Below are 55,198 nucleotides of genomic sequence, written 5' to 3'. Positions count from 1 at the left end.
GCCTGAGCTGGATGTTCCTCGTTGCCGCCGAGCTGATCGCCGCCACCCAGGGCCTCGGCTACCTGCTCAGCGACGGCCGCGAGACTTCGCGTCCGGACCTGGTGATCGCCGCCATCCTCCTGCTCGCCGTGCTTGGCAAGCTCAGCGACGGCCTGCTCAAACAGCTGGAAACCCGCGCGCTGCACTGGCGCGACAGCTTCGTTGGCGGGGAGGGCTGAGATGAGCGCACTGTTGGAACTGCGCGGCATCCGCAAGGCCTTCGCCGGTCAGCGGGTGCTGGAAGACGTCGACCTCAGCCTGGCGCCGGGTGAGATCGTCAGCCTGCTCGGCCCCAGCGGCTGCGGCAAGAGCACCCTGCTGCGCATCGCTGCCGGTCTCGACCAGGATTTCACTGGCGGCCTGGCGCATAACCCGCTGCTGGACTTCGGCGGCGGCAGCGGTATCGGCGTGGTGTTTCAGGAGCCACGGCTGATGCCCTGGCTGAACGTGGCGCAGAACGTCGGTTTCGCCGACGGTCGTGGCGCCGATTCGGAGTGGATCGAGCAATTGCTGGAGGATGTCGGACTGGCCGGCCAGGGCGGCAAGCTGCCCAAGCAGCTCTCCGGCGGCATGGCCCAGCGCGTGGCCATTGCCCGCGGCTTGTATCAGCGCCCGCAGGTGCTGCTGCTGGACGAGCCGTTCAGCGCGGTGGACGCCTTCACCCGCATGAAGCTGCAGGACCTGGTGGTGCGTCTGGCTGATCGCTACGGCATCGCCCTGCTGCTGGTTACCCATGACCTCGACGAGGCCTTCTATCTCAGCGACCGCGTGCTGATCCTCGGCGGCAGCCCCAGTCGCATTCAGCGCGAGCTGGCGGTGCCGCTGGCGCATCCGCGTGACCGTCGTTCGGCCGAACTGGCCTACCTGCGTGGCGAGGCGCTGACCGAGCTGACGCTGTAAACCAACCTCAAGGTGGAAGCTGTTTCCGGGCCTTATGGCCCGGTTTTTTTATCAGCTGCGTTGTAGCGAAGAGGCGGCTAGACCGAGCCCCAGCGCAACCAGCACGCCGCCGATGGCACGCTCGATCAGGTGCCGGCTGCGGGCGACGAAGCCGCGCGCCGCTTCCGAGGACAAGCCATAGGCCACCAGGACGAACCAGAACAGGTGCGCGACGGACATGAACAGGCCGTAGCCGAGCTGGGTCAGGCTGGCGGTGTCCGGGCTGATCACCTGAGTGAACAGGGCGACCACGAACAGCGTGGTCTTGGGGTTCAGCGCGTTGGTCAGGAAGCCCACGCGCAGTGCCTGCCAGTCGCTCAGCTGCGGCGCGGCAACCACCTGCTGCGGGTCGAGCTTGCGGCTGCGCAGCATGCCGATACCGAGCCAGATCAGGTAGGCGGCGCCGGCGAATTTGACCAGGTTGAACAGCAGGATCGACTGCGAGATCAGCAGGCCGATGCCGAGCATCGAGTAGGTGACGTGGACCAGCACGCCGAGGCTGATGCCCAGCGCCGTGAGCAGGCCGGCGCGGCGCGAGAGGAACATGCTGTTGCGGCTGACCATGGCGAAGTCGGCGCCGGGGCTGATCACGGCGAGCAGAGTGATGGTGACGACCGAGACGAGTTCGAGCATGGCGCAGTCCGCTTTCCGGGTGGGCTGCTCAAGATGGGGGCAGGCGCCGCGTCCTGCAAGTGCAGCTCTAGCTCTGCGCCAGCTGGCGCAGGTACTCGGCGCTCTCGGCATCGGCCGGGAAGAAGGTCTCCAGGGCCAGCTCGGCCAGGGTCACGTCGTTGGGCGTGCCGAACACCGTGGTGGTGCTGATCATGCTCAGCACGCCGTGCTCGGTGCGGAACTGCAGCGGCATCAGCACGCTATCCGGCTGCGGCTCGGCCTTCTCGGTCGGCGCCGGGTAGCTCAGCAGCTCCTCCTGCAGGGCCATCAGCTGCGGGTCGCCGCTGATGTCGATGTCGTGCTGCAGGCGCATCAGCAGGTAGGCGCGCCACTGCGCCAGGTTGACGATGCGCGGCGCCAGGCCATCGGGATGCAGCGACACGCGCAGCACGTTGAGCGGCGGGCCGAGCAGCTCGGCCGGCAACCCGGCGAGGAAGGGCGCGACCGAGGCATTGGCCGCCAGCAGGTTCCACTGGCGGTCGATGGTCAGCGCCGGGTAGGGCTCGTGGGCCTTGAGCAGCTGCTCGATGGCGGCGCGGGCGGCGGCCAGGGCCGGGTCGTCCAGACCATGCTGGCTATACAGCGGAGCATAGCCGGCGGCGCTGAGCAGGCGATTGCGTTCGCGCAGCGGAATCTCCAGCTGCTCGGCCAGGTGCAGGAGCATCTCGCGGCTGGGCAGGGCGCGGCCGGTCTCGACGAAGCTCAGGTGGCGGGTGGAAATGTCCGCCTCGCAGGCCAGGTCGAGCTGGCTCAGACGGCGGCGCTGGCGCCACTGGCGCAACAGGGCGCCGACGGGGTGATTGGCTGTGTTCATGGGATCGGACGATAGCCCAGGCGCGTCAAGGCGACCATTACCTGGCAGGTAATCGACGCGCCGCCCGCGGCGGGAGAACTCTATGGCCAGGCGCCAGTCCGGCGCTCTCATTGGAGGATTCGCCATGCATACCCTGAACGCTTCTCCGTTGTTGCGCCGCGCCCTGCTCGCCGATGGCGTGGCTGGCCTGGCCACCGGCTCGCTGCTGGTGCTGGCCGCCGGTTGGCTCGCCGAACTGCTGGCCCTGCCGCGCGAACTGTTGCTCGGCGCCGGCTGGCTGCTGCTGCCGCTGGGCGTGTTTCTGGTCTGGCTGGGCAGCTGCGAGCAGATCAATCGCCTGGCGGTATGGGCGGTGCTGGCGATCAACGCGCTGTGGGTGATCGATACCCTGGTGCTGCTGCTCGCCGGCTGGGTCACGCCGAACCTGCTCGGCCACGTCTTCGTCATCGGCCAGGCGCTGACGGTGCTGCTGTTCCTCGAACTGGAACTGGTCGGCCTGAAACGCTCCGAGCCGTTGGCGGCATGAGCCCTAGAAGCAAAAAGCCCGGCGGGTGCCGGGCTTTCTGGGGTCACTGGGCGGTGTAGATCTGGTCGAACACGCCGCCGTCGTTGAAGTGGGTCTTCTGGATGCTCGGCCAGTCGCCGAAGGTCTTGTTCACGTTGAGGAAGGTGACCTTGGGGAAGCGGTCGGAGAACTCGGCGAGGATCTTCTCGTTGCGCGGGCGCAGGTAGTTGTTGGCGGCGATGCGCTGGCCCTCGTCGGACCACAGGTACTTCAGGTAGGCCTCGGCCTCGGCGCGGGTGCCTTTCTTGTCGACCACCTTGTCGACCACTGCCACTGGCGGCTCGGCCTGGGCGGAGACGGTCGGATAGACCACTTCGAAGCCGCCGCGGCCGAATTCGCGGGCGATCATTTCGGCCTCGTTCTCGAAGGTCACCAGCACGTCGCCGATCTGGTTCTGCATGAAGGTGGTGGTGGCGGCGCGGCCACCGGTGTCGAGTACCGGTGCCTGCTTGAACAGCTTGCCGACGAAGTCCTTGGCCTTAGTCTCGTCGCCGCCGTTCTGCAGCACGTAGCCCCAGGCGGAGAGGTAGGTGTAGCGGCCGTTCCCCGAGGTCTTCGGGTTTGGCACTACCACCTGCACGCCGTCCTTGAGCAGATCCGGCCAGTCTTTCAGGGCCTTGGGGTTGCCCTTGCGCACGATGAACACGGTGGCGGAGGTGAAGGGCGCGCTGTTGTCCGGCAGGCGCGCGGCCCAGTCCTGCGGTACCAGGCCGCCGTGCTCGGCGAGGGCGTTGATGTCGGTGGCCATGTTCATGGTGATGACGTCGGCTGGCAGGCCGTCGATCACCGCACGGGCCTGCTTGCTCGAGCCGCCGTGGGACATCTGGATGGTCAGCGGTTTGCCGCCCTCGGCCTGCCAGTGCTTCTGGAACGCGGCGTTGTAGTCCTTGTAGAAGTCACGCATCACGTCGTAGGAGACGTTGAGCAGGGTCGCTGCCTGGGCGGAAGTGGCCAGGGCGAAGCCGGCGGCCAGGGAGAGGGACAGTAAGCGTTTCATCGGATGTCCTTATGGGGATGGGAGCGCAGGCGACTATAAGAGAGCCATGCATATTCTTTGAAAGAATAATTGTTTAGGTGCTTATATCGTAACGCTCGTGATGAATATTTCTATATGGAATAAATAAATCGTTATTTATTCTTTTTATTTCGTTTCGATCCTGATCATAGTGAGCCCCACGCAACGAACTGCCAAGGAGCATCACCATGAGCATCCGCCTGGGCGACATCGCCCCCGACTTCGAGCAGGACTCCAGCGAGGGTCGCATCCGTTTCCACGACTGGCTGGGCAATGGCTGGGGCGTGTTGTTCTCCCACCCCGCCGACTTCACTCCGGTGTGCACCACCGAGCTGGGCTTCACCGCCAAGCTGAAGGATGACTTTGCCCAGCGTGGCGTCAAGGTCATCGCCCTCTCGGTGGACCCGGTGGACTCGCACCTGCGCTGGATCGACGACATCAACGAGACCCAGTCGACCCGGGTCAACTTCCCGATCATCGCCGACGCCGATCGCAAGGTCTCCGGCCTGTACGACCTGATCCACCCGAACGCCAACGACACCCTGACCGTGCGCTCGCTGTTTATCATCGACCCGAACAAGAAGGTGCGCCTGATCATCACCTACCCGGCCAGTACCGGGCGCAACTTCAACGAAATCCTGCGCGTCATCGACTCGCTGCAGCTGACCGACAACCACAAGGTCGCCACCCCGGCCAACTGGCAGGACGGCGACGAGGTGGTGATCGTGCCATCGCTGAAGGACGAGGCGGAGATCGCCCAGCGCTTCCCGAAAGGCTATCGCGCGGTGAAACCCTACCTGCGTCTGACGCCGCAGCCGAACCGCTAAGGGGCGCTCATGCACGTTGTTCTGTTGTCCGGCAGCCCATCGGCGCGCTCACGCACCGAACTGCTGCTGGAATACGTCAGCCAGCGCCTGCAGGCCAGCGGCCTGGAGGTCAGCCTGCTACGGGTCCGTGACTTCCCGGCCGAGGCCCTGCTGCATGCCGACTTCGCCAGCCCCGCCGTGCAGCAGCTGCAGGCGGCGGTGGCCAGCGCCGATGGCCTGGTGGTCGCCACCCCGGTGTACAAGGCGTCCTTCACCGGCGCCCTGAAAGTATTGCTCGACCTGCTGCCGGAACGCGCCCTGGCGCACAAGGCGGTACTGCCCATCGCCAGTGGCGGCAGCCCCGCCCATTTGCTGGCCGTGGACTATGCGCTGAAGCCGGTACTGGCGGCGCTGAAAGCCCAGGAGATGCTCCCCGGCGTGTTCGCCGTGGACAAGCAGATCGCCTATCCGGAAGGGGACCACCCCGCCCGCATCGACGATGAACTGCGCGAGCGTCTCGACGAGTCGGTGGAACAGCTGGTTGCCGCCCTGGCGCGCCGGCCGAAGCCGATCGACCCGAACCTGTTGAACGACCGGCTGGTGAATGCCCGCTGGAGCATCTGAGACGGGCTTTGCCCGCCTGTAAGTCCCGTAATACCCCACCTTACTCGCCCGCCAACGGGCAAGCAGGTCGCCAACCAAGACAACGCACAGCAAAGGAGACGCGCCATGCGCACCATCACTTTGCGTCGGAGCCTGGTCGCCCTGTTTGCCGCGGCCATTTCCTTCGGCGCCATCACTCAAGCTCAAGCCGAGACTCTGCGGATCGGTTATCAGAAGTACGGCACCCTGGTGCTGCTCAAGGCCAAGGGCACGCTGGAGAAGCGCCTGGCCGAGCAGGGCGTAGAGGTGAAATGGACCGAGTTCCCCGGCGGCCCGCAGCTGCTCGAAGGGCTCAACGTCGGCTCGGTGGACTTCGGTGTCACCGGCGAGACCCCGCCGGTATTCGCCCAGGCCGCCGGTGCTGACCTGCTCTACGTGGCCCACGAGCCGCCAGCGCCGACTGGCGAAGCGATCCTGGTGCCGAAGGATTCGGCGATCAAGTCGGTGAGCGAGCTGAAGGGCAAGAAGGTCGCCCTGAACAAGGGTTCCAACGTGCACTACCTGCTGGTGCGCGCCCTGGAAGACGCCGGCCTGAAGTACAGCGACATCCAGCCCGTTTACCTGCCGCCGGCCGATGCCCGCGCCGCTTTCGAGCGTGGCAGCGTCGACGCCTGGGTGATCTGGGACCCCTTCCAATCCGCCGCCGAGCATCAGCTGCAAGCGCGCAGCCTGCGTGACGGCAGCGGCCTGGTCGACAACCACCAGTTCTACCTGGCCACCCGTCCCTACGCCGAGAAGAACCCGCAGGTGATCGGCGTGCTGGTCGAGGAAATCCGCGGCGTCGGCGAGTGGGTCAAGGGCAACCTCGATGAAGCCACCAGCCAGGTCGCCCCGCTGATCGGCCTGTCGCCGGAAATCACCCGCCAGGCCGTCGAGCGCCAGGGCTACGGCGCGCAGTTCATCTCCCCGGAGGTGATCACCGCCCAGCAGAAGATCGCCGACACCTTCACCGACCTCAAGCTGATCCCCAAGAAGCTCAGCATCAAGGACGTGATCTGGAATCCGCCGGCCAAGGTCGCGCAGCAGTAAGCCCTACGCCGCGGCCAGTAGGCCGCGGCGACACCGATTTCATCTAAGGAGACCACTCCATGAGCCTCAACATCTTCTGGTTCCTGCCCACCCACGGCGACGGCAAGTACCTCGGCACCAGCGAAGGCGCGCGCGCCGTCGACCACGGCTACCTGACCCAGGTGGCCCAGGCCGCCGACCGCCTCGGCTTCGGCGGCGTGCTGATCCCCACCGGGCGTTCCTGCGAGGACTCCTGGCTGGTGGCCGCCTCGCTGATCCCGGCGACGCAGAACCTGAAGTTCCTGGTCGCGCTGCGCCCGGGGATCATCTCGCCCACCGTGGCCGCGCGCCAGGCGGCGACCCTGGACCGCCTGTCCAACGGCCGCGCCCTGTTCAACCTGGTCACCGGTGGTGATCCGGACGAGCTGGCCGGCGACGGCCTGCACCTGTCGCACGAGGAGCGTTACGAGGCCTCCGTCGAATTCACCCGCATCTGGCGCCGTGTACTGGAGGGCGAGACCGTCGACTACGACGGCAAGCACCTGCAGGTGAAAGGCGCCAAACTGCTCTACCCGCCGATCCAGCAGCCGCGTCCGCCGCTGTACTTCGGTGGTTCCTCCGAAGCCGCCCAGGACCTGGCCGCCGAGCAGGTCGAGCTGTACCTGACCTGGGGCGAGCCGCCAGCCGCGGTGGCCGAGAAGATCGCCGCCGTGCGCGAGAAGGCCGCTGCCCAGGGCCGCGAAGTGCGCTTCGGTATCCGCCTGCATGTGATCGTGCGCGAGACCAACGAGGAAGCCTGGGCCGCCGCCGATCGCCTGATCAGCCACCTGGACCAGGACACCATCGACCGTGCCCAGGCCTCCCTGGCGCGCTTCGATTCGGTTGGTCAGCAGCGCATGGCCGCCCTGCACGGCGGCAAGAAGGACAACCTGGAAGTGTCGCCGAACCTCTGGGCCGGCGTCGGCCTGGTGCGTGGCGGTGCCGGCACCGCGTTGGTCGGCGACGGCCCGACCGTGGCCGCACGGGTGAAGGAATACGCCGACCTCGGCATCGACACCTTCATCTTCTCCGGCTACCCGCACCTGGAAGAGTCGTACCGCGTCGCCGAGCTGCTGTTCCCGCACCTCGACGTCGCCCAGCCGGAGCGCCCGGCGAGCCGCGGCTACGTCAGCCCGTTCGGCGAGATGATCTCCAGCGACATTCTGCCCAAGGCCGCCTCGGCGAGCTGAGATGACAACGGGGCGGCCCACCGCCCCGGTTCCCGCACTACCAGAGAAGGAGCGTTGCCATGTCGACGCACAAGCTACACAACATCGGCCACCGTCTGGCGCCCTGGGCGCTGCCGGTTGCACTGCTGGCCCTGTGGCAGGGCGCGGTGGTCTTCGGCCTGCTGTCCACGCGCATCCTGCCGGCGCCCAGCGCGGTAATCGAGGCGGGTTGGGCACTGCTTTCCAGCGGCGAGATCTGGACCCACCTGGCCATCAGCGGCCAGCGTGCAGCCATCGGTTTCGCCATCGGCGGCGGCATCGGCCTGCTGCTCGGCTTCATCACCGGCCTGTCCAACTGGGGCGAGCGCTTCCTCGATAGCTCGGTGCAGATGATTCGTAACGTGCCGCACCTGGCGCTGATTCCGCTGGTGATCCTGTGGTTCGGCATCGATGAGGCAGCGAAGATCTTCCTGGTCGCCCTCGGCACCCTGTTCCCCATCTACCTCAACACCTACCACGGCATCCGCAACGTCGACCCGGCGCTGGTGGAAATGGCGCGCAGCTACGGCCTGAAGGGCTTCGCCCTGTTCTGGCAGGTAATCCTGCCCGGCGCTCTGCCATCGATCCTGGTCGGTGTGCGCTTCGCCCTTGGCTTCATGTGGCTGACCCTGATCGTCGCTGAGACCATCTCCGCCAGCAGCGGCATCGGTTATCTGGCGATGAACGCCCGCGAGTTCCTGCAGACTGACGTGGTAGTGCTGGCCATCCTGCTCTACGCAGTACTCGGCAAGCTGGCCGATGTCGCCGCTCGCCTGCTCGAACGCGCCTGGCTGCGCTGGCACCCGGCCTACCAGGCCAAGGCAGGTGCGCAATGACCGCCCTGCACAGTATTCGCCAAGGCATCCCGCTGGCCATCGAGGGCATCCGCAAGGCCTTCGGTGAACGCGAGGTGCTCAAGGGCATCGACCTGCATATTCCGGCCGGGCAGTTCGTCGCCGTGGTCGGTCGCAGTGGCTGCGGCAAGAGCACCCTGCTGCGCCTGCTGGCCGGGCTCGATGCGCCCACCGGCGGCCAGCTGCTGGCCGGCAACGGCCCGCTGGCGGCGGCCCGCGAAGATACCCGGCTGATGTTCCAGGACTCGCGCCTGCTGCCGTGGAAGCGGGTGATCGACAACGTCGGTCTCGGCCTGTCCGGTGACTGGAAACCGCGGGCCCGCGAGGCGCTGGCCGCAGTCGGCCTGGCCGACCGCGCCAATGAGTGGCCGGCCGCCCTGTCCGGCGGACAGAAGCAGCGCGTGGCCTTGGCTCGTGCACTGATCCACCAGCCGCGCCTGCTGCTGCTCGACGAGCCGCTGGGCGCGCTGGATGCGCTGACCCGCATCGAGATGCAGCAGCTGATCGAAGGCCTGTGGCAGCAACACGGCTTCACCGTGCTGCTGGTGACTCACGACGTCAGCGAGGCCGTGGCCATCGCCGACCGGGTGATCCTGATCGAGGACGGCGAGATCGGCCTCGACCTGGCCGTCGACCTGCAGCGTCCGCGTCATCGTGGCTCGGCGCGCCTGGCCGCACTGGAGGCCGAAGTGCTCGACCGCGTGCTGGCGCTGCCAGCCACGCCGCCACAACCCGAACCCGTTTCCCCATTGCCCACGCAACTGCGCTGGGCGCTCTAAGCAAGCCCTCAGGCCCGGACCGTTCCGGGCTACCCAAACCGTAAAGGAGCTAGACCATGACCATTAAAGCCATCAACGTCCGCAACCAGTTCAAAGGCAACATCAAGGAAATCGTCATCGGCGACGTGCTGTCGGAAATCGATGTGCAGACCGCCGCCGGTATCGTCACTTCGGTGATCACCACCCGTTCCGTGCGCGAGCTGGACCTGCAGGTCGGCAGCGAAGTGATCGCCTTCGTCAAATCCACCGAAGTGTCGATCGCCAAGCTTTGAGATGGGCTTACTGCTCGTCGTGAACCGCGTCGCAACGAGATAACGGCCACCGCCTCGGTCGTTACTCTCGTTGCTCGCTACACCCCGTTTGCTCTACTCGGGGTAGTCGGATTCAGGCATTGGCCTGCGCCGCCAGCAACTGCTCGGCGGGCTGCGGGCGGCCGAACCAGTAACCCTGGCCCAGCAAGCAGCCGATCTCGCGCAGATAGGCGGCCTGTGCCTCGGTCTCGATACCTTCTGCCAGCACGCGCAGGCCCAGGCTCTGGCCGAGGGTGATCACGGCGCGGGCGATGGCCGCATCCTCGCGGTCATGCGGCAGGCCGCGAACGAAGCTCTGGTCGAGCTTGAGCTTGTGCACCGGCAGGCTCTTCAGTCGCGCCAGCGAGGAATAGCCGGTACCGAAGTCATCGATGGCCAGACGCACGCCCAGCTTGTGCAGCTGCGTGAGCAGCTCGCTGGCGCGCTCGGGGTTGTCCATCACCGCGCTCTCGGTCACTTCCAGCTCCAGCCGCGCCGGCTCCAGGCCGCTCTCGCGCAGCACGCGCTCGACCCGCAGGTCCAGCTCGCCGCGGCTGAACAGGCGGCTGGAGACGTTCACCGCGATGAACTCCAGGCTCAGGCCCTCTCGCTGCCAGCGGCCCATCTGCGCGCAGGCCTGTTCCAGCACCCAGGCGTCGATGGCGCCGATCAGGCCGCTGTCCTCGGCCACCGGGATGAACTCGCCCGGCGGCACCAGGCCGCGTTCGGGATGCTGCCAGCGCACCAGGGCCTCGGCGCCGATCATGCGCCGGTCATCCAGGCGGTGGATCGGCTGGTAGTGCACGCGCAGCTGACCTTCTTCCAGGGCCAGGCGCAGCTGGCTCTCCAGGCGCACGCGGGTCAGCGCGTGCTCGGTCATGTCCTGGCTGTAGAAGCTGAAGGTCTGGCGCCCGCTGTTCTTGGCGCGGAACAGCGCCGAGTCGGCGTTGCGCATCAGCTGCTCGACGCTGTCGCCATCGTCGGGGAACAGGCTGATGCCGATGCTGGCGCCGACGAACAGCGGCTGGCCGTCGAGCAGGAACGGCTGGCTGAGGCTGTCCAGGGTCTGCAAGGCCAGCTGCGAGGCCTGCTCGGCCTCGGCACAGTCGTCGCAGAGCACGCCGTACTCGTCGCCGCCCAGGCGCGCCAGGGTCATGTCGGGGCCGAAGGCCGCGCCCAGGCGTTCACCGATCATCTTCAGCAGCAGGTCGCCGGTGTTGTGGCCGAGGCTCTCGTTGACGATCTTGAAGTGGTCGAGGTCGAGTAGCAGCAGGGCGCCACGCCGGCCGTCGCGCTTGGCCCGTTGCAGCGCCTGCTCGATGCGCTCGCCGAACAGCAGGCGGTTGGGCAGTCCGGTCAGCGGGTCATGGTGGGCGAGGAAGTCCAGTTCGTGCTGCGAGTGCTTGATCGCGCTGACATCGGAGAACACCGCCACGTAGTGGCTGAGGTTGCCGTTCTCGTCGTGGATGCCGCGGATGCACTGCCACATGGGAAACACTTCGCCGTTCTTGCGCCGGTTCCAGATCTCGCCGCTCCAGGTGCCGCGCGTGGTCAGGGCGTGCCACAGGCTCTGGTAGAAGGCCGGGTCGTGGCGCCCGGACTTGAACATGCTCGGCGACTTGCCCAGCACGTCCTTGCTCTCGTAGCCGGTGATGCGGGTGAAGGCCGGATTGACGTGGCTGATGCGCAGGTCGCGGTCGGTGACCAGTACGCCTTCCAGGGTGCTGTCGAACACGGCGGCGGCCTGGCGCAGGCTGTCCTCGTCGGCGCGGCGCTGGGTGATGTCGCTGGAGGTGCCGATGAAACGGTGCGGCTGGCCCTGGTCGTCCAGCAGCAGGCGGCCGCGCGAATATAGCCAGCGGTAGTTACCGTCGCGGTGGCGGATGCGGAAGATGCTCTCGTAGTAAGGCGTGCGGTCTTCGATCAGGGCGCGCAGGCGCTCCTCGGCGAGGTGGCGATCCTCGGGGTGCAGGCGACTGAGCCAGGCGTCGCGGTCGCCGCCGAACTCCTCGGCGCTGTAGCCGAGCAGCTCGCAGTAGCGCTGCGAATAGAAGACGCGTGTGCTCTTCATGTCCCAGTCCCACATGCCCTCCTCGGCAGAGTCCAGGGCCAGGCTCAGGCGTTCTTCGCTGCTGCGCAGTGCCTCGCGAGCCTGCTCCTGCTGGCGGCGGTGCTGCTCCAGGGCGGCATACAGCACCAGGCCGGTGATCAGGACGAAGGCGAAACCCTTGAAGGTCTGGTAATGCGCCAGGGTTTCGCGGTCGAGGCCCAGCCACAGCAGCAGGGCATCGCTGCAGAGAATCCACAGGGCGGCGACGAACAGATAGAGGAGCGAGAACTGCAGCGGGCTGCGCTGGAATTTCATCAAAAGGGCCGGCCTTGGCTGGTGTGAGCTGCCGCACATTATAGATAAGTCGACATCCAGCGCATTCTCGTCTAACGCTGCACTGGCATTCTCCCCCCGCTTGGGGATAATGCCGGGGAGACTGGGTTTACAGTCGTTCTCTCCCCGCGAGGCTACACCCTTCATGTGGTACAACGGTTTTCTCGATCTGTCGCCGTGGCAGCTGGTGGCAGTCACCCTGGTGCTGACCCATATCACCATCGTCAGCGTCACCGTCTATCTGCACCGCTATTCCGCGCACCGCTCGCTGGAACTGCACCCGGCGCTCAAGCATTTCTTCCGTTTCTGGCTGTGGATGACCACCGGCCAGAACACCCGGGAATGGACCGCGATCCACCGCAAGCACCACGCCAAGTGCGAGACCGCCGATGATCCGCACAGCCCGGTGATCAAGGGCCTGGGCACCGTGCTGCGCAAGGGCGCCGAGCTGTACCAGGAAGAGGCGAAGAACGAAGAGACCCTGCGCATCTACGGCAAGAACTGTCCGGAAGACTGGGTCGAGCGCAACGTCTACAGCCGCTTCCCCATGGGCGGCATCATCCTCATGGCGATCATCGACCTGGCCCTGTTCGGCGTGCTTGGCATGACCGTGTGGGCGGTGCAGATGATGTGGATTCCGGTGTGGGCTGCAGGCGTGATCAACGGTCTCGGCCATGCTGTCGGCTACCGCAACTTCGAGTGCCGCGACGCCGCCACCAATCTGGTGCCCTGGGGCATCCTGATCGGCGGCGAGGAGCTGCACAACAACCACCACACCTACCCGAACAGCGCCAAGCTGTCGGTGAAGAAGTGGGAATTCGACATGGGCTGGGCCTGGATCAAGCTGTTCAGCTGGTTGGGCATGGCCAAGGTGCAGCGCGTGGCGCCGATCGCCCACCGCGTTGAGGGCAAGCACAGCCTGGACATGGACACCGCCATGGCCATCCTCAACAACCGTTTCCAGATCATGGCCCAGTACCGCAAGCTGGTGATCAAACCGCTGGTGCAGCAGGAACTGGCCAAGGCCGACGAGTCGGTACGCCACCTGTTCCGCCGCGCCAAGCGCCTGCTGTCGCGCGAGACCAGCCTGCTCGACGAGCAGCATCATGCGCGCATCAGCGAGCTGCTGGCGCAGAGCCAGGCGCTCAAGGTGATCTACGAGAAGCGCATCGCCCTGCAGCAGATCTGGGTCAAGACCAGCAGCAACGGTCACGACATGCTCGAAGCGATCAAGCAGTGGGTGCACGAGGCCGAGGCCAGTGGCATCCAGTCGCTGCGTGACTTTGCCGAGCAGCTGAAGACCTACTCGCTACGCCCGACCGCCGCCTGAGTCGAGCCTGCTTGGAAAAAGCCCGCCACTGGCGGGCTTTTTTGTGGTCGGAATATTTATTGGCGCGGGCTATGCGCTCGGCACAGCCGGTCTACGCTGTTGAATGTATCAAGATGTTGCATTGACTACCGATGGCCAAGGAACGGCGTTGCTTGGCTGATCACCCGCCGCACTCTCTCAAATGGATGACGAGGTCGAACATGTTCGGTTCTTCAGTGCGTAACGAGTTGTCGCTGTGTCAGTCGCAGTTGTTCGCCTCCGAGCAGATGCTCGCCGCGATCCGCAAGGGCATGGCGCTGATCGAGTTCAGCCCGCAGGGCGAGATACTCGATGCCAATGCCGCCTTTCTCGACACCGTGGGCTATCGGCTGGAGGAGGTGCGCGGTCAGCACCACCGCATGTTCTGCTCGCCGCAGCTGCTGAGCAGCCCGGAGTACGCGCGCTTCTGGCAGCGCCTGGCCCAGGGCGAGAGCTTCAGCGACCGCTTCATGCGCGTGGCCAAGGGTGGCCGGGAGATCTGGCTGGAGGCCAGCTACCTGCCGGTGCGCGACCCCCAGGGCAATGTCGGACGGGTGATCAAGGTGGCTACCGACATCACCGCGCAGGTCGAGGCCGAGCATCAGCACAGCAGCCTGCTCAATGCGATCAGCCGCTCCATGGCGGTCATCGAGTTCAACCCGGACGGCACCGTGCGTGAGGCCAATGACAACTTCCTGCACACCATGGGCTATCGCCTGGACGAGATCCGCGGCCAGCATCACCGCCTGTTCTGCGAGGCCCATGAGGTCGCCAGCGAAGACTATCGGCGCTTCTGGCAGCGCCTGAACCAGGGCGAGTTCGTCTCCGGGCGCTTCAAGCGCATCGCCAAGGACGGACGGGCGGTGTGGCTGCGCGCCACCTATAACCCGCTATACGACGCCAACGGCCGGCTCAGTGGGGTGGTCAAGTTCGCCAGTGATATCACCAACCAGGTCGAGCACCGCGAGGCCGAGTCGGCGGCGGCGCAGCTGGCCTTCGACATCGCCCGCGAGACCGACGAGAGTGCGGTCAAGGGTGCCGCCACGGTGGATAACACGGTACAGGTGGTGCGCGGCATCGCCGCCGAGCTGAGCCAGGTGGCGCAGCAGATTGGCGCGCTGAGCAATCAGTCCGAACGTATCAGCAGCATCGTTCAGGTGATCCGCGGGATCGCCGAGCAGACCAACCTGCTGGCGCTCAACGCGGCCATCGAGGCGGCGCGTGCCGGTGAGGCTGGTCGTGGCTTCGCCGTGGTCGCCGACGAGGTGCGCGGCCTGGCCCAGCGCACGCAGAAGTCCACCGAGGAGATCGCCGAACTGGTCGCCGGCCTGCAGAGCCGCACCCAGCAGGTGGCCGAGGTGATGAACAACAGCCGCGCCATCACCGACAACAGCGTGGTCCTGACCCGCCAGGCCGGTGAAGCGCTGGCGGGCATCACCAGCCGCGTCTCCAGCATCCAGTCGATGAACCTGCAGATCGCCGCCGCTGCCGAGGAGCAGAGCGCGGTGGCCGAGGAGATCAGCCGCAGCGTGATCAACGTGCGTGACGTCTCCGAGCAGAGCGCCGCGGCCAGCGACGAGACCGCCGCCTCCAGCGTTGAGCTGGCGCGTCTCGGCGGTGAGCTGCAGCAGCTGGTCAGCCGCTTCCGCATCTGACGCCGGGCGGTCTGGGGAGTATCCTGCCGGCTTCGGTTGGCAGGAGCGTCCCATGCAGATTCGCAGCGATTTCGACAGCGGCAATATCGAGGTTCTCAACGCCGGCGACCCGACCTGGGTGCGCCTGGCGATCCGCAAGGACTTCGCCAGCGATCACTTGCAGTGGTTCCACTTCCTCGCCGAAGGCCTGAGTGTCGGCGAGCGCCACGGCTTCACCCTGGAGAACGCCGGCCAGTCGAGCTACAAGAGCGCTTGGCCCGGCTACCAGACGGTGGCCAGCTACGACGGCGTGGACTGGTTCCGCGTGCCCACGACCTATGACGAGCACGGCCTGCACTTCGAGCTGCTGGCCGAGCAGGCGTCCGCCCGCTTCGCCTACTTCGAGCCCTACCCGCGCGCGCGACACGCCCAGTTGCTGGTGCAGGCGCTGGCGCTACCGAATGTCGAGCTGCTGGCCTGCGGCAGCAGCCTGCAGGGCCGCGAACTGCCGCTGTTGCATGTGCGCGGCGCCGCCAGCGCGCCGCGCAAGCTGTGGCTGATCGCCCAGCAGCACCCCGGCGAGCACATGGCTGAGTGGTTCATGGAGGGCCTGATCGAGCGCCTGGCGCAGCCCGATGCCGAGCTGCAGCAACTGCTCAGCCAGGCCGATCTGTACCTGGTGCCGCACATGAACCCAGACGGCTCCTTCCTCGGCAACCTGCGCACTAACGCTGCCGGCCAGGACCTCAACCGCGCCTGGCTGGCGCCCTCGGCCGAGCGCAGCCCCGAGGTGCTATTCGTCCAGCAGCAGATGGCCGGCCAGGGGGTGGATGGCTTCCTCGATATCCACGGTGACGAGGAGATTCCCCACGTGTTCACCGCCGGCTGCGAGGGCAACCCCGGTTTCACTCCGCGGTTGGACGAGCTGGAGCAGGAATTCCGCCAGCGCCTGATGGCCGCCGGCGAATTCCAGGTGGCCCACGGCTACCCCCGCGACCAGCCGGGCCAGGCCAACCTGGCGCTGGCCTGCAACTGGGTCGGACAGACCTACGACTGCCTGTCCTTCACCCTGGAGATGCCGTTCAAGGACCACGACGACAGCCCGCAGCCGCGCACCGGCTGGAACGGCGCGCGCTCCAAGCGCCTGGCAGGCGCAGTGTTGAGCGTACTGGCGGCGATGGCGCACAAGCTGCGCTGAGGCGTTTGGCAGAAACGCATTGCATTCAGTCACCTCCGACGCCTGCAATGCGCCGCGGCTGATGCTGCAATCGGGGCGACTTCAATGATGAGCGTCGCGCCATGTCCGAGACCCGCACCCGTATCGCCGATATCCTCAGCCGCGAGGAGATCAAGGCCCTGACCCAGCGCTCCGACTGGCGCGGCGCCTGGGCCGTGTTTTCCACCTGGGGCGTGCTGGCGCTGACCTTCGCCGGCCTGGCCTGGGCCCAGGAAAATCTGCCGCTGTGGGGCTTCGCGCTCGCCCTGCTCGCTGGCCTGGCGATCATCGGCGGGCGCCAGCTGTGCCTGGCTATCCTGCAGCACGATGCGGCCCACGGCACCCTGTTCAAGAGCAAGTGGGGCAACGACGTGCTGGCCGACTGGCTGTGCGCGCGGCCGGTGTGGAACGAGCTGCACAAGTACCGCCCCTACCATCTGGTGCACCACGCCAAGACTTCCAGCGAGCAGGACCCGGACCTGTCGCTGGTGGCCGGCTTCCCTACCTCGCGCACCTCGCTGCTGCGCAAGCTGGCCCGCGACCTGTTTGGCGTCACCGGGCTGAAGTTCATGCTCGGCCGGGTGCTGATGGACGCCGGCGTGCTCAAGTGGACGGTGGCCAACGATGTGCAGGTGCTGTCGCAGGACGGCCGGCGCTGGTGGGACTATCCGCTGACCTTCCTCGGTAACGCCGCCGGCATGCTGATCACCAACGGCCTGCTGCTGGCTGTGCTGTGGGCCTGCGGCGAGGCCTGGTTGTATGGCGTCTGGGCGCTGGCCTACGTCACGCCCTTCCCGCTGTTCATCCGCATCCGTTCGATGGCCGAACATGCCTGCCTGGAGCCTTCCCGCGACACCCTGCGCAACACCCGCACCACGCGCGCTGGCTGGCTGGCCCGTGCCTTCGTCGCGCCGATCCGGGTCAACTACCACATCGAGCACCACCTGATGGCCTCGGTGCCCTACTTCCGCCTGCCGCAGCTGCATGCCCTGTTGCGCGAGCGCGGGCTGACGCCTGAGCCGCCGGGTTACTGGCAGGTGCTGCGCATCGTCAGCAGCCGCTGAAACGAAAAAGCCGCCCGAAGGCGGCTTTTTTCATGGCGGGACGAACTCAGCGCCGAGCGCCGCGTACACCCTCGGCCAGCTGGGCGCACAGGCTTAGTACGCCGTCGATGGCCTGTTGCGGGCTGGCGGCCTTGGCGATCTGATCGACCAGCGCCGAACCCACCACCACGCCCTCGGCGCGGCGCGCCACGTCGGCGGCGTGCTCTGGGGTGCGGATACCGAAGCCGATGCATACCGGCAGGTCGGTGTGGCGACGCAGGCGCGCGTGCGCCTCTTCCACCTGGTCCATGGACGCCGAACCGGCGCCGGTGACGCCGGCCACGGAGACGTAGTAGACGAAGCCGGAGCTGCCGTTGAGTACGGTCGGCAGGCGCTTGTCGTCGGTGGTCGGGGTGGTCAGGCGAATGAAGTCGATGCCCGCGGCCTGGGCCGGGAAGCACAGGTCGGCGTTATGTTCCGGCGGCAGGTCGACCACGATCAGGCCATCGACGCCGGCTTCCTTGGCATCGGCGATGAACTTGTCCACGCCGTAGTAGTGAATGGGGTTGAAGTAGCCCATCAGCACCAGCGGGGTGTTCTGCTCGCCTGCGCGGAATTCGCGAACCATCTGCAGGGTCTTGGCCAGGGTCTGCTTGGCACCCAGGGCGCGGATGTTGGCCAGCTGGATCGACGGGCCGTCGGCCATCGGATCGGTGAAGGGCATGCCCAGCTCGATCACATCGGCGCCGGCGGCCGGCAGGCCCTTGAGGATGGCCAGCGAGGTGTCGTAGTCCGGGTCGCCGCCGGTGACGAAGGTGACCAGGGCGGCGCGGTTCTGCTCTTTAAGCTCGGCAAATCGGCTCTGCAGACGGCTCATCAGTTGTTCTCCGATTTGGACAGGTCGAGGTGGTGCATGACGGTCTGCATGTCCTTGTCGCCGCGGCCGGACAGGTTGACCACCATCAGGTGATCCTTGGGCAGGTTCGGCGCGCGCTTGAATACTTCGGCCAGGGCGTGCGAGCTCTCCAGGGCCGGGATGATGCCCTCCAGGCGGCAGCACTGGTGGAAGGCGGCTAGGGCTTCGTCATCGGTGATCGAGGTGTACTCGACGCGGCCGATGTCGTGCAGCCAGGCGTGCTCGGGGCCGATGCCGGGGTAGTCGAGGCCGGCGGAAATCGAGTGGGCGTCGATGATCTGGCCGTCGTCGTCCTGCAGCAGGAAGGTGCGGTTGCCGTGCAGCACGCCCGGTACGCCGCCGTTCAGGCTGGCCGCGTGCTTGCCGGTCTCGATGCCGTGGCCGGCCGCTTCGACGCCGATGATTTTGACGCTGGCGTCATCGAGGAACGGATGGAACAGGCCCATGGCATTGGAGCCGCCGCCGATGCAGGCGATCAGCGAGTCCGGCAGGCGACCTTCGTGTTCCTGCATCTGCTCGCGGGTTTCCTTGCCGATCACGGCCTGGAAGTCGCGTACCAGCTCCGGGTACGGGTGCGGGCCGGCCACGGTGCCGATCAGGTAGAAGGTGTTGTGCACGTTGGTCACCCAGTCGCGCAGCGCTTCGTTCATCGCATCTTTCAGGGTGCCGGTGCCGGCGGTGACCGGGATCACGGTGGCGCCCAGCAGCTTCATGCGGAACACGTTGGCCTGCTGGCGATCGATGTCGGTGGTGCCCATGAAGATCACGCATTCCATGCCGAAGCGCGCGGCCACGGTGGCGGTGGCCACGCCGTGCATGCCGGCGCCGGTCTCGGCGATGATGCGTTTCTTGCCCATGCGCTTGGCCAGCAGGATCTGGCCGATGCAGTTGTTGATCTTGTGCGCGCCGGTGTGATTGAGCTCTTCGCGCTTCAGATAAATCTTGGCGCCGCCGCAGTGCTCGGTCAGGCGCTCGGCGAAGTACAGCGGGCTCGGGCGGCCGACATAGTCGCGCTGGAAGTAGGCCAGTTCCTTGGCGAATTCCGGGTCGGCCTTGGCCTTCTGGTATTCCGCGGCGAGGTCGTGGATCAGCGGCATCAGGGTCTCGGCGACGTACTGCCCGCCGAAGGAGCCGAACAGGCCGGTGGCGTCAGGGCCGGTGCGCAAGGAAGTCATGGTGTTCTCCTGTTCTTGCTGCCCTGATTCGCGAAAGACGGATCGAGGGAGCGTGAGCGATGGCGCCATTCTACCCCTGGCCGGCTCGTGAAAAAGCGATTAGATTGCTGTAACACGTCAGAAAAACTCACGAATATATGAGCCGCGAACTGCCCCCGCTGAATGCCCTGCGCGCCTTCGAGGCCGCTGCCCGCCTGCAGAGCGTCAGCCAGGCGGCTGCCGAATTACATGTGACCCACGGTGCGGTGAGCCGGCAGATCCGGGTGCTGGAGGAACAGCTCGGCGTGGTGTTGTTCGACAAGGACGGCCGCGGCGTGAAACTCACCGATGCCGGCCGCCGCCTGCGCGAGGTCAGCAGCGAAGCCTTCGAGCGCCTGCGCGAGGTGTGCAGCGAGTTGCGCCAGCAGGACAGCGAGCGCCCCTTCGTCCTCGGTTGCCCTGGCAGCTTGCTGGCGCGCTGGTTCATCCCGCGTCTGGACCGTTTGCAGAAGGATTTGCCGGAGCTGCGCCTGCAGCTGTCGACCAGCCAGGGCGAGCTGGACCCGCGCAGCCCGCAGGTCGACGCCACCCTGCTGTTCGCCGAACCGCCGTGGCCGGCGGACATGTTGGTGTACGAGCTGGGCGTGGAGCGCATCGGCCCTGTGCTCAGCCCGCGTTATGCGCGCAGTGCCGAGCTGGCCGGCCAACCGCCCGCCGCGCTACTCGGCGAGCCGCTGCTGCACACTGCCTCGCGCCCGCAGGCCTGGCCACAATGGGCCGAGGCCCAGGGCCTGGAGGCGCAGCGGTTGCAGCGTGGCCAGGGCTTCGAGCACCTCTACTACCTGCTGGAAGCCGCCGCCAGCGGCCTCGGCGTGGCCATCGCGCCGCAACCGCTGGTGGCGGACGACCTCGCCGCTGGCCGCCTGGTCGCGCCCTGGGGCTTTGTCGAAACCGACGCCCGCCTGGCCCTGTGGGTGCCGAGCCGACGTGGCGAACGCCGCGCCGAGCGCCTGGCCGACTGGCTGCGCCGCGAGCTGCAGGGTGAGCACGGGTAAAGATCGTAAAGATGCTGCGGTTTTCGCCGCGTTCGTCCGTCTTTACCTGTGTAAGCCTTCCATGGCTGGGCGGCTGATGCCGTTCAGAACTCTGGCGTGTACTTGACGCTGAACATCAGGTTGCGCGGCTCGCCGAAGTTGTTGTTGCCATCGAGCTGGTTGTAACCGGCGGCAATGTACTTCTTGTCGAACAGGTTGTTGGCATTCAGCGCCAGGCCGATTTCCGGTGTCAGCTGGTAGCCGACCCGGGCACTCCACACGGTGTAACCCGCAACCTCATAGGTCCGCTCGTAACCCAGTGTGTGGCTCTGGGTGGTGAAGCCGAGGCCTGTGCTGAGACGGTTCAGGTCGCCGCTGAACTGGTAGTTGCCCCACACGCGCAGCATGTGTTTTGGCGTCCAGGTGCTGAACACGCTGCCTTCGTTGGTCGGGTCTTCCAGGTACTTGGTGGTGTTGTAGGTGTAGCCGGCAAACAGCTGCAGGTTGTCGACGACCTCGCCGCTGATTTCTGCTTCGATACCCTGGCTACGTACTTCACCCGCTGCCTTCGAGCAGTACCAGCCGTCACAGGCGAAGCCGGCGGCCAGGTCGTTTACCGAGCGGTTTTCCTGGTCGTAGCGGAAGACCGCCAGGGAGGTGTTGACCCGCCCGTCGAGCAGCTCACCCTTGAGGCCGATCTCGTAGTTGCTACCAATCACCGGCTTGAGCATCGAACCGCCGGCATCGCGCACCGTCTGCGGTTCGAACACGTCGGTGTAGCTGGCGTACACCGCCCACTCGCGGCTCAGGTCGTAGACGATACCGGCATAGGGTGTGAACTCCCCGGTTTCGTTCGAGGTGCTTGGCTCACTGACGTTGACGACGTTGCTGAAGGCGAACTGGTTTCTCGATTCGTAGCTGTAGTCATACCAGCTGACACGCGAGCCCAGCACCAGGGTCAGGTCGTCTACCGGCTTGATCCGCCAGCTGCCGTACAGGCCTTTCTGCCGGACATCGTACTCACTCATGTAGCCCCGCCCGCCGGCGGTGTTGAGCAGGCCTTCGTAGCTGATTTCCGGGCGGTTGTGGTCGATGTCGAAGATGGTGTCGCTGGTGGCGTTGAAGGTGCGCGCGTAGCGATCATCGGTGGTCATCTTGGAGTAATTGCCGCCCAGGGTGACTTCCTGCTGCATCGACAAGGCTTCGAATTTGCCGGTGAGGTTCATGTCGAGGCCGAGCTTGGTCGAATCGAAGTCGGTCACGAAATCGTCGTACTCGGCACCGCTACCATCTGCCGCGAGCCCGGCGCCGACCGTCGACAGCCGTTGCTGTTTCGAGGTGTTTTCCTCGGTCATGCGTAGGGCACCGACCTTGAACGCCCAGTCATCATTGAAGCGGTGTTCGAGGTCGGCGTAGACGGTGGTGACATCGATGTCCGAGTGGTTCCAGCGTGCGCCGCCATAGGTCGAGCGCGAGATATCCGGCATCGAGCCGTCGGCGTAGCGTGGCAGGCCGCGGATGCTTGGGCGCGATTCGCCGTCCGAGCGGCTGATGGCCAGGCCCAGGGTGGTGTCCTCGCGTAGGTCGATGTCCAGTGCACCGTACAGCGAGTGGGTCTTGCTCCATTCGTAGTCGATGAAGGACTTGCTCTGGTCTTCATCGGCAACGACCCGTCCACGGATCGTGCCGGCCTCGTTGAGCGGGCCACCCGCGTCCACTTGCAGGCCGTAGTGATCCCACGAGCCGGCCTTGCCAGTCACGGTTACCTTGGGCGCATCTTGGCCGCGTTTGCGCACCATGTTGACGGCGCCGCCCGGGCTGCCGGTGCCCTGCAACAGGCCGGACGCGCCGCGCAGCACTTCCAGGCGATCAAAGAAGATCAGGTCCTGGGTCGCCCAGTTGCCCAGCGCATACATGTTGCGGGGGATCGGAACGCCGTCGTACTGCCAGTCATCGATCTGGAAGCCGCGCGAGGACAGGATCATGCCCTTGCCGACCCCCTGCAGACCGACGATGCCGGTGGTGTGATTGACCGCGTCCTTGAGGTCGACCAGATCCTGATCATCCAGCTGCTGGCGGGTGATCACGCTGACCGACTGGGGGATTTCCTTGAGCGTGTGAGTACCCTTGCCGATGGTCACCGCGCCGGTGGTGTAGGAGCCGGTGCCTTCGGTGGTGCTGCCCAGCTCGCTGGCGTTGATCTCCGTGGTGCCGAGCGCCATCGAGTCATCGGTCTGCTGTTCCAGGACATAGCTGCCGCCGTCATTGACCGCGCGCAGGCCGCTGCCTTGTAGCAGCCTGGCGAAGCCGGCATCGACCGAGTAGCTGCCGCTCAGGCCTTCAGACTGGCGGTTGCCGAGTTGCGCCGCGTCGAACGACAGGGCGATGCCGGAGGCGGCGGCGAAGCGCCCGAGCACTTCGCTGAGCGGGCCCGGGGCGATGGCGTATTGGCGGACCTGTTCGACCGCAGCGCTGGTCGAGGTGGGTTCGGCGGCCTGCAGCAGCGGCGCACCGATGGCGCCCACGCCGAGCAGCGCGGCCTGTAGATGGCGCGCCAGGCGGTGGCGGATGAATGGATACGACATGGTGACTCCCCCAGTTTGGGTGGCCAAGCGGGCCACTGATGCAGCGAGAGCCGAACCAGGGGTGGCAAAAGTGCAAGGCATCGGAAAATTTTCTGCGTGGAGCGTTGTGCGTACTGCAGGGCGAGCCCGTCAGGTGCGCGGCAGCAGGCTCACCCAGTAGCGCGTGCGGCGTACGACGCGGATGGGGAAGCCCTTCTCCAGGGCGTCCAGCGCGCGATCCGTATCGTCCAGCGGGAAGGCGCCGGAGACCTTCACGCTGGCGATGGCGGGGTCGCAGCGCAGCCAGCCGCTGCGGTAGCGCGCCAGTTCGTCGATGAGCTCGCCCAGTGGGCGGTCGATGGCGATCAGGCTGCCCTGCTGCCAGGCGGCCACGTCTGCATGGCTGGCCTGTGGCGGCTGCACGCCGGCGCGGGTGAAGCGGGTCTGCTGGCCAGCTTCCAGGCGCACGGGGGTGGGCATGCCGGGGGTGCTGACCTCGACGGCCTTGGCCAATACCGCCACGCTGCTGCCGTTGTCGTCGAGGCGCACGGTGAAGCGTGTGCCGAGGGCGCGCACGCTGCCGTGCGCGGTGGCGACGCTGAAGGGCCGGCCGAGTGGATCGGGCGCGGTCTCGATCAGCACCTCGCCGCCGCGCAGGACCAGCAGCCGTTGCTGTTCATCGAAGAGGGCGTCGACCGCGCTGTCGGTGTTGAGCAACAGCTGGCTGCCGTCCGCCAGGGTGAAGCTGCGCCGCTCACCGACCGTGGTGCGGAAGTCGGCCGCCAGGCGCCGGCCTGCATCGCTGCGCCAGCCCAGGCCGGCGACACCGCTGGCGGAGACCAGCAGTGCCATGCCCAGCAGCACGCGGCGCCGCGACTGGCCGGCGGCGGCCAGGGTGCTGGCGGCCAGCTGTCCCGGTACCTGGCCCATCTGCTGGCGTACTGACTCGATGCGTTGCCAGGCCGCGTAATGGGCAGGATCAGACTCCAGCCAGCGCTGCCAGGCGAGTTGTTCGCCTTCGCCAGCGGTTTCCGCCGTCAGCCGCGCATACCACTGCGCGGCGCTGCGAATCGCCTCGCGCTCGGTGCTGCCAATCTGCTGTGCCTGGCTCATGTCAGCTCCGCCAGCATCAGGCAGCAGTGCTCCATCGCCTTGGCCATGTGGTTGTTCACCGTGCGCAGGGCGATGCCCTGGCGTTCGGCGATCTGTGCGTAGCTCAGGCCTTCCAGCTGGGACAGGATGAAGGTCTGCTTCACCTTGGCGCCGAGACCGTCGAGCATGCGTTCGATCTGCAGCAGCGCTTCGAGAACCAGCGCCTGTTCTTCCAGGGAGGGATGCACCGCCTCGGGCAGGCTGGCCAGTACGTCCAGGTAGGCCTGTTCCAGCGAGCGGCGGCGATAGAGGTCGATGACCAGGCCACGGGCCACGGTTGCCAGGTAGTGGCGCGGCTCTTTCAGGGTGCCGGCAGTGCGCGCCAGCAGCACGCGGACGAAGGTGTCCTGGGCCAGGTCGGCGGCATCGGCGGAATTGTTCAGGCGCTGGCGCAACCAGCCGCGCAACCAGCCGTGGTGCGCGCGGTACAGCGCATCGAGAGCCTCGGTGGACATGCCCGCTTCTACCCCTGAATCGAGTGCGAATAAGAATTTATCGCAATTCTACGGGGGAGTGTGGTCGGTTGGGAATGGGCAAGGTGGAGCTGATGCTACCCACGCTCTGCGTGGGTACGCCGACTATGAGGCCCTGCGTATGGGCGCGGAGAGCTCCGAGAGGCGTTCCCATGCCGAGCATGGGAACGATCGGAGAGCCGAGGGCCCTGTGGCTTAGGTCACCAGTTGTAGTCGAGGGTGGCGTAGACCGTGCGTTGCTGGCCGTACTGGCAGCCAACGTCATTGAAGCAGCCGGCCACGTAGTCCTCGTCGAACAGGTTGACCGCGTTCAGTGAGAGCTCGACGCCCTCAAGGTTGGCGGCGAGCTGGCCGAGCGGGTAGCTGACCAGCGCGTCGACCACGCTGTAGCTGTCGACCTTGAAGCTGTTCGCCGAGTCGCCGTAGGTGCTGCCGACGTAGCGCGCGCCGGCGCCGAAGCGCAGGCCGCTGAGTGCGCCGCCCTGCACACGGTAGTCGGCCCACAGCGAGGCCATGTGCTCCGGCACGCGGAACGGCGTGGTGCCCTCGGTGCCGGTGTTCGATTCGGTGACCTCGACGTCGTTCCAGGTGTAGCTGCCGATCAGGTTGAGGCCCTGGGTGATCTCTGCCTTGGCTTCCAGCTCGATGCCTTTGGAGCGTACTTCGGCGTCCTGACGCACGACGCCGAAAGGCAGATATTCGGTGAGGTTTTCCCGGGTCAGGTCGAAGGCGGCGATGGTGTAGAGCGCGTTGTAGCCGACCGGCTCGTACTTCAGGCCGATCTCGTACTGCTTGCCGATGGTCGGCTCCAGCTGCGAGCCGTCTGCGGCGCGGCCAATGGTCGGCAGGAACGACTCGCTGTAGCTGGCGTAGGGCGCCAGGCCATTGTCGAACAGGTAGACCACGCCGGCGCGGGCAGTGAAGCGCTCGTCCTTCTGCGTCTGCGGCACGCGGTCGTCGCGCTGGTCGCTCGTCCAGTCGTAGCGTCCGCCGAGCACGAACACCCAGCTGTCGAGCTGGAGCTGATCCTGCAGATAAACGCCGGTCTGGCTGAGCTTCTGCTGATAGTCGGAGCCGAAGGCGGGTTGCGGAATGAAGGTCAGTGGCTCGTCATGGACTGGATTGAACACGTCGAAGACTTCGCCGACGAAGCTCAGGTCCTGGGTCTGGTCGAACTTGCCGTTGTTGTAGTCGAAGCCGCCGAGCAGAGTGTGCTGAACGTCGCCGGTGGCGAAGTCGGCCTGGGCCTGGGTGTCGACGGTGAACAGCCGGCCATCGCCCTCGCGCTCCTGCAGGTAGCGCGAATACAGCGGCGGAGCGATCGGACCGTAGATGGCCAGCTCCGAACTGTCCTGGCGGTAGTAGCTGTAGCGCAGGTTCTGGCGCAGGGTCCAAACGTCGTCGAGATGGTGCTCGAACACGTAGCCCAGCGAGGTTTTCTCGTTGGTCATGTGGTCGTAGTTGGTGTTGCCGACGTAGGTGTCGCGATCCAACCGCCCCTGAGCCGTGCCGAACACGGTACCGGCGGCCGGCAGCGGGTTGGCGAAGTTGCCGGTCTGCTTCTGGTATTCGGCGAGCACGGTAAATTCGGTATCGCTGCTGGGGCGGAAGCTGATCGCCGGGGCGACGTACTGGCGGCGGTTGCTGATGTGGTCGACCTGCGAGTCGGCCTCGCGCAGCAGGCCGGTCAGCCGGTAGCTCCAGATGCCCTCTTCATCCAGCGCGTCGCTGACATCGAAGGCGCCCTGTCGATAGTCGAGGTTGCCGGCCTGCAGCTGCACGTGGCGCAGCGGCTCGGTGGTGGGGCGCTTGCTCACCAGGTTGACCTGGCCGCCCGGATCGGAGACGCCGTAGAGCACCGAGCTGGCGCCGCGCAGCACTTCGATGCGCTCCAGGCCATAGGGCTCGGGGGCGTCCCAGCCGAGGAAGTCGGGCAGGAAGGTGCGGGTGCCGTCGCGCAGCATGCGCCCGGTACCCATCTGGAAGCCGCGGATCATCATCTGGTCGGTGACGAATTGCGGACCAGCCAGCTCAGCGTTGACCCCGGGGGTGTAACGCAGCGCCTGGGCGACGGTCTTCGGCTGCTGAGCCTCGATCTGCTCGCGAGTCACCACGGAAACGGAGGTCGGCGTCTCGAGCAGCGGCGCGTCGGTCTTCGAGCCGACGCTGGCGCGCCGGGCCACATAGCCGTCGTCCGCGCTGGCCGAGCTGTAGGCCTGGCCCTGGATGCTGGCGGGGTCGAGCGCCAGGGTGTCGTCGCTGGCCATCGCCTGCAGCAGGTAGTTACCGCCGGCATTGACGGCCTGCAGGCCGGTGCCGGCGAGCAACTGGGCGAGGCCCTCGTCCACTGAGTAGCTGCCGTTGAGTCCTGAGCTGTTTTTGCCCGCAGTGAGCTGGGCATCCACCGAGAGCAGGATGCCGGACTCGCTGGCGAAGCGATTCAGCGCCTGGTCCAGTGGGCCGGCGGGAATGGCATAGCTGCGGCTTTGTTCGCTGGTGCTGGCGGCCTGGGCCAGTGGCGCGGTCAGCAGCGCGGGGGTGGCGACCAGCAGGCCGGTGAACAGGGCGTGGCGAACCGCAAGGCTCAGCCGGGAACGGGTGGAAGCGGGCAGATACGGCATTCTGATCGATCCTCTTGAGAATGCTTCTAGATTGAGTTCAAGAGGTATCCCGAGCGAGACGGCGAAACCGACAAGAGCCTGCAGAAAAATTTTCAGGGCGCGGGTGGGCCCGCGCAGCGTTCTTCAACCTAGGCGGGGCCGACGGTGATCCAGTAGCGGGTCAGGCTGTTCACTCGGATCGGCAGCGACTGTTGCAGGGCGGCCAGCACACGGTCGGTGTCGGCCAGCGGGAATACCCCGGTCAGCTCCAGCCCGGCGACTGCCGGATCGCAGCGCAGCACACCGGGGCGGTGGCGTGACAGTTCGCCGAGGAACTGGCCCAGTGGCATGCGCTCGGCGATCAGCCGGCCCTGCTGCCAGGCCGCGTGGTTGGCATTGGCCACCGTCAGCGGGCCGAGGCGCGTGGCGGAGAACCAGCGGCTCTGCCCGGCCTGCAGGCGGGTGATCGGGCCACTGCGGGGGCGCAGCTCCAGTTCGCCGTCGTACAGCTCGACGCGGCTGCCACCGTCCACTTCGTAGACCGAGAAGCGCGTGCCCAGGGCCTGGATCTCGCCGGCGCCGGTCTCGACGATCAGCGGCCGGCCAGCCGGGTCCTTGCCGCTATCGAGCAGCAGCTCGCCGGTGAGCAGGCGCAGGCGGCGCTCGCCCGGCCCGAACAGGATGTTCACCGCGCTGGCGCTGTTCAGGCTCAGCTGGCTGCCATCGGCCAGGGTACGTTGCAGGCGCTCGCCGGTGCCGCTGCGCAGGTCGGCCATGGCCTCGCGCCAGGGCAGCTGCGATTGCGCCACATAGCCGCTGCCGCCGGCCATCAGCAGCAGGCCGAGCAGTTTGAGCGTCTGCCGCCGACGCGCGTCCGGCATCTGGCGCAGTACCGCGCGCGAGGTTTCCCCCGGCACGCTGGCCAGGGTCTGCTGCAGCTGCTGCATGCGTTGCCAGGCGCGCTGGTGCTCGGGGCTGGCGGCCTGCCAGGCGGCGAAGCTGCGTTGCTGTTCGCCAACCAGCTGGCCGTCCCACTGCAGCATCAGCCAGTGACTGGCCTGCTCGACGATGGCGGGGGCGATGGGTGCGTGGTTGTCGGTGTTCATTCGGCGTACAGCACCTGATAGCAGGCGGCGATGGCGCGGATCATGTACTTCTGCACCGAGCTGACGCTGACCTGCAGGCGTTCGGCGATCTCGGCGTAACCCAGGCCCTCGAACTGGGCCAGCATGAAGGCTTCGCGCACCTTGCTCGGCATGGCATCGAGCATGGCGTCGATCTGCAGCAGGGTCTCGATGATCATGGCATGGGTCTCCAGCGACGGCGTTTCCGGTTCCGGCAGCGCCGCGAGGGTGTCGAGGTAGGCCTGTTCGATGCGCTGGCGGCGCCACTGGTCGATGACCAGGTTGCGCGCGATCTGCGCCAGGTAGCGGCGACCCTCACTCAGCTCGGGCATGCGCCGGGTCACCAGCAGACGCAGGAAGGTGTCCTGGGCCAGGTCGGCGGCGCGCTCGCGGTCGCCCAGGCGCTTGCGCAACCAACCCTGCAGCCAGCCGTGATGGTCGCGGTAGAGCGCATCCAGCTGCGTGCCGGCTGGCGCGTCAGAGGCCCCGATGGTCATGCCCATTCTTCCCATGAATCGAGTGCAAATAAGAACTTGTCGCAAGTCTACGGGGTGAATGAGCGTTTTGGGAATGTCTGTGCGCTGAGTGGGTTTGGATCGGAGGCGAGATACCCAGGGCCCCGATCAGGGCATGCAGGTACCGCGGCACACCTCGCGAGGGCAGCTAATCTGAACTTAATCCGCCGTTGGCGGGCCACAACTGCGAGCGCCGTACCCCGTTCGCAACAAGGAGAGCTTCATGTCCGATCATCGCACCTACAAGAAGATCGAAGTCGTCGGCACCTCCAAGGTGAGCATCGAGGATGCCATCGCCAATGCCCTGGCCGAATGCGCCAAGAGTGTGCGCAACATGGACTGGTTCGAGGTCATCGAGACCCGCGGTCATATCGTTGACGGCAAGGTGGCCCACTATCAGGTCGACCTCAAGGTCGGCTTCCGTATCAGCAACAGCTGAGCACCGCACGGTTTTCCCGGTGGCCCTGGGCTAGGCTTGCCCGGTCCGGGGCGGATGGTCCCGTGCATTTACCAACGAAGGAGTGTTGAAGATGAAGCGACTGACTCTGGGCATCGCCCTGTTCGCTCTGGCTGGCTCGGCCCTGGCCGCCGGCAAACCCTGCGACGAGCTGAAGGCGGAGATCGACGCCAAGCTCAAGGAAAAAGGCGTCGCCGCCTACACCCTGGAAGTGGTCGACAAGGGTGGCGCCGGTGACAAGACCGTGGTCGGCAGCTGCGAGGCCGGCAGTAAGGAAATCGCCTACCAGCGCGGTTGATTCGCCGCCGCGCTCGTCGGGCTGGAGCCTCGTCAGGGGCGCCGGCCTTTTCATTTGCGCTGGATGGCCCCATATGGGTTGCATGACCTCAGGAGGCCTCCGATGAGCAAGCTGTCCAACACCCCTTTCTCCGTTCTCGACCTGGCGCCCATGCGTGACGACGATGTCGGCGCCGGCCCTGCCCTGCAGCGCTCGCTCGACCTGGCGCGGCACATCGAGAAGCTCGGCTTCTCGCGCATGTGGGTGGCCGAGCACCACAACATGGAGGGCATCGCCAGTTCCGCCACCGCTGTGCTGCTTGGCTACCTGGCGGCGAATACCGAAACACTGCGCCTGGGCTCCGGCGGCGTGATGCTGCCCAACCATGCGCCGCTGGTAGTGGCCGAGCAGTTCGGCACCCTGGCCGCGCTCTATCCGGGGCGCATCGAACTGGGCCTGGGCCGCGCGCCGGGGGCCGACCAGGCCACCGCCCGCGCCCTGCGCCGCGACCGTCTGGGCAGCCCGGACGATTTCCCGCAGGACGTCGCCGAGCTGGAGCAGCTGCTCGGCCCGCGCCAGCCCGGCCAGCGCGTGCTGGCGGTGCCGGGCGTGGACAGCGGGGTGCCGATCTGGCTGCTCGGCTCCAGCCTGTTCAGCGCCCAGCTCGCCGCGCAGAAGGGCTTGCCCTATGCCTTCGCCTCGCACTTCGCGCCGCGTTACCTGCACCAGGCGCTGCGCATCTACCGCGAGAACTTCCAGCCCTCGGCGGTGCTCGACAAGCCCTACGCCATGATCGGCGTGCCGCTGATCGCCGCGCCGACCGATGAGGAAGCCGAATTCCTTGCCACCACCGCCTTCCAGCGCATCCTCGCCCTGATCCGTGGCGAGAGCTTGGTGCTGCGCCCGCCGGTAGCGAGCATGGCCGGCCGCTGGCAGCCTCACGAGCAGCAGGCGGTGGGCGACTTCTTCGGCCTGGCTGTGGTCGGCGGCCCGGAGAAGGTGCGCGCGCGCTTGGAGGTGCTGCTGGAGCAGACCGGCGCCGACGAGCTGATCTTCACCTGCGACCTGTACCAGCCCGAGCACCGCCTGCGCAGCTTCGAGATCGCCGCCGGCCTGCGCTAAAACAGGGCGAACTTTGCTGCGGCCGCGTTCCTCTCAACTGGTAGCCACCAACGAGAGGAACGCGGCAATGAGTATCAAGAAGACGGCATCGGCCCGCTGGCAGGGCGGCATCAAGGATGGCAAGGGCAGCATCTCGACCCAGAGCGGCGCCCTCAAGGACAACCCCTACGGCTTCAACACCCGCTTCGAGGGCCAACCGGGGACCAACCCCGAGGAGCTGATCGGCGCGGCCCATGCCGGCTGCTTCTCCATGGCCCTGGCCAAGCAGCTCGGCGATGCCGGGATGACTGCGGCGAGCCTGGAGACCCAGGCCGAGGTGACGCTGGACAAGGAAGGCGACGGCTTTCGCATCAGCGCCGTGCACCTGACCCTGACGGCCAAGGTGCCGGGAGCCGCACGCGAGGCTTTCGAGCAGGCGGTGGAGGCGGCCAAGAGCGGCTGCCCGGTATCCAAGGTGCTCAACGCCGAGATCACCCTGCAGGCGACGCTGCTCAACTAGGCCGTTAGAAAGTGCCGCAACGCAGCACCTGGGCGCGGGCCAGCACCTGGCGATCCTCGCCATACAGCCAGCCCTGGGCCTTGAGTAGCTGTGGCCTGGCCTCCAGGCGGTAGCGTTGGCCGGCGACGAAGTTGTCGTAGCGCACGCGCAGGTAGCAGGTCACTTCGCGCGGCTCGGTGAGGCTGCCGATGCCGCCCTGGCTGACCTCGAACTTGTAGCGTGCTTCCAGTTCGTGCGCGCCGGGGCTGACCTGGAAGTAGCGGCCGTCGGCGGTCTGCTTGCCGTCGAGCTTGTGCGCCATCAGCAGTTCGGCGCCGCTGGCCCAGAGGTCGACCCAGGCCTGGTCCGCGTCGTGCGGCGGCAGCGGGCTGGCGCAGGCGCCGAGGGTGAGCAGGGATAGCAGCAGGGGCAGGCGCATGATGCGTTCTCCGGGGCGAGAGCCTCAGCATAACGCCGATCAGACCGCGCCGCAGCGGCCCTCACGCGCCCGTGCCAGCTTCTCGCCGTGCTCGTCCTGCAACTGCGCCCAGGGCCGGAAGCCACGGCTGCCGGCCTTGAGCTGGTAGCGCTGGCCGGCCGCGAAGTCGGCGTAGTTGAGCGTCAGCAGGCAGGTGCGCGGCAGCGCCTCTGCCGTGCCGGTGTCGCCGGGCGCCACCTCGAAGCGCAGGCGCACCTGCAGCTCGTGGCGCCCCGGTGGTACCTGGAAGTAGCGCTCGTCTTCCAGTTCCTGGCCATCCACCTGCACCGCCTCCAGGCGGCCGTCCTGGCGTTCGTGCAGTTCGACCCAGGCCTGGTCGGGGTCGTGCAGCGGCATGATCAGCGAACAGCCGGAGAGCAGGATGGGCAGGCAGCAGAAGAGTTTGCGCATGGCGGGCTTCCTTGGCAGAGGGGCAATGCAATAGGCTCGGGAAATGCCTATCGCCCTACTCGACCGCCGCGCGCGGCGCCTGGTTCCGCTGCTGCTTGGCGTTCTGCTGAGCGGTTGCGCCAGCCTCGACTATTACGCCCAGGTCAGCCGTGGCCAGCTCGAACTGCTCGCCGCACACCAGCCGGTGGCCGAGCTGCTCGCCGATCCACAGACCGAACCCAAGCTGCAGCAACGCCTGGCCCTGGCCCAGCAGGCGCGCGATTTCGCCAGCGCCGAGCTGGCCCTGCCGGACAACCGCAGCTACCGGTTGTACGCGGATCTGCGGCGGCCCTACGTGGTGTGGAATGTGTTCGCCACCCCGGAGCTGTCGCTGGCGCCGCTGACCCACTGTTTCCCCATCGCCGGTTGCGTCGCCTACCGCGGCTTCTACCAGCAAGGCCGTGCGCGTGGCGCTGCCGCCCTGCTGCAGGTCGAAGGCATGGACACCTATGTGGCCGGCATCGAGGCCTACTCGACTCTGGGCTGGTTCGACGACCCGATCCTCAACACCATGCTGCGCTGGGACGACGAGCACCTAGCCGCGGTGATCTTCCACGAACTGGCGCACCAGCAGCTGTACGTGGCAGACGACACCGCGTTCAACGAGTCCTTCGCCAGCTTCGTCGAGCAGGAAGGGCTGCGGCAGTGGCGCGTCGCGCGCGGCCTGCCCGCGGCGGATGCCCATCAGGAACGGCAGCGCCGGCAGTTCACCGAATTGATCCTGGCCAGCCGCGAGCGCCTGCAGGCGCTCTACGCCGGGCCGCTCGACGCTGCGCAGAAACGCGTCGGCAAGGCCGCCGAGTTCGAACGACTGCGCGCCGACTACCGCACCCTGCGCGACGCTCAGTGGGGCGGAGATCGTCGCTACGACGCCTGGATGGCGCAGCCGCTGAACAACGCGCGCCTGCTGCCGTTCGGCCTCTACGACCAGTGGGTGGAGGCCTTCGCCGCGCTGTTCCAGCGTGCGGATGGTGACTGGCGCGAGTTCTATCGGCGCGCCGCAGAAATCGGCCGCTTGCCGGCGGTCGAGCGGGAACGGGCGCTGGCGGCCTTGCTCTAACCCAGCTAGAACTGCCTGATCGAGCCCCGAGGATGCCTGCATGAAGCGCTGGATAGTGGCCGCCATGGCCACGCTGCTGTGCCACGCGGCGATGGCCGCGCCCAAACCCTGCGAGGAGTTGAAGCAGGAGATCGAGGTGAAGATCCAGGCCGCCAACGTCACCAGCTATACGTTGGAAATCGTGCCGGTCGCCGAGGTCGAGGACGCCAACATGGTGGTCGGCAGCTGCGAGGGCGGCAGCAAGAAGATCATCTACCAGAAGAACGACTGACGGCGCGGCTTTGGCTTGCGGGAAGGGGGCGTTTCATAAGAGAATGAATGATAGGAATTATCATTTAGGTTCTCTCCTTGCGCTCCCCCGATCAGGCCGTCGACATTGCCACCCAGCAAGCCGTGCAGGTGCTCTACCGTGAGCATCACGACTGGCTGCGTCACTGGCTGCGCAAGCGTCTGCCCTGCACCGAGAATGCCGCCGACCTGGCCCAGGACACTTTCGTCCGCGTGCTCTCCAGCCGCCAGGCCTTCGACCTGCGCGAGCCGCGCGCCTATCTGAGCAGCATCGCCCGTAGCCTGATGATCGACGGCTTCCGCCGACGCGCCCTCGAACAGTCCTACCTCGACGCCCTCGCCGCACTGCCCGAGCCGCTGGATATCTCGCCGGAAGAGCGCGCGCTGATCATCGAGACCCTGCTGGAGATCGACCGCCTGCTCGACGGCCTCGGTCCGCGTTGCCGCGAGATCTTCCTGCTCGCCCAGCTCGACGGCCTCAGCCATGTGGAGATCGGCCGGCGCCTGGGCGTATCGACTAATACCGTGCGCAAGTATGTGGTGCGTGGCCTCACCCAATGTCTGCTGCTGATGGGCGACTAGGCATGGGCAGCATCGCGCAACCCTCGCTGGCCGTGTTGCAGGCCGCCGCCAACTGGCATCTGGACCTGCAGGCTGCGCCGCAGTGCGCCGCCACCGGCGAGGCGCATCGTCGCTGGCTGGAGGCCGATGCCGCGCATCGCCAGGCCTGGAGCCGCATGGAGCGCCTGCAGGGCAAGCTCGGTGGCCTGCCGAACGGTGTCGCCCCGGCCGCGCTGCGTGGGGTCAACGGCCGCCGGCGTGACAGCCTCAAGCTGCTCGGTCTGTTGCTGCTCGGCGGCGGCGCGGCCGGTCTCGGCTGGCAGTCCGCGCCCATGCGCAGCCTGCGTGCCGATGAGTGCACCGCCGTTGGCGAGCGCCGCAGCCTGCGCCTGGAGGACGGCGGCCAAGTGCGCCTGAACAGCGACAGCTCCCTCGACATCAGCTACGGCGAGCGCCTGCGCGAACTGCACCTGCGCCGTGGCGAGATCCATGTGCAGACCGCCAAGGACGCCCAGGATCGACCCTTCGTGGTGCACACCGAACAGGGCAGCATCCGCGCCCTGGGTACCCGCTTCCTGGTGCGCCAGGACGGCGAACGCACCCAGGTGCGCGTGCTGCAGCACGCCGTCGAGGTCCGCCCGCTGGATGCGCCGGACCAACCGCTGCGCGTCGAGGCCGGTCAGCAGCTGTGGTACAGCGCCACGGCCTGCGGCGCAGTGGAGCCACTGGAGGCGCACGCCGATGCCTGGCTGCGCGGCATGCTGGTGGTCAGCGACTGGCCGCTGCCGCGCTTCATCGACGAGCTGGCGCGCTATCGCCCGGGAATGCTGTCTTGCGACCCGGCACTGGCCGGGCTGCATATCTCCGGCGCCTTCCAGCTGGCCGACAGCGATGCGGTGCTGGACAACCTGAGCGGCACCCTGCCGCTGCGGGTGCGCCGTATGACCCGCTACTGGGTGCGTATCGAGCCTGCGTGAAAATATTTTTGCCTGGGGTGTTGTTGATTTCGCTTCTCATTCGACTTGGTTAGGAAAGCGCCCGTAGTGCGCTCCCTGCCAACCCTCTCCCAGGAACCTTCCATGTCGCGCCAGACCGCTCCGCGCAGTACTTCGTTGCTTCGTAGCTCCCCCCGCCTCAGCCCGCTGGGCGTGGCCATCAATCGCGCGCTGCTCGGCGCGGTGCTGGCATTGCCGGTCGCCGGCCTGGTGCAGGTGCAGCCGGTCTGGGCAGAAAACGTGGCGGCGCAGCACGATTTCGCAATTGCCGCGGGTTCGCTGGAGTCGGCGCTGAACAGCTTCGCCGCCACCACCGGTGTCAGCGTGTCCTTCTCTCCGGAAACCGTGCGCGGCCTGCAATCGCCGGGCGTGCAGGGCCAGCTGTCCGCCGATGAGGCGCTGCAGCGCCTGCTGTCCGGCAGCGGCCTGCAGGTATCGCGTCAGGCCAGCGGCAACTACTCGTTGCTGCCGGCACTGGAAGCCGGCTCGGCACTGCAACTCGATGCCACCAGCATTACCGGTGCCGGTCTGGGCGAGACCACCGAGGACACCGGTTCCTACACCACCGGCTCGACCAGCACCGCCACCGGCCTGCCGCTGTCGATCCGCGAGACGCCGCAGTCGGTCTCGGTGATCACCAGCCAGCGCATGAAGGACCAGAACCTCACCCAGCTCACCGACGTGGTGCGCCAGACCCCCGGCCTGACGCTCAGCCAGAGTGGCGGTAACGGTGGCGACAACAGCGGCATCTACTCGCGTGGCTTCAAGGTCGAGAACTACCAGATCGACGGTGTGCAGCTGCTCGACAGCAACTACGAGAGCCCGGCGCAGAGCAACGATATGGTCCTGTACGACCGCGTCGAGGTTATCCGTGGCGCTACCGGCCTGACCAACGGCGTGGGTACCCCTGGCGCCACCCTGAACATGATCCGCAAGCGCCCGACCTCGGAATTCAAGAGCAGCGTCAGCGTCACCGGCGGCTCCTGGGATTACCGTCGTACCGAGGCTGATGTCAGCGGCCCGCTGACCGAGAGCGGCAACGTACGTGGCCGTCTGGTCGGCGCGTACCAGGAGAACGACTCCTACGTCGACCGCCTCAGCGAGCGCAAGCAGGTGCTCTATGGCGTGATCGAGGCCGACCTGACCTCCGACACCCTGCTGACCTTCGGCATGGACTCGCAGTCCGACGACTATGACGGTCATGCCCGTAACGGCCTGCCGCTGTTCAACAACGACGGCACCAAGGCCGATCATGACGATTCGGACTCTGCCGCCGCCAAGTGGGCCTACTCCAACCGTAGCGCCGTCTCCGCCTTCGCCATCCTCGAGCACAACCTGACCGAGCGCTGGAAGGCCAAGCTGAGCCTGAATAATCGTCGTAGCGAATACGACGAGCTCAGTGGTTATGCCGGGGGTAATAACCGGGCGGCTGGAGCCGATCCAGCTTCGATCGTGTTCTATGCCAACCGCTGGAAAGCCAAGCCGGTACAGAACAGCTTCGACCTGAACCTGGCGGGCAACTTCGACCTGTTCGGTCTGGAGCACGATGCCACCTTCGGCTACAGCCAGCAGCGTACCGACTACAACACCCCGACCTACTCCTGGTGGACTGATCCCGTCACCGGTGGTTTCCCGGTGATCGACAATATCTACACCTGGGACGGCAAGACTCCGGCCAAGCCCGATCTGCAGTCGGATGGCCGCATGGACTTCAGCGAAGAGCAGCGCGCTGCCTACGCCAGCACCCGTCTGCGTGCCAGCGAGGATCTGTCGTTCATCCTCGGCGCGCGGGTGATCGACTGGAAAAACACGGTCAAGTACGAGAATCTCGCCGGTACGCAGACCTCTGCCAGCTCGCGTAGCGAGACCGGCGTGGTCACCCCGTTCGCGGGTGTGGTCTATGACATCGACGATATCTGGTCGGTATATGCCAGCTACACCAGTATCTTCAAACCGCAGAGCAACCGGACTGTGACTGGCGCCTACATCGACCCGCTGGAAGGCGAAGGCTATGAGGTGGGTAGCAAGGCGGCGTTCTTCGATGGTGGCCTGAACCTTGGCTTGGCCCTGTATCAGATTGAACAGGACAACCTGGCGGTTGCTATCACGCCCGAGGTACTTATTCCGGGTACAACGGAAGCTGCCTTCCGCGCCGAATCCGGCACCAAGACCCGTGGCTTCGAAGTGGAACTCTCCGGTGAGCTGGCCACCGACTGGCAGGCCAGTGCCAGCTTCAGCCGCAACATCGTGCAGGACGCCGACGGCAACAAGCTCAACACCAACATCCCGCAGAACACCGTCAAGCTGTTCACCACCTACGTGCTGCGTAGCGTCGGCAATGGCCTGACCGTCGGCGGCGGGGTCAACTGGCAGAGCGAGATCTACAGCGATGGGGTTGGTCCACTGCGCGTGCGCTTCACCCAGGACGACTACGCGGTGGTCGACGTGATGGCGCGCTACCCGATCACCGAGCAGCTCAGTGCCACCCTCAACCTCAACAACCTGCTGGACGAGGAGTACTACACCAGCTCCAGCTCCAGCTACTACGGTGCTCCGCGTAACGCCAGCCTCGGCCTGCGCATGGACTTCTGATCGGCTCGTTGCGGCGGCGCCAGGCGCCGCCGAAACATCCGGTCACAGGTTGGCGAGGGGTGGAGCTTCCGGTTTTACCGAGTCTATCCGTCCTTAAGTGTGGGCCACTGCGTTGTATCTGCGCCCGCACGCTTCGCCGCCGGTTCTGCTGGCGGCTTTCCTGTTCCCGGCTTCCATGGTCGCTTGCCGATGAAATCGATTTCCCCCCGCTCACGCGCACTGCTCTCGCGCACCCTGGCTGCCCTGCTCGGCGGCTACGCGCTGACCTGTGCCTGCGTGATCTTCCTCGGCGCGGTGCTGCCGCTGCCCAAGAGCCAGGCGATTCTCGCCGCCTCGCTGACCAGCTTCGCGGTGTACACCGCGGTGATCGTCTGGGCCTTCGCCACGCCGAACCTGAAGCGCATCTGGCTGGTGCTGCTGATCGCTTCGCTGGTGCTGACCGGCGCCGGCATTCTGCTGGGAGGTGAGGCATGAGCAAGGTCGAGAGTGGCGCCGCCGAGGGCGGCTTCCGCCAGGCCATGGCCTGGCTGCACACCTGGGGCGGGCTGTGGGCGTGCTGGGTGCTGTTCGTGATCTTCCTCACCGGCAGCCTGGGTGTGTTCGACGAGCCCATCACCCGCTGGATGAAACCGCACCTGCCGCAGGCCACCGAGGCCACCGGCGACACCAGCATGGACGATGGTTTCGACCGTCCTGGCGCCATGCGCCTGGGCCGTGCCTGGTTCGAGGAGAACCAGCCAGACGCGCATTTCTGGGGCGTCGGCCTGCCGTCGGACGAGGACCCGTCGATCCGCCTGTTCTGGCAGGACCCGCAGGAGAACTTCCACAACACCCGCATCGACGCCACGACCGGCAAGCCGGTGGACGGCTCGCACGAGCGTGACAGCGAAGGCGGTCACCACTTCGTGCACATGCACTTCGAATTCCACGGCGGCACCGCCGGCATCTGGTTCGTCGGTGCCTTCACCATGGCCATGCTGGTGGCGCTGGTCAGCGGCATCGTCATCCACAAGCGCATCTTCAAGGACTTCTTCACCTTCCGCCCGGGCAAGGGCCAGCGCAGCTGGCTGGATGCGCACAACGCGCTGTCGGTGCTGAGCCTGCCGTTCCAGCTGATGATCGCCTACACCGGCCTGGCGACCTTCTACGCGCTGTACATGCCGGCCGGCATCGTCGCCCACTACGACAGCGAGGAAGCCTACTTCGCCGACCTGCTGACCCAGCCGGAAGCCCAGGAAATCACCGGCATCGCCGCGCCGCTGGCCAAGGTCGACGAGCTGCTGTTGCGTGCCGAACAGCAACTGCAGCGCCCGGCCAGCTTCGTCAGCATCGAGCACCCCAACGACAGCAGCGCCTCGGTGCTGGTGTTCGGCCGCTTCATCGAGAAGCCGGGCGAGTACCGCCTGCTCGGCGATGGCGGCGGCCGGGTGTTCTTCAACGGCGTGACGGGTGAGCAGACCGATGTGCAGATGCCCGGCGAGCTGCGTGGCGGCGCCGCGCAGGACGTGCAGTCGGTGATGGCCAACCTGCACTTCGCCGCGTTCGGCGGCCACCTGGTGCGCTGGCTGTACTTCTTCAGCGGCCTGGCCGGCGCGGCCATGCTGGCCACTGGCGCCCTGCTGTTCATGGTCAAGCGCCGCCAGCGTTCGCTGAATGAGTTCGGCAGCGCCACGCCACGTGTGTACCGGGTGATCGAGGTGCTCAACGTCGGCACGTTGACCGGCCTGTCCATCGCCTGCGTGGCGTTCTTCTGGGGTAACCGCCTGCTGCCGCTGGGCATCGCCGACCGCCCGGAATGGGAGATCGTGGTGTTCTTCGCCGTCTGGCTGCTGAGCTTCGTCCACGCCGGCCTACGCCCGGCGGCGCGTGCCTGGGTCGAGCAGCTGCTGGCGCTGGCCGCGCTGTGCCTGCTGCTGCCGCTGCTCAACTGGTTGAGCGTCGGCGAGCACCTGCTGATGTATCTGCAGCGCGGCGACGGCGAGCGCGCTGGCGTCGAGCTGGTGGCTCTGGGCGTTGGCGCCCTGTCGCTGTGGGGCGCCTGGCGCATCACCCGGCCGCGTGCCGTGCCGGCGCGTGCTCGCCAGCGTGCCGCCGTGACGGAGGCGCAAGCATGAGCCTGTCCCTCGCCGTGCTCCTCGCCATCGCGCTGTGCTACGCCGGCATGGCCGGCCTGTGCCTGGCCATGGATCGCCACCATGCCCAGGTGTGGAAGGCCAAGGCGCCGACCCGCCAGCGCCTGCTGCGCGTGGCCGGCTGGCTGCTGCTGGCGCTGGCCGTATGGCCGTGCGTACAGATTTGGGGCAGCGCCGTCGGCCCCGTGGTCTGGTGCGGCATGCTCAGCGTCGGTGCCTTCACCCTGGTCCTGCTGCTGCCCTATCGCCCGCGTATCGCCGCGCTGCTGGCCGCCGTCGCGGCTGGCGTCGGCCTGCCGGTCCTGTTGTTGAGCGCCGGCTGAACCGGCACCGTTCAAGGAAGAAGTAGTCGATGACCTCGCGTTTCCCCCCGCTCCTGCGTCGTGGCCTGGCGGCCGCCGTGATCCTCGGTGTGCCGGCGCTGATCTGGCTGTCCTGGGATGACGCGGTGGCCTACGATACCGTGGCCATTGGCCGTGGCGACGTCGAGGCCAGCGTCACCGCCATCGCCACCCTGCAGCCGCGCGAGTCGGTGGATGTCGGCGCCCAGGTGTCCGGGCAGATCACCCGCCTGCACGTGCAGGCCGGTGACCAGGTGAAACAGGGGCAACTGCTCGCCGAGATCGACGCCAGCCTGCACCAGGCCACGGTCGAGGCCGACCGCGCGGCCCTCGACGGCCTGCGCGCGCAACTGGCCGAGCAGCAGGCGCAGCTCGACCTGGCGCGCCAGCAGCACCAACGCCAGCAGCGCCTGGCCGCCGACGAGGCGACCCGCGAGGAAGACGTGCAGGTCGCCGCCGCCACCCTGCGTTCCGCCGAGGCGCGCCTGCGCCAGCTGCGCGCGCAGATCGCCGAGGCCAGCGCGCGCCTACGTGGCAACGAGGCACAGCTGAGCTACACGCGCATCTACGCGCCCATTGCCGGCACGGTGATCGGCGTCGACGTCAAACAGGGACAGACCCTCAACGCCACCTACCAGACGCCGACCGTGCTGCGCCTGGCCGACCTTGGCGCGATGACCGCCTGGACCAAGGTTTCCGAGGCCGATATCCGCCGCGTGCGCGTCGACATGCCGCTGTACTTCACCACCCTCGGCGGCGATGGTCGCCGCTGGCACGGCAAGGTGCGCCAGGTACTGCCGTCGCCGCCGGTGACGCCGAGCGCCTCCGGCGAGTCCGCCGCCGTGCCGCAGACGGTCAAGGCGGTGCAGTACACCGTGCTGTTCGACGTGGACAACGAGGACGGCGAGCTGATGCCGCAGATGACCGCCCAGGTCACCTTCGTCACTGCCGCCGCACATGACGTGCTGACCGCGCCGCTGGCTGCGCTGCAGCCGGTGGCAGGCCAGGCCGGCCTGTTCAGCGCCCGAGTGCTGGAAGCCTCCGGGCGCACCGCCGCGCGCGAAGTGCGGGTCGGCGCGCGCAGCCGGCAAGTCGTCCAGGTGGTCAGCGGCCTGGGCGAGGGCGAGCTGCTGGTCACCGGCGAGCGCGCGCCCGCGCCGTCGAGGTTCCAGTGGTGAGTGACACGCCACTGATCGAACTGCGCGGCATTCGCCGCCGCTACGGGGGAGAAAACGGCGCACCGGAGGTCGAGGTGCTGCACGGCATCGACCTGCGCATCGCCGCCGGTGAGTTCGTCGCCATCGTCGGTAGCTCCGGCTCCGGCAAGTCGACCCTGATGAACCTGCTCGGCTGCCTCGACCGGCCCAGCGCCGGCAGCTACCACTTCGCCGGCCACGACGTCGCCGAACTGGACGCCGACCAGCTGGCCTGGCTGCGCCGCGAGGCCTTCGGCTTCGTGTTCCAGGGCTACCACCTGATCGCCACCGAGTCGGCCTGCGAGAACGTCGAGGTGCCGGCGCTGTACGCCGGTATGTCCGCCGACGAGCGCCGCCAGCGCGCTGCCGCCCTGCTCACCCGCCTGGGCCTGGGCGAGCGCCTGGACTATCGCCCCGGCCAGCTCTCCGGCGGCCAGCAGCAGCGCGTGTCGATCGCCCGCGCGCTGATGAACGGCGGGCGCATCATCCTTGCCGACGAACCCACCGGCGCCCTCGACTCGCACAGCGGCCGCGAGGTCATGACGCTGCTGCGCGAGCTGGCGGCGGCCGGGCACACGGTGATCCTGATCACCCATGATCGCGAGGTGGCGGCGCAGGCGCAGCGGGTCATCGAGATCCGCGATGGCGCGATCATTGGCGACAGCGGTGCGCAGCCCAATCCGGCCGCCCTGCCGGCACCACGCTTCGACGGCATGAGCGTGCACGGCGCCGGTTGGAGCGCCCTCGGCGAGGTGCTGCGCTCGGCCTGGCGGGTGATGTTGCTGAACCGCTTCCGCACCGCGCTGACCCTGCTCGGCATCGTTATCGGCGTGGCCTCGGTGATCGTCATGCTGGCCATCGGCCTGGGCACCAAGCAGAAGGTCCTGGCGCAGATGGCCTCGATGGGCGCCACCACGCTCTACCTGTACGCCGCGCAGCCGCCGGAGGGCGGCCCCTGGGGCGTGCTCAGCGAGGGCGACCTGGAAGCCCTCGGCCGCCTGCCGGAGATCGACCTGTTCACCCCGGTGATCGGCAACCCGCGCATGGTCCAGTACGGCAACGCCTCGCGCGACATCTATGTGTTCGCCAGCAACGAGCAGCTGCCGGCGATCCAGCACTGGCCGGTGGCCGAGGGGCGCTTCTTCACTGCCGCCGAGGACCAGGACCTGGCGCCGGTGGTGGTGCTCGGCCACAAGGCGCGCAAGTTCTTCTTCCGCGACGAGCCCAACCCGCTGGGCAAGCAGCTGCTGATCGGCGAGGCGCCGTTCGAGGTGATCGGCGTGATGGCCGAGAAGGGACGCGAGTCCGGCGCCGACTACTACGACGAGATGGTCTTTATCCCCTACGCCGCCGGGCGCGCGCGGGTCTACCAGGACATTTCCGAGCCGGAGTACGCCGCGCTCACCGCCGCCTCCACCGACCAGGTGCAAGCTGCCGAGACCGCCGCCCGCGAGCTGCTGCTGGCGCGTCACGGCCGCGAGGATTTCCAGGTCGACAACGCTGCGGCCAAGGTCCAGGCCGAGGCCGAGACCCAGGACAGCATGACCCGCATGCTCGGCCTGATCGCCGCCGTGTCGCTGCTGGTCGGCGGCATCGGGGTGATGAACGTGATGCTGATGACGGTGCGCGAACGCACCCGCGAGATCGGCGTGCGCATGGCCACCGGCGCGCGCCAGCGCGACATCCTCCGCCAGTTCCTCGGCGAGGCGGTGCTGGTCACCCTGGTCGGCGGCAGCATCGGTGTGCTGGTCGGCCTGATCGGCGGCGCCGCGCTGCTGGTGGCCGGCGTGCCACTGATCTTCTCCCTGTCGGCGATGCTGCTGGCCTTCGCCTGCGCGGTGGGCACCGGCCTGCTGTTCGGCTACCTGCCGGCGAAGACCGCTGCCGCCCTCGACCCGGTTGCCGCCCTGGCCAGCGAATGAGCGAGTTCTCCATGTCCCGATACCCGCTGACCCTGCTCGCCCTGCTGACCCTCGCCGGTTGCTCCAGTGCTCCCGAGGCGCCACCGGCGCTGCCCGCTGCGCCGGCCGAGTGGAACCACGCCGTTGCCGCCGCTGCGGCGCCCGATGCGCTGTGGTGGCGTGCCTTCGCCAGCGCCGAGCTGAATGCCCTGGTCGAGCGTGGCCTGGCTGACAACTTCGATCTGGCCGCCGCCGCCGCGCGTCTGCGCCAGGCCGAGGCCAGCTCCCGCGCCGCTGGTGCGCCACTGCTGCCGCGCCTGGACGGCAACCTCGGCGCCAGCCGTGAGGGGCGCCTGGGCGGCGACCCCGATACCGCCGGCAACCTGTACAGCGGCGGCTTGGCTGCCAGCTACGAGGTCGACCTGTGGGGCCGCCTGTCCGCCGACCGCGAGGCTGCCGAGGCCGAGCTGGCCGCCAGCCGCTTCGACCGCGACGCCCTACGCCTGACCCTCAGCGCCAGCCTCAGCGAGACCTGGCTGCGCCAGGTGGCCCTGGCCGAGCGCCTGCGCTTGGCCGAACTCAACCTGGCCAACGCCGAGCGGGTGCTGGCCACCGTGCAGGCACGCGCGGCGGCGGGCTCGGCGACGCAATTGGAACTGGCCCAGCAGCGCGGCCTGGTCGCCGAGCAGCGGCGTTCCCGCGAGGAGCTGCGCCAGCAGGCCGACGATGTGCGCAGTGCCCTGGCCGTGCTGCTCGGCCAGGCGGTGCCGGCCGAGACGTCGAGCGCTGCGCTGACGGCACTGGTTGCGCCCTCGGTGAATGCCGGCCTGCCCAGCGAGTTGCTGCTGCGCCGCCCCGACCTGGCCCGCGCCGAGGCGCAGCTGAGCGCCGCCGATGCCGACCTGCGCGCGGCGCGGGCGGCCATGCTGCCACGGCTGAACCTGTCGGCCGCTGCCAGCGGCTCCAACGGTAGCCTCAACCGGGTGTTCGCCGATCCGATCTATTCGCTGGCTGCCGCGCTGACCGCGCCGATCTTCGATGGCGGCGCCCTGGCCGCCGAGCGCGACCGCACGGCGGCGCGCCGCGAGGAGCTGCTCGCGGCCTACCGGCAGAGCATCGTCGCGGCCTTCGCCGATGTGCAGGTGGCGCTCAACGCCGGCGCCGGCGTCGAGGCCCAGTGGCAGGCCCAGCAGGAAGTGCAGGCCCAGGCCGAGCGCGCCCTGCAGCTGGCCGAGCGGCGCTATCAGGCGGGTGCCGAGGACCTGCTCAACCTGCTCGACGCCCAGCGCACCCTGTACGCCGCCGAGGACCAGAGCGCGCAGCTGCGCCTGGCTCGCCTGCAGGCGAGCGTGGCCTTGGCGCGTGCCCTGGGTGGTGGCTGGCAACCTAGGGGCGAGTGAAAGCCTGCTGCAGCTCGGCCAGCGAGGCGAAGTACCAGGCCGGCGACTCGGCCATCAGCTCGGCGTGGCTGCCGAAGCCGTAGCCGATGCCGACGGCCTGCAGGCCGTTGCGATGGGCGCCAATCAGGTCGTGCTTGCGGTCGCCGATCATCAGGCAGTCGGCCGGGTCCAGGCCTTCCTCGGCGAGCAGGTGACGGATCAGCTCGACCTTGTCGGTGCGCGTGCCGTCCAGCTCGCTGCCGTAGATCACCTTGAAGTGGCGGTCGAAGCCGAAGTGGCGGGCGATCTCGCGGGCGAACACGGTCGGCTTGCTGGTGGCGATGTACAGGGTGCGGCCCTGCTCGACCAGTTGCCCGAGCAGCGCGTCGATGCCGTCGAACACGCGGTTCTCGTACAGGCCGGTGACCTTGAAGCGCTCACGGTAGTGGTTCACCGCCTGCCAGCCGAGTTCCTCGCTGAGCTGGTAGCTGTGCATGAAGCACTGCAGCAGCGGCGGGCCGATGAAGTGCTCCAGCGCCGCCAGGTCGGGCTCATGGATATCCAGCTGGGCCAGCGCGTACTGCACCGAGCGGGTGATGCCCTCGCGCGGGTCGGTGAGGGTGCCGTCGAGGTCGAAGAGGATGTTCTGTGCGTGCATGGGGGACTCGTACTGCGGGTTTACCAAGTGCAATTGTTGCTGGCGTCGAGGGCGGCCGGAGCTTCTTCGAAGGTGAACACCTTGCCGCTGGCGGCGGTGTAGGTGAAGGCGAAGACCACCGCGCCCTGGTGATGGAACTGGTAGCGGCCGCCGAGCTTCTCCTCGGCCGGCAGTACTTCCAGCCAGGTGCTACGGAACTCCGAGGGGCGGTCCTCGACGGCCATCACCTCTTCGCTGTCCTTGAACACGCTCGGCAGGCTGTCGGGCTGGCCGCGGTAGTGTACCTGCCCGGCGCCGCGCCAGCCGCCCTGCTCGCTGGTGAACAGAGTCAGCTGCAGCTGGATCGGCTTGCCGCTGCCACTCGACTGCAGGCAGCGCACATCGTCGGCCAGGACCAGCGCGGGGCTCAGCAGCAGGATCGCGGCCAGCGCTCTCACTGGTCGTAACCCTCGGCCAGGTGCAGGTCCTTGAGCTTCACGTAATTGGCCGCGCTGTAGGCGAAGAAGGCGCGTTCCTTGTCGCTCAGGGCGCGGGCCTGTTTCACCGGGCTGCCGACGTAGAGGTAGCCGCTGTGCAGCACCTTACCCGGCGGCACCAGACTGCCGGCACCTATCACCACCTCGTCCTCGACCACCGCGCCATCCATGACGATCGAGCCCATGCCGATCAGGATGCGGTTGCCCAGGGTGCAGCCGTGCAGGGTGACGTTGTGGCCGATGGTCACTTCATCGCCGATCAGCAGCGGGTAGCCGTCCGGGTTGAACGGGCCGGCGTGGGTGATGTGCAGCACGCTGCCGTCCTGCACGCTGGTGCGGTTGCCAATCCTGATCCGGTGCATGTCGCCGCGCACTACGGCCATCGGCCACACCGAGGCGTCCTCGCCCAGCTCCACGTCACCGATGACCACGGCGCAGGCGTCGACGAAGGCACGTGGGCCCAGCTGCGGAGCGGTGCCCTGGTAAGTTCGAATCGCCACGATAGTCTCCTTCAGGCTGCGGATGGCGCCGATTGTAATTAACATTCGGCGCATTCCGGTTGTTAAAGGTCGCCCGCGACCCCATAACCTGTATCTGCATTCGCACAATCAAAGGTGCCTCGCCGTGACCGCTGCCAATCCCCTGCTGCAAGACTTCGACCTGCCGCCCTATTCCCTGATCAAGCCGGAGCACGTCGAGCCGGCCGTGGACCAGATCCTCGCCGACAGCCGCGCGGCCATCGCCGAGCTGCTCAAGACCCAGCAGGCCAATCCGAGCTGGGCCGGTCTGGTGCTGGCACTGGACGAACTCAACGCCCGCCTGGGCCGCGCCTGGAGCCCGGTCAGCCACCTCAACGCGGTGTGCAACAACGCTGAGCTGCGCGGCGCCTACGAGGCCTGCCTGCCCAAGCTCTCCGAGTTCTGGACCGAGATGGGCCAGAACAAACCGCTGTTCGAGGCCTATGACGCCCTGGCCAAGAGCCCGGCCGCAGAAGGCTTCGATGTGGCGCAGAAGACCATCCTCGAGCACGCGCTGCGCGACTTCCGCCTGAGCGGTATCGACCTGCCGGCCGAGCAGCAGAAGCGTTACGGCGAGATCCAGATGAAGCTCTCCGAGCTGGGCAGTCGCTTCTCCAACCAGCTACTCGACGCCACCCAGGCCTGGACCAAGCACATTACCGATGAGGCGGCCCTGGCCGGCCTCACCGACTCGGCCAAGGCGCAGATGGCCCAGGCCGCGCAGGCCAAAGAGCTGGACGGCTGGCTGATCACCCTGGAATTCCCCAGCTACTACGCGGTGATGACCTACGCCGACGACCGCGCCCTGCGCGAAGAGGTCTACACCGCCTACTGCACCCGCGCCTCCGACCAGGGCCCGAATGCCGGGCAGAACGACAACGGCCCGGTGATGGCCGAGCTGCTCGACCTGCGCCAGGAGCTGGCCCGCCTGCTCGGCTTCGCGCACTACAGCGAACTGAGCCTGGCCAGCAAGATGGCCGAAAATACCGACCAGGTTCTGCATTTTCTCCGCGATCTTGCCGTGCGCAGCAAACCCTTCGCCGCCCAGGACCTGGAAGAACTCAAGGCCTTCGCCGCCGAGCAAGGCGTCAGCGATCTGCAGAGCTGGGACGTCGGCTACTTCAGCGAGAAGCTGCGCCAGCAGCGCTACAGCATCTCCCAGGAAGAAGTGCGCGCCTGGTTCCCGATCGACAAGGTGCTGTCCGGCCTGTTCGCCATCGTGCAGAAGCTCTATGGCATCGAGATCAATGAGCTCAAGGACTTCGACACCTGGCACCCGGACGTGCGCCTGTTCGAGATCCGCGAGAACGGCCAGCACGTTGGCCGCTTCTTCTTTGACCTCTATGCCCGCGCCAACAAGCGCGGCGGCGCCTGGATGGATGGCGCTCGTGACAAGCGCCGCGCCGCTTCGGGCAGCCTGATCAGCCCGGTGGCCAACCTGGTTTGCAACTTCACCCCGGCGGTCGGCGGCAAGCCGGCGCTGCTGACCCACGACGAAGTCACCACCCTGTTCCACGAGTTCGGCCACGGCCTGCACCACTTGCTGACCCGCGTCGAGCATGCCGGCGCTTCCGGCATCAACGGCGTAGCCTGGGATGCGGTGGAGCTGCCGAGCCAGTTCATGGAGAACTGGTGCTGGGAGCCCGAGGGCCTGGCACTGATCTCCGGCCACTATGAATCCGGCGAGGCGCTGCCCCAGGCGCTGCTGGACAAGATGCTGGCGGCGAAGAACTTCCAGTCCGGCCTGATGATGGTGCGCCAGCTGGAGTTCTCGCTGTTCGACTTCGAGCTGCACGCCACCCACGGCGACGGCCGTAGCGTGCTGCAGGTGCTCGAAGGCATCCGCGACGAGGTGGCGGTGATCCGTCCGCCGGCCTTCAACCGCTTCGCCAACAGCTTCGCGCATATCTTCGCCGGCGGTTACGCGGCCGGTTACTACAGCTACAAGTGGGCCGAAGTGCTGTCCGCCGACGCCTTCTCCAAGTTCGAGGAAGAAGGTGTGCTCAACCCGGCCACCGGCCGCGCCTTCCGCGAGGCGATCCTGGCCCGCGGCGGCTCGCAGGCGCCGATGGTGCTGTTCGTCGACTTCCGCGGTCGCGAGCCGAGCATCGACGCGCTGTTGCGCCACCTCGGTCTGAGCCAGGAGGCGGCGTGATGAGCGAGCCGAAGAAGCGTTTCATCGCCGGCGCCGTGTGCCCGGCATGCAGCGCCCAGGACACCATCAAGATGTGGGACGAGGACGGCACGCCGCACCGCGAGTGCGTGAGCTGCGGCTACGCCGACACCCTCAACGCCCAGGGCCAGTCGGTGCCCAAGGAACTCGGCACGCGGGTCAACCAGGCCGCCGCCAAGCCGGCGGCGAGCAAGGGCCAGACGGTGCAGTTCTTCCCCAATCCCAAGCTGAAGAAAGACTGATATAGCGGCCCGCGCGGGCCGAGCAGGTGGCAGCGGTTATGAGGTGACGTGGGCGCCGAGTCGACTAGGCTCTAGGCATCACCTGGGAGGTTCGTCTTGAAGGACCCCGTCAGCCAGTACCGTTCGCGGGGCCCTCATGCTTGATCGCTATCAGCTGCTGGACCAGCTACGCGCCGCGCGCCTGCCGCAGTCGCCGCTCAGCCCGGTGCTGCAGAAGCGCGCCGGCCTGGGTGGCCGCACCCTGTTTCTGCTGGCCCTGGCCGCCGCCCTAACCTTCACCTTCCTCAGCCTGGCCGGCGACCTGCAGGCCAGCGGCGAGCTGCATGCCGGCCTGGCGCTGACGGTGCTGGTGGTGGCGCTGCTGATCGCCCTCGGCTTCGAGTTCATCAACGGCTTCCATGACGCCGCCAACGCGGTGGCCACTGTGATCTACACCAACGCCCTGCCGCCCAACGTCGCGGTACTCTGGTCGGGGCTGTGCAACGGCCTCGGCGTGCTGCTCTCCAGCGGCGCGGTGGCCTTCGCCATCGTTGCCCTGCTGCCAGCGGAGCTGATGCTGCACCTGCGCAGCGGCGCCGGCATGGCGATGATCTTCGCTCTGCTGATCGCCGCCATCCTGTGGAACCTCGGCACCTGGTGGCTGGGCCTGCCGGTGTCGTCCTCGCACACCCTGATCGGCTCCATCGTCGGCGTTGCCCTGGCCCACGGCCTGATGGCCGAGCACTCGTCCGTGCTGCAGGGCGACTGGCACATGCTGATAAAAGTCGGCTACGCGCTGCTGTTGTCGCCGCTGGTCGGCCTCGGCGCCGCCGCGCTGCTGTTGTGGCTGCTACGCCTGGCCCTGGTGCGTCGGCGCCCAGCACTGTTCCAGGCGCCCGAGGGGCGCACGCCGCCGCCTTGGTGGATTCGCGGCCTGCTGATCCTGACCTGCTCGGGGGTGTCCTTCGCCCATGGCTCCAACGACGGGCAGAAGGGCATGGGCCTGATCATGCTGATCCTGGTCGGTGCCATGCCGCTGGCCTTCGCCCTCGACCGCGCCAGCCCGCCCGCGGCAGTAGCGCAGCTGGTGCAGCATGCCGAGCAGGGTCGCCAGGGCCTGCTGCGCGCCGGTGCGGTGGCGGAGGGCGATGCGCAGCAGGTGCTGCTGGCCTTCCAGCGCAACGAGGCGCAGCCGGCCCAGGCGCTTGACGCGCTGGCCACGGTGCTCGGTGATGTGGTCGCGCGAGTGCCGGCCGATGGCGCGCTCGGCGAGATGAGTGACGAGCAGACGCTGGCGCTGCGCGACGACCTGTTCCTCGCCGCCGAGACCGTGCGCCTGCTCGATCGCAGTGGCACGGTATTGCCGCTGGAGACCTGGAGCGAGCTGCAGGCGCTGCGCAGCCAAGCCGACGCGACCATCCATTTCGTCCCGCCCTGGGTCAAGATCGCCGTGGCGCTGGCCCTGTGTTTGGGCACCCTGGTCGGCTGGCGGCGCATCGTCGCCACCGTCGGCGAGGGCATCGGCACCACGCGCATGACCTACGCCCAGGGCGCCTCGGCGCAACTGACGGCAATGCTCACCATCGGCGCGGCGGACCTCTACGGCATGCCGGTGTCGACCACCCAGGTGCTGTCCTCGGGTGTGGCCGGCACCATGCTGGCCAGCGGCAGCGGCCTGCAGTGGCAGACCATCCGCAGCATGCTGCTGGCCTGGGTGCTGACCCTGCCGGCGGCGATCCTGCTGTCCGGTGGCCTCTACTGGTTGTTCTCCACCCTGCTCTAGCGCTGGCCGCGGAAGAACTCGCCGGGCGTGGCGCCGAACTGCTGGCGGAAGGCGGCGATAAAGGCCGACAGCGAGTCGTAGCCGCAGGCCAGGGCCACGTCGGTGACCCGCTCGCCACGCTCCAGCGGGGTCAGGGCGTCGAGCAGGCGCTGGCGCTGGCGCCAGGTGCGGAAACTGAGCCCGGTGTCGCGCAGGAACAGCCGGCTCAGGGTGCGCTCGGACACGCCCAGGCGCGCGCTCCAGTCGGCCAGGCCCAGGTGGCGATCCCGCTCCTCGGCCAGCCCGCTGCAAATGGCCTGAAGGCGCGCATCGCGCGGCAGCGGCAGCGATAGCTCGACCGCCGGCGCCGCCTGCAGCTGGTCGAGCAGTACGGCGGTCAGGCGTCCCGCGGCGCCGGCCTCGTCGTACTCCACCGGCAGCGCACTGAAGCCGTCGATCAGCTCGCGCAGCAGCGGGCTGACCGCCAGCACGCGGCAGTCGCCGGGGCCCCAGGGTACGGCGGCGCATTCGATATACAGGCTGCGCATCTCGGTTCGCGGCGAGCTGAACACGCGGTGCTCTACGCCGGCCGGTACCCACACTGCGCGTTGTGGCGGGGCGATGAAGCGGGCGCCGGCGGTCTGCACCTCGAGCACGCCGGCGATGGCGTAGGACAGCTGCACCCAGGGGTGGCTGTGAACGAAGGTCAGCGCGCGATTGGGCAGCGACTCCACCCGGCCATACAGGGGCCGTGGCAGGCGCTGCAGGTCGGGCACTGCGCGGGCGACGGTGTCGGTTTGTCCGATTGGCGACATTGCTTGGTACTTTGGCGTTAGCCGGAAATTTCCGCCCACGATAAGTTGAGCGCTCCCGACCAGCAAGCGAGTTCAGCATGCGCCGTTTCCTTCCCGACTCCTTCACCCAGGCCCTGCTCGCCATGGTCCTGCTCGCCAGCCTGCTGCCGGTGCAGGGCAGCGTGGCGGATGCCTTCGCCTGGCTGACCAACCTGGCCATCGGCCTGCTGTTCTTCCTGCATGGCGCCAAGCTGTCGCGCGAGCAGATCGTCGCCGGGGCCAGCCACTGGCGCCTGCACCTGCTGGTGTTCGCCTGCACCTTCGTCGCCTTCCCGCTGCTGGGCCTGGCGCTCAAGCCGCTGCTGGCACCGCTGACCGGCGATGCGCTGTATGTCGGCATGCTCTACCTGTGCGCCCTGCCGGCCACGGTGCAGTCGGCCATTGCCTTCACCTCGCTGGCGCGCGGCAATGTCGCGGCGGCGATCTGCAGCGCGGCGGCGTCCAGCCTGTTCGGTATCTTCCTCACTCCGCTGCTGGTGACGCTGCTGCTGAACGTGCACGGCGACGGTGCCTCAACCCTGGATGCCATCGGCAAGATCACCGTGCAGCTGCTGCTGCCGTTTATCGCCGGGCAGATCGCGCGGCGCTGGATCGGCGACTGGGTCGGCCGCAACAAGCACTGGCTGCGCTTCGTCGACCAGGGCTCGATCCTGCTGGTGGTCTATGGCGCCTTCAGCGCTGCGGTAGTCGAAGGGTTGTGGCACCAGGTGCCGCTGCCGGCGCTGGCCGGCCTGGTGCTGGCCTGCTGCGTGCTGCTGGCCCTGGCGCTGCTGGTGTCGTACGGCGCCGCGCGGCTATGCGGCTTCGACCTGGAGGACCGCATCACCATCCTCTTCTGCGGCTCGAAGAAGAGCCTGGCCACCGGCGTGCCCATGGCCCAAGTGCTATTCGCCGGCAGCAGCATCGGCCTGCTGATCCTGCCGCTGATGCTGTTCCACCAGATCCAGCTGATGTTCTGCGCGGTGCTGGCGCAGCGTTACGCCAAGCGCCCGGAGTCGGTCAGCGAGCTGATGGGCCGCGTCGATCCCTAGCCCGCCCGGCGCCGCTGCGCTACCGTGCCGGCGGCACTCGGGGAGTCAGGGATGATGAAGGGATTTGCATGGCGGGGACTGTGCGGCGCGCTGCTGCTCTCGATGTCGCTGAGCACTTGGGCCGAGGATTTCGGCCCGTCGATCTACGCCGGCATGAATGCGCGCTTCGATCCGGCTTACGAGACCCGTTATCGCCAGCCCGAGGCGCAGCTGCGCCTGCTGCTGGCGTACCAGGGCGCGCACACTAGGACCAACCATTTCTGCCTGCTGGGCTATCGCTGGCCCCATGGCCTCGAGTTCGTCTCGGTGCACTGGCGCGAAGGGCGGATGATCCTGCGCTGGCACGGCGAGGCGGATTGGTCCGCAGACTTCCTGTCGGCGGTGGTGAGCGATGGCATCGACCTGGAGACCGGCGTGATCGACGCCGACGATGTCGGCGGTAGCACCTTTCTGGTCACTCGACGCGGCGCTGAGGGCACCCTGGAAGACTGTCGCCGGCATGGCCGCGAGTACGTGATCGAGCCCTTCACGCCGGCGCCGCCGGTCGAAGAGGAATAGGCAGCGCTGGTATGTGGGAGTAAATCCAAATACTGTTCATGCATACAGTATCTGGAGCCTTGCCCATGTCCCTCACCCTGCCACCCCGTGGCCGCGGTACCGCCAGCAATCCGCACAACCGCTTTGCCCCGACCCGCAGCCAGGCCGAGGACGACGGCTGGTTCCAGGACGAGACGCCGCCGTGCCGGGCCACCGAGGTGCGCGTCGAGCGAGCCAAGTCGGTGATCACCCGCAACAACTCGCCGGATGTCGGCTTCGACCGCTCGGTGAACCCCTACCGAGGCTGCGAGCATGGCTGCATCTACTGCTTCGCCCGGCCCAGCCATGCCTACTGGGACCTGTCGCCGGGCATCGACTTCGAGACCCGGCTGATCGCCAAGACCAACCTGGCCGAGCGCCTCGAAGAAGAGCTGAGCAAGCCGGGCTACACGCCGCAGCCGATCGCCCTGGGCATCAACACCGATGCCTACCAGCCGATCGAGCGCGAGCAGCGCCTGACCCGCCAGGCGCTGGAGATCCTCCTGCGCTTCCGCCATCCGCTGCACATCATCACCAAAAGCTCGCTGATCCTGCGCGACCTCGACCTGCTGCAGGAACTGGCCAGCCGTCGCCTGGTCAGCGTGGCGTTCAGCCTGACCACCCTGGACGACGAGCTGAAACGCATCATGGAGCCGCGCGCGGCCTCGCCGGGTGCGCGGCTGCGCGCCATGCAGCGCCTGCACGAGGCCGGGGTGCCGGTCACCGCGCTGGTCGCACCGATCATCCCGATGATCAACGACATGGAGCTGGAGCGGATTCTCGAGGCCGCCCGCGACGCCGGCGCGCGCTCGGCCGGCTACGTGCTGCTGCGCCTGCCGCTGGAAATCGCCGAGCTGTTCGAGGAATGGCTGCGCAGCCACTTCCCCGAGCGCGCCGAGCACGTGATGAGCCTGATCCGCCAGTCGCGCGGCGGCAAGAACTACGACAGCCGCTTCGGCAGCCGCATGCGCGGTGAAGGCGCCTTTGCCGACCTGCTCGCGCAGCGCTTCACGCTGGCGCGCAAGCGCCTGGGGCTGAACCATCGCGATGGCTTCAACCTCGACTGCAGCCAGTTCGCTCCGCCGGGCCAGCAACTGAAATTGCTGTAAACGAATTGTGACTCGCTGGGGCTGGCAACTGTCCGCATGCCAGGTCGATAATCCGCACCGCGCGATAGCGCGCCGGTCCAGCACGAGGTGAGACGCCATGCCCTACAAGCACAACGCCATTCCCCTGCAGGCGCGTACCGCGCCGGAGAGCGCCGAGGAGGCGCTGAACGCCATCGTCGGTGGCTTCAAACGCTTCCGTAACGAGGTCTTCCCGCAGCAGGAGGAACTGTTCAAGGCGTTGGCCACCGCGCAGAACCCGCGTGCCATGTTCATCACTTGCGCCGACTCGCGCATCGTTCCCGAGCTGATCACCCAGAGCGCCCCGGGCGACCTGTTCGTCAGCCGCAACGTCGGTAACGTGGTGCCGGCCTACGGGCAGATGATGGGCGGCGTCTCCACCGCCATCGAATATGCGGTGCTGGCCCTGGGCGTGCAGCACATCATCGTCTGCGGCCACTCCGATTGCGGCGCGATGAAAGCGGTACTGGCTCCCGAGACCCTGGAAAGCATGCCGACGGTGAAGGCCTGGCTGCGCCACAGCGAAGTGGCGCTCAAGGTGGTCGAGGCCAACTGCGGCTGCGAAGGCCACGACAGGCTGGGCATCCTCACCGAGGAGAACGTGGTAGCCCAGCTCAACCACCTGTGCACCCACCCGTCGGTGGCGGCGCGCGTGGCCAGCGGCCAGCTATTCATCCATGGCTGGGTCTACGACATCGAGACCAGCGCGATCCGCGCCTACGACGCCGAGAGCGGGAGCTTCCTGCCGCTGGACGGCGAGGTGGTGCCGATGGCCACGCCCAAGGCGCGTTACCAGTCCCAGTAAACGACAAGGCCCGCAATCGCGGGCCTTGTTGCATCTGGGCGGCTCAGGCGCCGACCGGCAGGCCCAGCTCCACACCCAGCTGGCGTGACAGGCACGGCCAGTTCTGCCAGGCGGCCAGGGTCTGTGGGCTGCTCAGGCGGGCGCGGTATTCCTGCACCGAGTCCTGCTGGAACACACTGGCGTCGAGCATCTCCTCGACGGCGTGGTGCACGGCTTCGTCCAGCTGGTTGGCGAAGGGCTCGCCGATCAGCTGGTGGGCGATGACGTTGGCCACCGTGGTATCCAGCGGGATCAGCGGCTGGCCGAGGTGGACGATGTAGCGGTCATTCACTTCCTCGACCAGGCGATGGGCGAGGTAGGCCTCGTCCAGCAGGGCGTCCAGGCCCTGATGGCCTTCCATGATGCTCGGCGGGCTGAGGAAGAACTGCTCGGCCAGTTTCAGC

General features: G+C 67.3%; 56 protein-coding genes (2 of these 56 cut by a window edge). 37 read left to right on the top strand and 19 right to left on the bottom strand.

Annotated elements, in window-relative coordinates; translation table 11 throughout:
- Nucleotides 1–218: the 3' end of an ABC transporter permease gene (locus tag IP89_RS22630; protein ID WP_043312213.1), read on the top strand. Its footprint begins 631 nt before the window's first position; 218 of the gene's 849 nt are visible here — the last part of the coding sequence; its start codon lies beyond the left edge, outside the window; it ends in the stop codon at nt 216–218.
- A gap of 1 nt (nt 219) precedes the next feature.
- Nucleotides 220–939 carry an ABC transporter ATP-binding protein gene (locus tag IP89_RS22625; RefSeq protein WP_043312212.1) on the top strand — a complete coding sequence of 240 codons (720 nt, stop codon included), beginning with the start codon at nt 220–222 and terminating at the stop codon, nt 937–939.
- Nucleotides 940–990: 51 nt separating this feature from the next.
- On the opposite strand, the gene IP89_RS22620 is transcribed toward IP89_RS22625, so the two are convergent.
- Together IP89_RS22620 and IP89_RS22615 are read right to left on the bottom strand one after the other, a co-directional pair.
- Entirely contained in the window at nt 991–1,611 is a 621-nt protein-coding gene (locus IP89_RS22620) for a LysE family transporter (RefSeq protein ID WP_043312211.1), read from the bottom strand.
- A gap of 67 nt (nt 1,612–1,678) precedes the next feature.
- Entirely contained in the window at nt 1,679–2,464 is a 786-nt protein-coding gene (locus IP89_RS22615; protein WP_043312210.1) for a helix-turn-helix domain-containing protein, read from the bottom strand.
- 124 nt (nt 2,465–2,588) lie between these two features.
- Between IP89_RS22615 and IP89_RS22610 the strand changes: the two genes are divergently transcribed.
- Nucleotides 2,589–2,990: a hypothetical protein gene (locus IP89_RS22610; protein WP_043312208.1), complete on the top strand. Its 402-nt coding sequence runs from the start codon at nt 2,589–2,591 to the stop codon at nt 2,988–2,990.
- A 43-nt stretch (nt 2,991–3,033) separates the two neighbouring features.
- Here the strand turns inward: IP89_RS22610 and IP89_RS22605 are convergent, their stop codons facing one another.
- Nucleotides 3,034–4,026 (bottom strand): sulfate ABC transporter substrate-binding protein, encoded by a 993-nt coding sequence (locus IP89_RS22605; RefSeq protein ID WP_043312207.1) that lies wholly within the window; start codon nt 4,024–4,026, stop codon nt 3,034–3,036.
- A 206-nt stretch (nt 4,027–4,232) separates the two neighbouring features.
- On the opposite strand from IP89_RS22605, the gene IP89_RS22600 reads away from it, so the two are divergent.
- The 7 genes from IP89_RS22600 (at nt 4,233) to IP89_RS22570 (ending at nt 9,673) form a co-directional block, all read left to right on the top strand.
- Nucleotides 4,233–4,871, top strand: coding sequence for a peroxiredoxin (locus IP89_RS22600; protein WP_043312206.1), 639 nt, complete (start codon nt 4,233–4,235; stop codon nt 4,869–4,871).
- A 9-nt stretch (nt 4,872–4,880) separates the two neighbouring features.
- Nucleotides 4,881–5,474 (top strand): NADPH-dependent FMN reductase, encoded by a 594-nt coding sequence (gene ssuE, locus IP89_RS22595; protein WP_043312204.1) that lies wholly within the window; start codon nt 4,881–4,883, stop codon nt 5,472–5,474.
- A 105-nt stretch (nt 5,475–5,579) separates the two neighbouring features.
- Entirely contained in the window at nt 5,580–6,542 is a 963-nt protein-coding gene (locus tag IP89_RS22590; protein WP_043312203.1) for a sulfonate ABC transporter substrate-binding protein, read from the top strand.
- Nucleotides 6,543–6,601: 59 nt separating this feature from the next.
- Nucleotides 6,602–7,750: an FMNH2-dependent alkanesulfonate monooxygenase gene (gene ssuD, locus IP89_RS22585; protein WP_043312201.1), complete on the top strand. Its 1,149-nt coding sequence runs from the start codon at nt 6,602–6,604 to the stop codon at nt 7,748–7,750.
- A 59-nt stretch (nt 7,751–7,809) separates the two neighbouring features.
- Nucleotides 7,810–8,604 (top strand): aliphatic sulfonate ABC transporter permease SsuC, encoded by a 795-nt coding sequence (gene ssuC, locus IP89_RS22580; protein WP_043312200.1) that lies wholly within the window; start codon nt 7,810–7,812, stop codon nt 8,602–8,604.
- On the top strand, nt 8,601–9,401 hold the full coding sequence (gene ssuB, locus IP89_RS22575; RefSeq protein ID WP_043312199.1) for an aliphatic sulfonates ABC transporter ATP-binding protein: 801 nt from the start codon (nt 8,601–8,603) through the stop codon (nt 9,399–9,401). Before ssuC ends, ssuB begins: the two co-directional genes overlap by 4 nt.
- Before the next feature lie 56 nt (nt 9,402–9,457).
- A complete protein-coding gene (locus IP89_RS22570; RefSeq protein ID WP_043312198.1) occupies nt 9,458–9,673 on the top strand; it encodes a molybdopterin-binding protein in 216 nt (71 codons plus the stop codon).
- Nucleotides 9,674–9,785: 112 nt separating this feature from the next.
- Here the strand turns inward: IP89_RS22570 and IP89_RS22565 are convergent, their stop codons facing one another.
- Entirely contained in the window at nt 9,786–12,056 is a 2,271-nt protein-coding gene (locus tag IP89_RS22565) for a bifunctional diguanylate cyclase/phosphodiesterase (protein WP_043312196.1), read from the bottom strand.
- A gap of 163 nt (nt 12,057–12,219) precedes the next feature.
- Between IP89_RS22565 and desA the strand changes: the two genes are divergently transcribed.
- From desA to IP89_RS22545, 4 genes are all read left to right on the top strand, one after another.
- Entirely contained in the window at nt 12,220–13,404 is a 1,185-nt protein-coding gene (gene desA, locus IP89_RS22560; protein WP_043312195.1) for a delta-9 fatty acid desaturase DesA, read from the top strand.
- Nucleotides 13,405–13,604: 200 nt separating this feature from the next.
- Complete coding sequence (locus tag IP89_RS22555; RefSeq protein WP_081963351.1) at nt 13,605–15,077, top strand: PAS domain-containing methyl-accepting chemotaxis protein; 1,473 nt, start codon at nt 13,605–13,607, stop codon at nt 15,075–15,077.
- Between the two features lie 52 nt (nt 15,078–15,129).
- Complete coding sequence (locus tag IP89_RS22550) at nt 15,130–16,254, top strand: M14-type cytosolic carboxypeptidase (RefSeq protein ID WP_043312194.1); 1,125 nt, start codon at nt 15,130–15,132, stop codon at nt 16,252–16,254.
- Nucleotides 16,255–16,355: 101 nt separating this feature from the next.
- Entirely contained in the window at nt 16,356–17,336 is a 981-nt protein-coding gene (locus IP89_RS22545; protein ID WP_043312193.1) for a fatty acid desaturase, read from the top strand.
- Nucleotides 17,337–17,382: 46 nt separating this feature from the next.
- On the opposite strand, the gene trpA is transcribed toward IP89_RS22545, so the two are convergent.
- The gene (gene trpA, locus IP89_RS22540; protein WP_043312191.1) at nt 17,383–18,192 is read right to left on the bottom strand and encodes a tryptophan synthase subunit alpha; all 810 of its coding nucleotides are present in this window, start codon (nt 18,190–18,192) and stop codon (nt 17,383–17,385) included.
- Nucleotides 18,192–19,406 (bottom strand): tryptophan synthase subunit beta, encoded by a 1,215-nt coding sequence (trpB, locus tag IP89_RS22535; RefSeq protein ID WP_043312190.1) that lies wholly within the window; start codon nt 19,404–19,406, stop codon nt 18,192–18,194. The genes trpA and trpB overlap by 1 nt, the downstream gene beginning before the upstream one ends.
- 137 nt (nt 19,407–19,543) lie before the next feature.
- Between trpB and IP89_RS22530 the strand changes: the two genes are divergently transcribed.
- On the top strand, nt 19,544–20,440 hold the full coding sequence (locus IP89_RS22530) for a LysR family transcriptional regulator (protein ID WP_043312188.1): 897 nt from the start codon (nt 19,544–19,546) through the stop codon (nt 20,438–20,440).
- Nucleotides 20,441–20,523: 83 nt separating this feature from the next.
- Here IP89_RS22530 and IP89_RS22525 read toward each other — a convergent pair whose 3' ends face one another.
- From IP89_RS22525 to IP89_RS22500, 6 genes are all read right to left on the bottom strand, one after another.
- On the bottom strand, nt 20,524–23,004 hold the full coding sequence (locus IP89_RS22525; RefSeq protein WP_081963350.1) for a TonB-dependent receptor: 2,481 nt from the start codon (nt 23,002–23,004) through the stop codon (nt 20,524–20,526).
- Between the two features lie 129 nt (nt 23,005–23,133).
- The gene (locus tag IP89_RS22520; protein WP_043312187.1) at nt 23,134–24,096 is read right to left on the bottom strand and encodes a FecR domain-containing protein; all 963 of its coding nucleotides are present in this window, start codon (nt 24,094–24,096) and stop codon (nt 23,134–23,136) included.
- Entirely contained in the window at nt 24,093–24,590 is a 498-nt protein-coding gene (locus tag IP89_RS22515) for a sigma-70 family RNA polymerase sigma factor (protein WP_043312186.1), read from the bottom strand. Before IP89_RS22515 ends, IP89_RS22520 begins: the two co-directional genes overlap by 4 nt.
- A gap of 218 nt (nt 24,591–24,808) precedes the next feature.
- Nucleotides 24,809–27,229: a TonB-dependent siderophore receptor gene (locus tag IP89_RS22510; RefSeq protein ID WP_043312184.1), complete on the bottom strand. Its 2,421-nt coding sequence runs from the start codon at nt 27,227–27,229 to the stop codon at nt 24,809–24,811.
- 128 nt (nt 27,230–27,357) lie between these two features.
- On the bottom strand, nt 27,358–28,314 hold the full coding sequence (locus tag IP89_RS22505; RefSeq protein ID WP_043312182.1) for a FecR domain-containing protein: 957 nt from the start codon (nt 28,312–28,314) through the stop codon (nt 27,358–27,360).
- Nucleotides 28,311–28,829 (bottom strand): sigma-70 family RNA polymerase sigma factor, encoded by a 519-nt coding sequence (locus tag IP89_RS22500; protein WP_052081186.1) that lies wholly within the window; start codon nt 28,827–28,829, stop codon nt 28,311–28,313. The genes IP89_RS22505 and IP89_RS22500 overlap by 4 nt, the downstream gene beginning before the upstream one ends.
- 241 nt (nt 28,830–29,070) lie before the next feature.
- Here IP89_RS22500 and IP89_RS22495 point away from each other — a divergent pair, with 241 nt between their 5' ends.
- The 4 genes from IP89_RS22495 to IP89_RS22480 all read left to right on the top strand — a co-directional run bounded on the left by IP89_RS22495 (nt 29,071) and on the right by IP89_RS22480 (nt 31,202).
- The gene (locus tag IP89_RS22495) at nt 29,071–29,286 is read left to right on the top strand and encodes a dodecin (protein ID WP_043312181.1); all 216 of its coding nucleotides are present in this window, start codon (nt 29,071–29,073) and stop codon (nt 29,284–29,286) included.
- A gap of 91 nt (nt 29,287–29,377) precedes the next feature.
- Nucleotides 29,378–29,602 (top strand): DUF1161 domain-containing protein, encoded by a 225-nt coding sequence (locus IP89_RS22490; RefSeq protein WP_043312180.1) that lies wholly within the window; start codon nt 29,378–29,380, stop codon nt 29,600–29,602.
- 102 nt (nt 29,603–29,704) lie between these two features.
- Complete coding sequence (locus tag IP89_RS22485) at nt 29,705–30,703, top strand: LLM class flavin-dependent oxidoreductase (protein WP_043312179.1); 999 nt, start codon at nt 29,705–29,707, stop codon at nt 30,701–30,703.
- Between the two features lie 73 nt (nt 30,704–30,776).
- Nucleotides 30,777–31,202: an OsmC family protein gene (locus IP89_RS22480; RefSeq protein ID WP_043312245.1), complete on the top strand. Its 426-nt coding sequence runs from the start codon at nt 30,777–30,779 to the stop codon at nt 31,200–31,202.
- A gap of 4 nt (nt 31,203–31,206) precedes the next feature.
- Here IP89_RS22480 and IP89_RS22475 read toward each other — a convergent pair whose 3' ends face one another.
- Together IP89_RS22475 and IP89_RS22470 are read right to left on the bottom strand one after the other, a co-directional pair.
- A complete protein-coding gene (locus tag IP89_RS22475) occupies nt 31,207–31,620 on the bottom strand; it encodes a hypothetical protein (RefSeq protein WP_043312178.1) in 414 nt (137 codons plus the stop codon).
- Nucleotides 31,621–31,659: 39 nt separating this feature from the next.
- On the bottom strand, nt 31,660–32,070 hold the full coding sequence (locus IP89_RS22470; RefSeq protein WP_043312177.1) for a lipoprotein: 411 nt from the start codon (nt 32,068–32,070) through the stop codon (nt 31,660–31,662).
- Nucleotides 32,071–32,113: 43 nt separating this feature from the next.
- Here IP89_RS22470 and IP89_RS22465 point away from each other — a divergent pair, with 43 nt between their 5' ends.
- From IP89_RS22465 to IP89_RS22415, 11 genes are all read left to right on the top strand, one after another.
- Nucleotides 32,114–33,169, top strand: coding sequence for an aminopeptidase (locus tag IP89_RS22465; RefSeq protein WP_043312176.1), 1,056 nt, complete (start codon nt 32,114–32,116; stop codon nt 33,167–33,169).
- 40 nt (nt 33,170–33,209) lie between these two features.
- Nucleotides 33,210–33,440 (top strand): DUF1161 domain-containing protein, encoded by a 231-nt coding sequence (locus tag IP89_RS22460; RefSeq protein WP_043312174.1) that lies wholly within the window; start codon nt 33,210–33,212, stop codon nt 33,438–33,440.
- 77 nt (nt 33,441–33,517) lie between these two features.
- Nucleotides 33,518–34,039, top strand: a complete 522-nt coding sequence (locus tag IP89_RS22455; protein ID WP_081963348.1) for a sigma-70 family RNA polymerase sigma factor — start codon at nt 33,518–33,520, stop codon at nt 34,037–34,039.
- Between the two features lie 2 nt (nt 34,040–34,041).
- Complete coding sequence (locus tag IP89_RS22450) at nt 34,042–34,995, top strand: FecR domain-containing protein (protein ID WP_156115113.1); 954 nt, start codon at nt 34,042–34,044, stop codon at nt 34,993–34,995.
- 102 nt (nt 34,996–35,097) lie between these two features.
- Nucleotides 35,098–37,605: a TonB-dependent siderophore receptor gene (locus IP89_RS22445; protein ID WP_043312172.1), complete on the top strand. Its 2,508-nt coding sequence runs from the start codon at nt 35,098–35,100 to the stop codon at nt 37,603–37,605.
- 189 nt (nt 37,606–37,794) lie between these two features.
- Nucleotides 37,795–38,079 (top strand): hypothetical protein, encoded by a 285-nt coding sequence (locus IP89_RS22440; protein WP_043312170.1) that lies wholly within the window; start codon nt 37,795–37,797, stop codon nt 38,077–38,079.
- The gene (locus tag IP89_RS22435; RefSeq protein ID WP_043312169.1) at nt 38,076–39,719 is read left to right on the top strand and encodes a PepSY domain-containing protein; all 1,644 of its coding nucleotides are present in this window, start codon (nt 38,076–38,078) and stop codon (nt 39,717–39,719) included. Before IP89_RS22440 ends, IP89_RS22435 begins: the two co-directional genes overlap by 4 nt.
- 14 nt (nt 39,720–39,733) lie before the next feature.
- Nucleotides 39,734–40,060 carry a DUF3325 domain-containing protein gene (locus IP89_RS22430; RefSeq protein ID WP_043312240.1) on the top strand — a complete coding sequence of 109 codons (327 nt, stop codon included), beginning with the start codon at nt 39,734–39,736 and terminating at the stop codon, nt 40,058–40,060.
- 29 nt (nt 40,061–40,089) lie between these two features.
- On the top strand, nt 40,090–41,256 hold the full coding sequence (locus IP89_RS22425; RefSeq protein WP_052081185.1) for an efflux RND transporter periplasmic adaptor subunit: 1,167 nt from the start codon (nt 40,090–40,092) through the stop codon (nt 41,254–41,256).
- Entirely contained in the window at nt 41,253–43,196 is a 1,944-nt protein-coding gene (locus IP89_RS22420) for an ABC transporter permease (RefSeq protein WP_218186002.1), read from the top strand. Before IP89_RS22425 ends, IP89_RS22420 begins: the two co-directional genes overlap by 4 nt.
- Nucleotides 43,197–43,207: 11 nt before the next feature.
- A complete protein-coding gene (locus IP89_RS22415) occupies nt 43,208–44,575 on the top strand; it encodes an efflux transporter outer membrane subunit (protein ID WP_052081184.1) in 1,368 nt (455 codons plus the stop codon).
- On the opposite strand, the gene IP89_RS22410 is transcribed toward IP89_RS22415, so the two are convergent.
- From IP89_RS22410 to IP89_RS22400, 3 genes are read right to left on the bottom strand one after another with little or no spacing between them, the layout of a single operon-like run.
- Nucleotides 44,562–45,212 (bottom strand): HAD family hydrolase, encoded by a 651-nt coding sequence (locus tag IP89_RS22410; RefSeq protein ID WP_043312164.1) that lies wholly within the window; start codon nt 45,210–45,212, stop codon nt 44,562–44,564. The genes IP89_RS22415 and IP89_RS22410 overlap by 14 nt on opposite strands.
- Before the next feature lie 20 nt (nt 45,213–45,232).
- A complete protein-coding gene (locus IP89_RS22405) occupies nt 45,233–45,649 on the bottom strand; it encodes a hypothetical protein (RefSeq protein WP_052081183.1) in 417 nt (138 codons plus the stop codon).
- Nucleotides 45,646–46,188, bottom strand: a complete 543-nt coding sequence (locus IP89_RS22400; RefSeq protein WP_043312235.1) for a gamma carbonic anhydrase family protein — start codon at nt 46,186–46,188, stop codon at nt 45,646–45,648. Before IP89_RS22400 ends, IP89_RS22405 begins: the two co-directional genes overlap by 4 nt.
- A gap of 124 nt (nt 46,189–46,312) precedes the next feature.
- On the opposite strand from IP89_RS22400, the gene prlC reads away from it, so the two are divergent.
- The 3 genes from prlC (at nt 46,313) to IP89_RS22385 (ending at nt 50,383) form a co-directional block, all read left to right on the top strand.
- Nucleotides 46,313–48,361, top strand: a complete 2,049-nt coding sequence (prlC, locus tag IP89_RS22395) for an oligopeptidase A (protein ID WP_043312163.1) — start codon at nt 46,313–46,315, stop codon at nt 48,359–48,361.
- Nucleotides 48,361–48,621 (top strand): YheV family putative zinc ribbon protein, encoded by a 261-nt coding sequence (locus IP89_RS22390; protein WP_043312161.1) that lies wholly within the window; start codon nt 48,361–48,363, stop codon nt 48,619–48,621. Before prlC ends, IP89_RS22390 begins: the two co-directional genes overlap by 1 nt.
- A 136-nt stretch (nt 48,622–48,757) precedes the next feature.
- Nucleotides 48,758–50,383 (top strand): inorganic phosphate transporter, encoded by a 1,626-nt coding sequence (locus tag IP89_RS22385; RefSeq protein WP_043312160.1) that lies wholly within the window; start codon nt 48,758–48,760, stop codon nt 50,381–50,383.
- On the opposite strand, the gene IP89_RS22380 is transcribed toward IP89_RS22385, so the two are convergent.
- On the bottom strand, nt 50,380–51,177 hold the full coding sequence (locus IP89_RS22380; RefSeq protein WP_043312159.1) for a helix-turn-helix transcriptional regulator: 798 nt from the start codon (nt 51,175–51,177) through the stop codon (nt 50,380–50,382). The two genes, IP89_RS22385 and IP89_RS22380, sit on opposite strands and share 4 nt — an antisense overlap.
- 77 nt (nt 51,178–51,254) lie before the next feature.
- On the opposite strand from IP89_RS22380, the gene IP89_RS22375 reads away from it, so the two are divergent.
- The 4 genes from IP89_RS22375 (at nt 51,255) to IP89_RS22360 (ending at nt 54,755) form a co-directional block, all read left to right on the top strand.
- Nucleotides 51,255–52,247 (top strand): bile acid:sodium symporter family protein, encoded by a 993-nt coding sequence (locus tag IP89_RS22375; RefSeq protein ID WP_043312158.1) that lies wholly within the window; start codon nt 51,255–51,257, stop codon nt 52,245–52,247.
- Between the two features lie 54 nt (nt 52,248–52,301).
- Nucleotides 52,302–52,805, top strand: a complete 504-nt coding sequence (locus IP89_RS22370) for a hypothetical protein (protein WP_043312234.1) — start codon at nt 52,302–52,304, stop codon at nt 52,803–52,805.
- A 65-nt stretch (nt 52,806–52,870) separates the two neighbouring features.
- Complete coding sequence (locus IP89_RS22365) at nt 52,871–53,932, top strand: PA0069 family radical SAM protein (RefSeq protein ID WP_043312156.1); 1,062 nt, start codon at nt 52,871–52,873, stop codon at nt 53,930–53,932.
- 97 nt (nt 53,933–54,029) lie between these two features.
- On the top strand, nt 54,030–54,755 hold the full coding sequence (locus IP89_RS22360) for a carbonic anhydrase (protein WP_043312155.1): 726 nt from the start codon (nt 54,030–54,032) through the stop codon (nt 54,753–54,755).
- Nucleotides 54,756–54,798: 43 nt separating this feature from the next.
- Here IP89_RS22360 and IP89_RS22355 read toward each other — a convergent pair whose 3' ends face one another.
- A protein-coding gene (locus IP89_RS22355; protein ID WP_043312154.1) for a hypothetical protein crosses the window boundary here: on the bottom strand, nt 54,799–55,198 show its 3' portion. 248 nt of this gene lie beyond the right edge of the window; 400 of the gene's 648 nt are visible here — the last part of the coding sequence; its start codon lies off the right edge, out of view; its stop codon occupies nt 54,799–54,801.

Origin of the sequence: Pseudomonas sp. ML96 (genome assembly GCF_000761545.1) — a bacterium.
Classification (GTDB): domain Bacteria; phylum Pseudomonadota; class Gammaproteobacteria; order Pseudomonadales; family Pseudomonadaceae; genus Aquipseudomonas.
The sequence above is the reverse complement of the archived record's forward strand: the minus strand, read 5'-3'. Positions and strand labels throughout refer to the sequence as shown.

Bases quoted from the DNA above. Each gene is read 5' to 3' on its own strand.
- IP89_RS22620 (WP_043312211.1), bottom strand. From the start codon at position 1,611: ATGCTCGAACTCGTCTCGGTCGTCACCATCACTCTGCTCGCCGTGATC.
- IP89_RS22485 (WP_043312179.1), top strand. From the start codon at position 29,705: ATGAGCAAGCTGTCCAACACCCCTTTCTCCGTTCTCGACCTGGCGCCC.
- IP89_RS22590 (WP_043312203.1), top strand. From the start codon at position 5,580: ATGCGCACCATCACTTTGCGTCGGAGCCTGGTCGCCCTGTTTGCCGCG.
- IP89_RS22495 (WP_043312181.1), top strand. From the start codon at position 29,071: ATGTCCGATCATCGCACCTACAAGAAGATCGAAGTCGTCGGCACCTCC.
- ssuC (WP_043312200.1), top strand. From the start codon at position 7,810: ATGTCGACGCACAAGCTACACAACATCGGCCACCGTCTGGCGCCCTGG.
- IP89_RS22435 (WP_043312169.1), top strand. From the start codon at position 38,076: ATGAGCAAGGTCGAGAGTGGCGCCGCCGAGGGCGGCTTCCGCCAGGCC.
- IP89_RS22440 (WP_043312170.1), top strand. From the start codon at position 37,795: ATGAAATCGATTTCCCCCCGCTCACGCGCACTGCTCTCGCGCACCCTG.
- IP89_RS22525 (WP_081963350.1), bottom strand. From the start codon at position 23,004: ATGTCGTATCCATTCATCCGCCACCGCCTGGCGCGCCATCTACAGGCC.
- IP89_RS22445 (WP_043312172.1), top strand. From the start codon at position 35,098: ATGTCGCGCCAGACCGCTCCGCGCAGTACTTCGTTGCTTCGTAGCTCC.
- IP89_RS22490 (WP_043312180.1), top strand. From the start codon at position 29,378: ATGAAGCGACTGACTCTGGGCATCGCCCTGTTCGCTCTGGCTGGCTCG.
- ssuB (WP_043312199.1), top strand. From the start codon at position 8,601: ATGACCGCCCTGCACAGTATTCGCCAAGGCATCCCGCTGGCCATCGAG.
- IP89_RS22375 (WP_043312158.1), top strand. From the start codon at position 51,255: ATGCGCCGTTTCCTTCCCGACTCCTTCACCCAGGCCCTGCTCGCCATG.
- IP89_RS22385 (WP_043312160.1), top strand. From the start codon at position 48,758: ATGCTTGATCGCTATCAGCTGCTGGACCAGCTACGCGCCGCGCGCCTG.
- IP89_RS22625 (WP_043312212.1), top strand. From the start codon at position 220: ATGAGCGCACTGTTGGAACTGCGCGGCATCCGCAAGGCCTTCGCCGGT.
- IP89_RS22530 (WP_043312188.1), top strand. From the start codon at position 19,544: ATGAGCCGCGAACTGCCCCCGCTGAATGCCCTGCGCGCCTTCGAGGCC.
- desA (WP_043312195.1), top strand. From the start codon at position 12,220: ATGTGGTACAACGGTTTTCTCGATCTGTCGCCGTGGCAGCTGGTGGCA.
- IP89_RS22450 (WP_156115113.1), top strand. From the start codon at position 34,042: ATGGGCAGCATCGCGCAACCCTCGCTGGCCGTGTTGCAGGCCGCCGCC.
- IP89_RS22425 (WP_052081185.1), top strand. From the start codon at position 40,090: ATGACCTCGCGTTTCCCCCCGCTCCTGCGTCGTGGCCTGGCGGCCGCC.
- IP89_RS22550 (WP_043312194.1), top strand. From the start codon at position 15,130: ATGCAGATTCGCAGCGATTTCGACAGCGGCAATATCGAGGTTCTCAAC.
- trpB (WP_043312190.1), bottom strand. From the start codon at position 19,406: ATGACTTCCTTGCGCACCGGCCCTGACGCCACCGGCCTGTTCGGCTCC.
- IP89_RS22515 (WP_043312186.1), bottom strand. From the start codon at position 24,590: ATGTCCACCGAGGCTCTCGATGCGCTGTACCGCGCGCACCACGGCTGG.
- IP89_RS22565 (WP_043312196.1), bottom strand. From the start codon at position 12,056: ATGAAATTCCAGCGCAGCCCGCTGCAGTTCTCGCTCCTCTATCTGTTC.
- IP89_RS22615 (WP_043312210.1), bottom strand. From the start codon at position 2,464: ATGAACACAGCCAATCACCCCGTCGGCGCCCTGTTGCGCCAGTGGCGC.
- IP89_RS22470 (WP_043312177.1), bottom strand. From the start codon at position 32,070: ATGCGCAAACTCTTCTGCTGCCTGCCCATCCTGCTCTCCGGCTGTTCG.
- IP89_RS22415 (WP_052081184.1), top strand. From the start codon at position 43,208: ATGTCCCGATACCCGCTGACCCTGCTCGCCCTGCTGACCCTCGCCGGT.
- IP89_RS22465 (WP_043312176.1), top strand. From the start codon at position 32,114: ATGCCTATCGCCCTACTCGACCGCCGCGCGCGGCGCCTGGTTCCGCTG.
- IP89_RS22510 (WP_043312184.1), bottom strand. From the start codon at position 27,229: ATGCCGTATCTGCCCGCTTCCACCCGTTCCCGGCTGAGCCTTGCGGTT.
- IP89_RS22370 (WP_043312234.1), top strand. From the start codon at position 52,302: ATGAAGGGATTTGCATGGCGGGGACTGTGCGGCGCGCTGCTGCTCTCG.
- IP89_RS22380 (WP_043312159.1), bottom strand. From the start codon at position 51,177: ATGTCGCCAATCGGACAAACCGACACCGTCGCCCGCGCAGTGCCCGAC.
- IP89_RS22365 (WP_043312156.1), top strand. From the start codon at position 52,871: ATGTCCCTCACCCTGCCACCCCGTGGCCGCGGTACCGCCAGCAATCCG.
- IP89_RS22410 (WP_043312164.1), bottom strand. From the start codon at position 45,212: ATGCACGCACAGAACATCCTCTTCGACCTCGACGGCACCCTCACCGAC.
- ssuE (WP_043312204.1), top strand. From the start codon at position 4,881: ATGCACGTTGTTCTGTTGTCCGGCAGCCCATCGGCGCGCTCACGCACC.
- IP89_RS22520 (WP_043312187.1), bottom strand. From the start codon at position 24,096: ATGAGCCAGGCACAGCAGATTGGCAGCACCGAGCGCGAGGCGATTCGC.
- IP89_RS22610 (WP_043312208.1), top strand. From the start codon at position 2,589: ATGCATACCCTGAACGCTTCTCCGTTGTTGCGCCGCGCCCTGCTCGCC.
- IP89_RS22600 (WP_043312206.1), top strand. From the start codon at position 4,233: ATGAGCATCCGCCTGGGCGACATCGCCCCCGACTTCGAGCAGGACTCC.
- ssuD (WP_043312201.1), top strand. From the start codon at position 6,602: ATGAGCCTCAACATCTTCTGGTTCCTGCCCACCCACGGCGACGGCAAG.
- IP89_RS22475 (WP_043312178.1), bottom strand. From the start codon at position 31,620: ATGCGCCTGCCCCTGCTGCTATCCCTGCTCACCCTCGGCGCCTGCGCC.
- IP89_RS22570 (WP_043312198.1), top strand. From the start codon at position 9,458: ATGACCATTAAAGCCATCAACGTCCGCAACCAGTTCAAAGGCAACATC.
- trpA (WP_043312191.1), bottom strand. From the start codon at position 18,192: ATGAGCCGTCTGCAGAGCCGATTTGCCGAGCTTAAAGAGCAGAACCGC.
- IP89_RS22360 (WP_043312155.1), top strand. From the start codon at position 54,030: ATGCCCTACAAGCACAACGCCATTCCCCTGCAGGCGCGTACCGCGCCG.
- IP89_RS22390 (WP_043312161.1), top strand. From the start codon at position 48,361: ATGAGCGAGCCGAAGAAGCGTTTCATCGCCGGCGCCGTGTGCCCGGCA.
- IP89_RS22605 (WP_043312207.1), bottom strand. From the start codon at position 4,026: ATGAAACGCTTACTGTCCCTCTCCCTGGCCGCCGGCTTCGCCCTGGCC.
- IP89_RS22505 (WP_043312182.1), bottom strand. From the start codon at position 28,314: ATGAACACCGACAACCACGCACCCATCGCCCCCGCCATCGTCGAGCAG.
- IP89_RS22545 (WP_043312193.1), top strand. From the start codon at position 16,356: ATGTCCGAGACCCGCACCCGTATCGCCGATATCCTCAGCCGCGAGGAG.
- IP89_RS22555 (WP_081963351.1), top strand. From the start codon at position 13,605: ATGTTCGGTTCTTCAGTGCGTAACGAGTTGTCGCTGTGTCAGTCGCAG.
- IP89_RS22500 (WP_052081186.1), bottom strand. From the start codon at position 28,829: ATGACCATCGGGGCCTCTGACGCGCCAGCCGGCACGCAGCTGGATGCG.
- IP89_RS22460 (WP_043312174.1), top strand. From the start codon at position 33,210: ATGAAGCGCTGGATAGTGGCCGCCATGGCCACGCTGCTGTGCCACGCG.